Raw genomic sequence first — 56,358 nt, 5'->3', positions numbered from 1 at the left:
AGTGCGTGCAGCCGGAGCAGGTCGTGCACGCGGTACCTCGCCGTACCACGGTGGTCGACCGAGCTGATCCGAACCAGGTTGACCTCGATCAGCCGGTCCAGGCTGCGCCGCACCGAGGCCGGCGACGCCACCGCTTCAAGGGCTCGCGCCGAGAACACGCCGACGGCGAAGTGCCCGATCAGCCGGTACAACCGCTGCTCCTCAGGGCTCAGCGCCCCGTAGCTCAGGTCCGCACTGGTCCGTACGGCGAGCTCGCCGATGCTCAGCTCGTCCAGCCGCGACGTCTCGTCCCGCAACCGCCGCGCCAGCTCACGCGCACTCAGGTCCGGACGCTGTGCCAGACGGCTGCCGACGATCCGGATCGCGAGCGGCAGGTTCGCACACGCCTCCAGGATCTCCTCGGCCTCCGGTGACGCCGCGTCGATCCGGCCGGCACCGGCAACCGACGACAGCAGTACTGCGGCCTCCTGGTCGTCGAAGGTGTCCAGCGGCATGCTGTCCGCCCCGGCCAGGTCCATTAACCGGTTGCGACTCGTCACGACTACCGCCGACGCGCCCGTACCTGGCATCAGCGGCGTCACCTGACCCGCAGTGGCCACGTCGTCGAGGATGATCAGCACCCTCCGGCTGGCCAGCTCGGACCGCAGCATCGCCGACCGCCGCTCCGGGTCGGTAGGGATCGCGAAGTCCGGCAGGTTGAGGCTGAGCAGCAGGTCGGTGAGCGCTGCGGCCGGGTCGCGCGGCTGTGTCGCACCGTGCATGTCCAGATAGATCTGCCCGTCCGGGAAGTACTCGCGGACCAGATGGCCCAGCCGAACGGCCAGCGAGGTCTTGCCGGTCCCCGGTGCGCCGGAGATCACCGCGATCGGCGGACGGACGGGGTCGCGACCGCAGACGAGGTCACGCAGCTGCTCCAGGTTCGCCTGGCGGCCGCTGAAGTCGGCGAGGTCGAGCGGTAGCTGGCTGGGCGGCCGCTGCGGCTCCTGCAGCTCAGGCGCGGCCATCGGACCGGGCTGGGGCTCCGGGTCCGCGCGTTCCGTCGTACGGGCAGCCGGGATGCCTGGGTTGGGCCAGTTGGCCGAACGACCGTTCTCGGCGCGGGCACCGGCGGCTTCGAGCTCCGGACCGGGCTTGATGTCGAGCTCGTCGGCCAGTGTCTGCACTGCCTTCTGGTACGCCGCTCGCGCCTCGCCTACCCGGCCCGCTGCGATCAGGGCGTCGACCAGCCGGCGCCAGAGCTGTTCGTCGTACGGGTCGTCGGTGAGGCGGGCATTCAGCAGTACGGCGGCGCCACTGGCGTCGCCGTACTCCAGACGGAGGTCCAGGAGGACGTCCACCAGGCCGCGGTGCTGCGCCTCCAGCCGGGAGATCGACCCCTCCCAGGCCGCGGGCATCGCGAGGTCCTCGAGCGGACGGCCGCGCCACAGGTTGTACGCCCTGGACAGCACCTGCATGGCCTGACGGCCGTCACCGGCGTCACGCAGGTGACCGCCCTCCGCCAGCAGCGACTCGAACAGGCTGGCGTCCAGCTCGTCGACGCCGACCTCGATGCTGTAGCCGGACGCCGAGGTGTCGATCGGTGCGGGCAGCCCGGCCTCCTGCAGCACCCCGCGCAGCTGACGGACGTAGGTCCGGATGTTCGCCGTCGCCGAGCGCGGCGGGCTGTTCTCCCAGAGCGCGTCGGCGATCAGCCCGGTCGAGACGAACCGGTTGGGGTGCAGCAGCAGCGTGGCCAGCAGCTGGCGTGGCTTGGCGGCCTTCAGCGGCTGGCCCTGGACGTGGACAAGCCGCAACGGTCCGAGGATTGCGTACCTCAGACTGTCCACTCGCCCGCCCTCTCCTCTTGAACCGACCTATCGTGGCATCCGGTCGCAGCCTGCGGAAGCCCGATGTACGACGGATGTATCTCGCTGCGTCAGTGTTGACGCAGGTACCGGGGGGAGGGCAAGGCCCGGGAGTGGCGACCTGACCGCCGTCACGCCTGGGCCTGGCACTGGAGAGAGTCCGGGGTCGGGGGTCCTGGGCTACGGGGAACCGGTGCCTACTGGGAGCCACCGGTGAATGGCGGCTGACCGTCCTGTGGCGCGGGGGAACCCGCAGGCGGCCCGCCCACCGGTGGCTCTCCCTGGTAGCCCGGCTGCTGGCCCTGGTACGGCGGCTGGACCTGCGGCGGCTGCTGGTACCCACCCTGGTCGCCCGGCATCTGCGGGTGGATCTGGCCCGACGAGGCCGCGCCCGGCTGCACCTGCGGCGGCGCCTGCTCACCGGCCACCGAGCCGATCGTGCCGAACGAGACCTGCGGGACCGCGCGGACGTTGTCGTCCTTGACCTCGAAGTAGCCGGCCTTCTCGAACTTGAACGCGTTCGCGATCAGGTTCGACGGGAAGGCCTCGATCCGGGTGTTGTAGTCGCCGACGTTCGCGTTGTAGAACCGGCGGCCGGCCGCGATCCGGTCCTCGGTGTCGGTCAGCTCGCGCTGCAGGCCGAGGAAGTTCTGGTTCGACTGGAGCTGCGGGTAGGCCTCGACCGAGATCATCATCTGACGCAGCGCGCCGGACAGCTCACCCTCCGCGGCGGCCCGCTGCTCCGGGGTCGAGCCCTGCACGTTCACTGCCTGGGTGCGCAGCCGGGCGACCTCCTCGAACACGTGCCGCTCGTGCGCGGCGTACGCGCGGACGGTCTCGACCAGGTTCGGGATCAGGTCGTACCGCCGGTGCAGCTCGACGTCGATCTGCCGCCAGGACTCCTGGATCAGGTTCCGCTGCTTGACGAACCGGTTGTACGACGTGATCAGCACCAGCCCCAGAATCACGACGATCGCGACGACCGCGATGATGACGAAGGTCATTCCCCTGCTCCCGAGTATCGGTGAATGCTGCCAGCGACTCTACGGGCAACCGGGGCCGCCGTACCGCGGAACGCGTCAGCTCAGGCCGAGGTCGGCGAGGCCGAAGACGGTGCGGTACTCGAGGCCCTCCGCCTCGACGCGCTCCTGCGCCCCGGTCGCGCGGTCCACGATCACCGCGACCGCGACCACCTCCGCACCGGCCTCGCGCAACGCCTCGACGGCGGTCAGCACCGAGCCACCGGTGGTGGACGTGTCCTCGACCGCCAGCACGCGGCGGCCCTTCACGTCCGGTCCCTCGATCCGTCGCTGCAGACCGTGCGTCTTCTCGGCCTTGCGGACGACGAACGCATCCAGCGTCCGCCCCTCCTGCGCAGCGGCGTGCAGCATCGACATCGCGACCGGGTCGGCACCGAGCGTGAGCCCACCGACCGCGTCGTACTCCAGGTCCTTGGTGAGCTCGAGCATCGCCGGACCGATCAGCGGCGCGGCCGCCGCGTCCAGCGTGATCCGCCGCAGGTCGACGTAGTAGTCGGCTTCCTTCCCCGACGCCAGCGTCACCTTGCCATGCACGATGGCCTTGGTCCTGACCTGCTCCAGCAGCGCGTCCCGGTCGTAGCTCATGGGCGTCGAGCTTAGAACATCGCCTGGCCGGCGCGGGTGTGCAGTTCAACTGCAAAGGCTGTGTACGACGTGTCGATGGACGGGTGTGGTTGCCCGGGACGACGATGTGGGCGTGAAGGCACTCGTGAAGGCCGAGGCCGGGCCCGGTCTGTGGTTGCAGGATGTCCCAGAGCCGAAGATCGAGGCCGACGAGGTCCTGATCAAGGTACTGCGGACGGGATTGTGCGGTACGGACCTGCACATCCAGAGCTGGGACCCGTGGGCGCAGAAGAACGTGCCGGTGCCGATGGTGACCGGGCACGAGTTCTGTGGCGAGGTCGTCGAGGTCGGTGTCGGTGTCCGCGACGTCGCGGTCGGTGACCTGGTCAGCGGTGAGGGCCACCTGGTGTGCGGTCGTTGCCGCAACTGCCGGGCCGGGCGCCGGCACCTCTGCATCAAGACCCGCGGGCTGGGCGTCCACGTGCCTGGCGCGTTCGCGGAGTACGTCGCGCTGCCGGCGAGCAACGCCTGGGTGCACCGAGATCCGGTCGATCTCGATGTCGCGGCGATCTTCGACCCGTTCGGGAACGCCGTCCACACCGCACTGTCGTTCCCGCTGGTCGGTGAGGACGTGCTGATCACCGGCGCCGGGCCGATCGGGGTGATGGCCGCGGCGGTCGCGCTGCACGCCGGTGCGCGGAACGTGGTGATCACCGACCTCTCGGAGTACCGGCTGGACCTCGCGCGGAAGATCGGTGTCACCCGCGCGGTGAACGTCGGGGTGGAGACGATCGCGGAAGCGCAGGCGAGCCTGGGGATGCGGGAAGGGTTCGACGTCGGGATGGAGATGTCCGGGCAGCCGGCCGCGCTCCGGGACATGCTCGCGAACATGACGCACGGCGGGAGGATCGCGATGCTCGGGCTGCCGGCCGACGAGATCGCGATCGACTGGAGCACGGTGGTGCTCAACATGCTGACGATCAAGGGCATCTACGGCCGGGAGATGTTCGAGACCTGGTACTCGATGTCGGTGATGCTGGAGCGTGGGCTGGACCTGACGCCGGTGATCACGCACCGGTTCGGGTACGGCGACTTCGAGCGCGCCTTCGACGTGGCGCGCGCGGGGCAGTGCGGCAAGGTGATCATGGACTGGACGACGGAATCGTTGGAGGAGAAGCACTGATGTTCGGGCGGATGCGGGACGACCTGACGGCGACCATCGGCGAGATCCGGGACGCGGGGCTGTACAAGTCCGAGCGGGTGATCACCTCGCCCCAGCAGTCGCTGATCTCTGTTGCTACGGGCAACGAAGTACTGAACTTCTGTGCGAACAACTACCTCGGGCTGTCCGATCACCCGGAGGTCGTCGCGGCGGCCAAACAAGCGCTCGACCGGTGGGGCTTCGGGTTGTCCTCGGTGCGCTTCATCTGCGGCACGCAGCAGATCCACAAGGACCTGGAAGGTGCCTTGAGCAACTTCCTGGGCACCGAGGACACGATCCTCTACAGCTCCTGCTTCGACGCGAACGGCGGTCTCTTCGAGACGCTGCTCGGCGCCGAGGACGCGATCATCTCCGACGAGCTCAACCACGCGAGCATCATCGACGGCGTCCGGCTGTCGAAGGCCAAGCGCTACCGGTACAAGAACCGCGACATGGCCGACCTCGAGGCCCAGCTCAAGGACGCGGCGGACGCGCGGTACCGCTTGATCGCGACGGACGGCGTGTTCTCGATGGACGGGTACGTCGCCCCGCTGGACGAGATCTGCGACCTGGCCGAGCGGTACGACGCGCTCGTCATGGTCGACGACTCGCACGCCGTCGGCTTCGTCGGCCCGGACGGCGCCGGTACTCCGTCGCTGTTCGGCGTGAAGGACCGCGTCGACATCGTCACCGGCACGTTGGGCAAGGCCCTCGGTGGAGCATCCGGCGGTTACGTCTCCGCTCGCCGCGAGATCGTGGAGCTCCTCCGCCAGCGTTCTCGTCCGTACCTCTTCTCCAACTCCCTGGCCCCCTCGGTCACCGCGGCGTCCCTGAAGGCGCTGGAGCTCATCGCCGGCTCAACCGAACTGCGCGACAAACTCACCGCCAACACCACCCTCTTCCGCACGAAGATGACCGAGGCCGGCTTCGACATCCTCCCCGGCAACCACCCCATCGCCCCCGTCATGATCGGCGACGCAGCCGAGGCAGGCCGCCTCGCCGACGCCCTCCTCGACCTGGGCATCTACGTCATCGGCTTCTCCTACCCGGTAGTCCCCCACGGCAAGGCCAGAATCCGCGTCCAACTCTCTGCCGCCCACTCCACCGCCCAGGTAGAACAAGCAATAACCGCCTTCACCCAGGCCCGCGCCTCCCTCAGCTGACGGCACCAGCCGTGGTACCACCCGTGGTACCGTGGCTGTGTGGCCATGAATCTGAGACTCACCCCCGAGGTGGCGGCGGCTCTGCAGGCGGAGGCCGAGCGCACCGGCAAGTCTCAGCAGGAGATCATCCGCGACGCGGTCGCGCGGCATCTCCACCTGGTCGGGCGCGAAGCGCCGCTGTCCGACCGGGAGCAGGCGCGGGCGGAGGGCCTGGTCCGGCCGGCGCGGGTGCCCTACCGCAAGGTCACCCCTCGGCTGCGCCTGCCGAAGGGTGTGAACAGTCTCGACCTGCTGGATCGAGAGGACCGCTTCTGATGCGGGTGTACGTGGACAGCAGCGCGCTCATCAAGCGGGTGGTGCCCGAGGACGAGTCTGCCGAACTGTTGAGCTTTCTCGATGCGCACTACCAGCAGGACGATCTGCTGACGTCGTCGTCGCTGGCCTGGATCGAAGTGTCGCGCGCGGTGCTGTCCCGCGCGCGGTCGCCGATCGCGGCCGGCGACCTGATCGACGAGGCGATGTCAGGCATCGACGAGCGTCCGATGACGGCCGACGTGATCAGTGTCGCGCGCCGCATCGAGCCGCTGATCCTCCGCAGCCTCGACGCGATTCACCTCACCACGGCCGTTCTGATCGACGCCGACGTGGTCGTCACGTACGACGACCGCCTCGCCGACGCCTGCCGCCGCAACTCGCTCGCCGTCGCCTCCCCCGGCCGCAACTGACCGCGCACCCTCCACTTTTGTCGGTGGAGTAGGTGACGATGCCCGCATGAAGCTGAGTGCGAAGGCGGTCAACCGGGCGACGCTTGCGCGGCAGGTTTTGCTGGGGCGGGAGGAGGCGCCTGTCGTTGAGGTCGTTGGGCGGTTGGTGGGGATGCAGGGGCAGGAGGCCAAGCATCCTTATGTGGGGTTGTGGTCTCGGATCGAAGGGTTCGAGGAGGGGGAGCTGGATCGGGCGGTGGTGGCTCGGGAGGTGGTGCGGGCCACGCTGTTTCGGGGGACGTTGCATTTGGTGACTGCGGCGGACTATCTGCGGTTCCGGGCGACGGTTGCTCCGGTGCTCGAGGCTGGGCTGCGGGTGTTGGGAGAGCGTGGCGAGGGGCTCGAGCCGGAGAAGGTGGTCGCGGCGGCGGAGAAGTTGCTCGCGAAGGAGCCGTTGACGTTCACCGAGGTGCGGGATGCGCTGCAGCAGAAGTTCCCGGACGTGAACGAACGGGCGCTGGGGTTTTGCACCCGGATGCTGGTGCCGTTGGTGATGCATCCGAGTGAGGTGCGGTGGTCGTGGACGGCCAACTCGCGGTTCACGCCGGCGGAGGCTTGGCTGGGGAAGAAGCTGCGCAAACGGGCCGAGCTGAAGGAGCTCGTCACCAGGTATCTGGAGGCATTCGGTCCCGCGACGCCCGCGGACTTTCAGACCTGGTCCGGGTTGCAGAAGGCGAAGCCGATCTTCGACGAGCTCGAGCTGGAGACGTTCACCGACGACGCCGGCAAGACGTTGTACGACGTACCCGATGCACCGCGGCCGGATGCGGACACCGCCGCACCCGTCAGGTTCCTGCCGGAGTTCGACAACCTGTTGCTGTCGCACGCGAAACGGGAGCGGATCATCGCGGACGAGCACAAGCCCGCTGTGTTCACGAAGAACCTGCGCGTGAAGGCGACATACACCGTCGACGGCTTCGTCGCCGGCCTGTGGACGGTCGAGAAGAAGCGTGGTGTGGCCACTCTCACGCTGACCCCGTTCGGGCGGCTGACGAAGAAGACGACGACCGAGCTGGAGCGCGAAGGCGACGGCCTGGTCCGGTTCCTGGAGCCCGATGCGAAGTCCTACGAGATAGTTACTGCCGGTTAATGAGGTTGTTGTCACACGGCGAATGACTGGGCCGGAAACCCATTGCCCGGTGGAATGGACAGATGAGCACAGTCCCCTCCCTCACTCTGGACAACGGCGTCGAGATCCCGCAGCTGGGTCTGGGGGTCTGGCAGGTCCCGGACGAGATCGCCGCCGACGTGGTCACGACGGCGTTCGAGGCGGGGTACCGCCACATCGACACGGCGGCTGCCTACGGCAACGAACCCGGCGTCGGGCGCGCGATCGCCGCCGCCGGGATCCCGCGTGACGAACTGTTCATCACCACCAAGCTGCAGAACGACGACCAGGGCTTCGAGTCCACCCTGAAGGCGTTCGACGCGAGCGTGCAGCGGCTCGGCCTCGAGTACGTCGACCTGTACCTGATCCACTGGCAGTGCCTGAAGAAGGACAAGTACGTCGAGACCTGGAAGGCGTTCGAGCAGCTGTACGCCGACAAGCGGATCCGCGCCATCGGCGTGTCCAACTTCCACGAGCCCGCGCTCCGGCGGATCTTCGAGGAGACCACGATCCGGCCGGCGGTGAACCAGATCGAGCTGCACCCGGCGCTCCCGCAGGACGAGCTGCGCGCGTTCAACGCGGAGAACGACATCGTCACCGAGTCGTGGAGCCCGCTCGCCTCGGGTGAGCTGCTGGAGAACGCGGCGCTGAAGACCCTGGGCGAGAAGCACGGCAAGACGCCCGCCCAGGTGATGATCCGCTGGCATCTGCAGCTCGGCAACGTGGTGATCCCGAAGTCGAAGACCGCGAGCCGGATCCGGGAGAACATCGAGGTGTTCGACTTCCGGCTGGACAACGACGACATGGCCGCCATCGCCGACCTCGAGACCGGCGTCCGCACCGGCGGCGACCCCGACACCCTCGGCTGACCACCCACCCGAGCCCACCCGGCCCACCCGGCCCGCCCGGCCAGCCCGGCCCGACCGAGCCCACCCGGCCCCGACGGCCTTCGAGGGGATAACCGCTCTAGTTGAGTCTTCTCCCCTGGTGTGCCAGGGGAGAAGACTCAACTGCAGGGGATATCCCCTCGAATGTTTTCGGGGGTCGGCGGCGAGGGCTAGAGGAGTTCTAGGAAGCGGGCGAGGACTGGAGAGCGGTTTTCGGGGGACCAGGCGACGCGGAGTTGCCACGGCGGCAGGTCGTCGGAGAGCTCGCGGTACACGACCATGTCCGGGTTCGTCGGCGGCGTGGGGCTGATCAGGAGAGAGACGCCCAAGCCCGCCGCGACCAGCGAGATGATCGTCTGGACGTCGGCCGCCTCCTGCTCGATCCGCGGCGTGAAGCCGGCCGCGCGGCAGAAGCCGACGATCGTGTCGTGTACTGCGGGTCCGCTCACCCGCGAGTAGAAAACGAACGGCTCGTCCGCGAGCTCCGCCAGCCGGATCCGCTTCCGCCGCGCCAACCGGTGCCGCGCCGGCAGTACTGCGACCACCGCATCCTCGGCGATCACCCGCGACGCCAGCGCCGGCGCCAGCCGGACCACCGCCGTCCCGCCCGGATCAGCACCCGCACGCTTCCCACCGACCGCAGCAGGTGTGGTCAACGCCGGGACGCTCGGCCGAAGCAGGCCCACATCCGCGCGCCCGTCCCGCAGCGCCTCAGCCTGTCGCAACGTCGTCAACGTCTCCAGGTCGAGCACGACCTCCGGATACGCCTGCCGAAAGGCACCCAGGATTCGCGGCAGCAGCTCGAAGGTCGCCGACTGCACGAACCGCAGCCGCAGCGTCCCCAACTCACCCCGCTGCGTCCGCTGCGCCGCGCGTACCGCCTCGTCCGACCGCCGCAACAGGTCCTGAGCCTCGGCCAGAAACGTCCGCCCGGCAGCCGTCAGCACGAATCGCCGCCGCACCCGGGCGAACAGCTCCACCCCAAGATCGTGCTCCAACGCAGCGATCTGCCGACTCAGCGACGGCTGGGTCAGGTGCAGCCGCACCGCCGCCCGCCCGACGTTCATCTCCTCCGCGACCACCACGAACGACCTCAGCTGCCGAAGCTCCACACAGCCAATCATGCACCACAGACATCAACTGAGCGCATAACTTTCATTGGACGTATCAAGGCCGCGGTTCCTACTGTCGAAGAGTCGAAAGGAACCCATACCGTGCAGTACATCCCGTTCTCCATGATCAAAGCGATCCACGAGCAGACCCACTCCGCCGAGCCGCACGCCCCGGTCCGTCCGTACCGCCCTCGCCGGCACCTGTTCCGCGCCCTCCTGAACCAGTTCCGCAGCAAGGACGTGTGCGAAGCTGAGGTCCGTGATCGAGGTACGACGCCTGCGAGTGTTGCGCGCGCTTGCTGACCACGGCACCGTGACCGCGGCCGCCGAGGTGCTGCACCTGACGCCCTCGGCGGTCTCCCAGCAACTGGCCGCGCTCGAGGCCGAGGTCGGCCAGGAGCTGCTCGAACGTCGCGGCCGCCGGGTCGCGATCACCTCCGCCGGCCGCCTGCTCCTCACCCACACCGACACCATCCTGACCGAGGTCGAGCGCGCCGAGGACGCGATGCGCCTGCACGCCAACGGCAGCAACGGCGAGGTCCGCGTCACCGCCTTCGCCACCGCGATCACGCTGCTCGTCGCGCCCGCCCTGACCCGCCTGCGTGAGACCAGCCCCGGCCTGAGCCTGGTCGTCCGCGACGCCGAAGGACATCAGGGCATCACGCAGCTCCTCGACGGCGACGCCGACCTCGCGATCGCCGTCGAGCACCGCGGTTCACCCCGACCCGACGACCAGCGCCTGGCCCGGATCCCCTTGTACGCCGAGCCTTTCGTCGCTGTCCTCCCGCCGGCGCACCCCGCCGCGGAGCACGACACCATCAACCTCGAAATGCTTGCCAACGACAACTGGGTGATGACCGCCCCCGGCAACCCGGTCCGCGACGTCGTCCTGCTGGCCTGCGAACAGGCCGGCTTCCAGCCGAGCATCGTGCACGAGTCCGACGATTTCCGAGCGGTCGCCGCCCTGGTCGCGGCCGGCGCCGGCGTCTCGCTGGTACCGCGGCTCGCCGTACCCGAGCCGACCCTCGCGGTCATCCGCCCGCTGCCCGACCCGGCACCGACCAGGCGCGTCTACGCCGCCGTCCGCGCGAGCCGCGCCGACCACCCCCTGGTCACCGCGACCCTCGCCGTACTGACCGAGGTCGCCGAGAAGCTGTGACCCAGCTCACACAACGGTTTCGGGGTCCGGCCGACGACTACTCCGATCTCCTGAAGGCCCTGCGCGACGCCCCCGACGAGCCCACGGGCGTCGACATCGACCGAGCCATCCACGATGGCCGCCGTACTGTCCGCCGTCGCCGCGTTCTCGGTGGCGCCGCGATTGTCGCCCTGGTCGCCGCGGTGTCAACCACGCCCGTGGTGCTGGACGCGATCCACCCGGACAAGACGGAGCCGGTCGGTCCGGTGCAGACGACGTTCACGCCGTTCACCCCTTGGTCGAGGTCGTTCGATGTCGGCTCGGCGACCGGATTCACCCCGCGCCGGTACGCGACCGCGCGCCGCTGGCAGTCGGTCGTCCTGCTCCCCGCTACTGGGTCCGGCCTCGGACGGGACGCCGTCGCCACGCTGTACGCGCACGGCATCGACCCCGGAGGAACCAACGGCAAGCGGCTCGAAGACATCCAAGGCAAGCCCGTCTATCTGGTCAAGCAGGCTCCAGGCCAGGTCGAGATGACGTGGCAGTACGCCGACGACGGCTGGGGCACGGTCGTCGTCGACGGCTTGCAGGGCACCCCGGAACGCGCCCGGCACGTGGCCGAGAGCATCCACCTGCGCCACCAGCCGGCTCCGGTGACCATTCCGTTCACGATCGGCAAGGCCGTCGCGGCCGGCGCGACCCGGATCGTCGCGGTCACGGTGTCGGCGGGCGATCCGCCGCGCAGCCAGCACGCGTTCGTATCGCTGAGCAGCTCGGATCCCGACCGTCCGGACGACGTCGACCAACTGCCGAAGGTCGGAGCCGGCCGACCGGCGCCACCGATCGAGGCCACCACCACGATCGGTGGTCACCAGGCCGCGGTGTCTTCTGCCGAGGTCACCGTCCTTCTGGGCAGCAACTGGGCCGGCTACGTGCAGGCACTGACCACCCGACGGCCGTTGCGGCCACGCTCCAACTGCTTCCATCAGGGACGAGCGAGCCGATTCGGTGAATCAGCGGGAGCGGCGGCCGTCGAGGCCGATGGTGGAGACGCGGGTGATCAGCGTGCGGGGGATGAAGCGGGTGGCGGCGACGATGAGCTTGTAGCGGCGGCTCGGGACGGATACCGGCTTGCCGCGCATCAGGTCTTGCCAGGCCTCGTCGACCAGGTCCTCGGCGTTCAGCCACAGGAAGGACGGGATGACCGACTTGTCCATCTCCATCCGGTCGTGGAACTCGGTGTGCACGAAGCCCGGGGCCAGCGCCATCACCGCGACGCCCTTCGAGTGCAGCTCGGCAGCTAGCCCGGCGGAGAAGCTCGTCACCCACGCCTTGTGCGCGCTGTAGACGTTGCGCTGCAGGTACCCGGACACCGACGACACGTTGATCACCGCACCCGAGCCGCGCTCGATCATCGGCAGTACGGCGGCGTGCGTGAGGCGCAGTACGACGCGGACGAGCAGGTCGAGCTGCTTCTCCTCGACCTCGACCGGGTTGGCCCAGAACGGCTTCTTGTTGCCGAAGCCGGCGTTGTTCACCAGGACCTCGATCGGCCCGCTCTGGAACCGCTGCTCGACCCGCGCGAGAGCGTCCGGCTCGGTCAGGTCGGCCGCCAGCACCTCGCACTCAACACCGTGCTGCCGGGTGATGTCGGCCGCAACCTCCTTCAGCCGCGCCTCGTCCCGCGCCACCAGCACCAGGTCGTAACCCTCCAGCGCCAGCTTCTCCGCGAACGCGCGGCCGATCCCGGCAGTCGGCCCGGTGACGAGCGCAGTCGGCATGGTTCTCCGTCCTCCGTAGGTACCGCCTCCCAGTCTGTCACTACCCTGGGCTCGTGTTCGCGGACATCGATACCTGGGTTCTGGATCTCGACAACACGCTCTATCCAGCGGGCTCGGCGATGGCGGCGCAGCTGACGCAGGGGATCCTGTCGACGATTGCGGAGTACTACGAGACCGACCTCGCCGGCGCTCGCCAGATCCAGTCGGCGCTCGTCGCGGAGTACGGCACGTCGTTGCGCGGGGCGATGGTGACCGGCCGGATCGACCCGCACGAGTTCCTCGGCTTCGAGCGGCGGATCGACTACTCCGCGATCGATCCGAACCCGCGGCTCGCGACCGCGCTGCGCGCCCTGCCCGGCCGGCGGTACGTGTACACGAACGGGTCGGCGTACCACGCCGAGCAGACGCTGACGCGGCTCGGGCTGACCGACTGCATCGACGGCGTCTTCGACATCCTGGCCGGCGAGCTGATCCCCAAGCCGTACGCCGAGAGCCTCGACGCGTTCCTGAAGCTGTTCGATATCGACCCGGTGCGGGCGGCAATGTTCGACGACCTGGAGGTCAACCTCGCGCTACCGCACCAGCGCGGGATGACGACGGTGTGGGTGACCGGCGGGATGCCGGCCGAACTCCTCGCCGAGCGGCGCTGGCGGGCGGCGAACCTGCTCGACTTCCTAACCTCGTTGACGTCTGATGAATCACGCAAACGCTCGGACCAGTCAGGCTCCTGACAGCCTGAGGTGACCGAGGGTGGTCTGAGGACTTACGCTTCAGCTCGAGGAGGTGGGGATGGCAGCCACGGACAAGGCCCTGGCCGGCCTGCGGCAGATGATCGCGTCGGGTGAGCTCGGGCCGGGAGCGAAGTTCCCGCCGGAGCCCGACCTGTGCGACCACCTCGGGGTGTCCCGCAGCTCGCTGCGCGAAGCGGTCCGCTCGTTGTCCGCGCTCGGCGTGATCGAGTCCCGGCACGGCTCGGGAACGTACGTGTCGGCGCTCGACCCGGCTGCGATCATCGGCCGGTTCTCGCTGTCGGTCGAGCTGATCCCGCTCGAGGGCGTGCTCGAGCTGCTCGAGGTACGGCGGGTGCTCGAGGCGCACGCGACCGCGACCGCCGCAGCCCGCCAGGACCCCGAGTTCGCGACCCGGCTGAGCGACATCCTCGACCGTCTGGAAGCCACCACCGACGCGACCGAGATCCAGCACCTGGACGCCGAGTTCCACAACGCGATCTGTACCGCGGGCGGCAACCCGACCGTCACCGCGCTCACCGACGTAATCCGCGGCCGCGGCGGCCACTACCGGATCTTCGAACCCGGCGCCGACTTCGACGCGATCAAGCAGACCAGCGACCGCGGCCACCGCGCCATCCTCGCCGCCATCGCCGACCGCAACCCGGCCGCCGCATCCACCGCCGCCTCCGCCCACATAGCCCAAACCGAACACTGGCTCCGAGCCCTCCGCCCCAACCCGCAACCAGACCTGCCATGACCCCCTGGACCCTTCGCCCCGCCACGACCGACGATCTCGAACACCTCACCGACCTCCGCGCGGTCGTGATGCGACCAGACCTGGAACGCCTCGGCCGGTACGACGAACATCGCGTCCGGCAGCGGCTGCGCGACGGATTCTCGGCCGCGAACACCCGGATCATCGAGGTCGACGGCGAGTTCGCCGGCTCGATCGCCGTCCGGCCGGAGGCGGACCGGCACTGGCTGGAGCACTTCTACCTTGCCCGGCAGCATCAGGGCAGGGGTGTGGGTTCGGCGGTCCTCCGATCGGTTCTCGAGCAGGCCGACGCAGCGGGCACGACCCTCAGCCTGAACGTCTTGCAGGGCAGCCCGGCTCGGAAGCTCTACGAGCGGCACGGGTTCGTGGTCGAGTCCGAGGATCCCGTCGACGTCTTCATGGTTCGTAATTTTCTTTGAGCTGTCGAGATCTTGCGCTGGGATCGTCGGCTGCATAACCTCCAGACAATTCGTCCGGAGGGGATCCGCCGATGTCTCGTTCACCCCTGCGCCTGACTGCGGTCGCCGTGACCACCGCAGTCCTCGGCGCGCTGCTCACCTCTCAGGCCTCCGCTCAACTCCTACCGCGGGTCACCCGCGCGGGGCTGGATCCGGCGCTCGTGGCCGGACGCGGTGCCGAGGTTCCGTTCGTCGAGCAGGAGGCGGAGAACGCCGTCTTCACCGGCGAGAAGATCGGTCCGGGACGGGACGCGTACACGCTCCCGGCCGAGGCCTCCGGGCGGACCGCCGTACGGCTGCTGCCCACGCAGTACGTCGAGTTCACGCTGACGCAGCCGGCCAACGCGCTGACGCTGCGGTACAGCATCCCGGACGCGCCGGATGGCGGCGGGATCACCGCTCCGCTGGACCTCAGCGTGAACGGGAAGCACCAGCGGACGATGACGCTGACGTCGCAGTACGCCTGGCTCTACGGGATGTATCCGTTCTCGAACGACCCGAACGTCGACCCGATCCCCGGCTGGTGGAAACCCGAGCCGGACCCGGTGGCGAAGCCGTTCCGGCCGAACCACTTCTACGACGAGCAGCGTGTGCTGCTCGACCACACGTACAAGGCCGGCGACCGCGTGCGGTTCGCCGTACCGCGCAGCACACCGGCCGCCTGGACCGTCCTCGACGTCACCGACTTCGAGGTCACGCACAAACTGCCGCAGCCAAGGCACTCGCTGGATGTGCGGCTGTTCGGTGCCGACCCGACCGGCCGGCACGACGCGGCACCGGCGATCGAGCGCGCGATCGCGGCGGCCAAGAGGCTCGGCTGGTCGGTGTTCATCCCGGCCGGGACGTTCCAGGTCAACCGGCATATCGTGGTTGACCAGGTGACGGTTCGCGGCGCCGGCAACTGGTGGACGATCATCAAGGGCAAGGTCCTGCCGTTGAGCCAGCCGGCGCCGGACAAGTCCGTGCACAGCGCCCCCGGCTTCTACGGCAGGTACGCCGCCGACGGCGGCAGCACCGGCGTACACCTGTCCGACTTCGCGATCGAGAGCGACGTCCGCGAGCGCATCGACACCGACCAGGTGAACGGTGTCGGCGGCGCGATCGGCGGCGGCTCGACGATCGAGAACCTCTACCTGCACCACACCAAGGTCGGCATCTGGCTGGACGGCCCGCTGGACGGCCTGCTGATCCGCAACAACGTGATCACCGATGCCGTTGCCGACGGCATCAACCTGCACCTTGGCGTGTCCAACGTCCGGGCCACCAACAACTTCGTCCGGAACAGCGGCGACGACGGCCTGGCGATGTGGTCCGAGGCCAACCCCGGCGGCCTGGTCAACCACGACAACAGCTACGACCACAACACCGTCCAGACGCCGGTGCTCGCTAACGACATCGCGATCTACGGCGGTCGCGACAACGCGGTCACCGACAACCTGGTCGCGGACCCGATCCGCGAGGGCAGCACGTTGCACGCCGGGTCCCGGTTCAACGCGACGCCGTTCGAGGGGAAGCTGATCTTTGCCCGCAACACCACGGTCCGCGGCGGTCCGCGGGACCTGAACTGGGACATCGGGCTCGGCTCGATCTGGCTGTACGCGCTGCAGTCGACGATGTCCGGCAGGATCGAGATCACCGACAGTTCGTTCCTGGACTCGACGTACAACGCGATGATGTTCGTCGTCGACTGGCCGGTGAAGGACGACTACGGCATCACGAATGTTGCCGTCCGCAACATCAAGGCCGACGGCACCGGCACCAACGTGGTGAACGCCCGGGTCGGCGGCGGCGCCAGTTTCGAGAACGTCGACGCCCGCAACGTCGGGGCGCCGTTCGTGAACAACTGCGGCACCTTCCACTTCACCGGGACGCCGGAGTTCGAGTTCCGCGACCTCGGCGGCAACGACGGTGGCTGGACCGGCGCGACGTGGTGCGAGGACCGCCCCACCGTCGTACCGCCACCACCGCCGTCGCCCTGGAACTAGATCTCGACCGGCACCTTCTCCTGCTGGTCTTCCGGGACCCGGCGAGTCTCGCGGAAGGCCAGCAGGAGAACGATCGCGCCGACGAGAACGATCCCGCCGGCGACACCGGCCGCGACATGCATGGCGTGGATGAACGCGTCGTTCGCCGCCTGCACAAGCTCCGGCCGGTGCAACGTGCCGGCCACATGCCGGGTCGCCTCGGCCGACGTACCGGCCGCGTCCGGCAGGCCACCCAGTGACGGTGCGATCGCGTGCTGGTAGGTCGACGACACGATCGTGCCGAGAACGGCGACGCCCAGCACACTCCCGACCTGCCGGAGGGCGTTGTTGACCGCGGACCCCGCGCCCATCCGGTCCAGCGGCAGGGTCGCCATGATCGCAGCCGTGGTCGGTGCGGTCGTCATACCGATGGACAGACCAACAGCTCCGCCGACGATGCCGATCCAGACGAGCGAGGTGTTCACGTCGTACAGCAGGTTGAGCTCGAAGCACGCCGCGAGCACCAGGACCGCCGTGCCCGAGACCCTGGCGACACCGAAGCGCGCCGCGAGCCGGGCGCCGAGCTGGGAGCCGATGATCACGCCGGTTGCGGCCGGCAACGACATCAGGCCGGCCGCGAGAGCGCTCATGCCGCGGGCGCCCTGGTAGTAGAAGGCCAGGTAGAAGCTCTGACCGGTGAGGGTGAGGAAGACGATCGCGAGGGTGAAGTTGCCGGCCGCGAACCGCCGGTTGCGGAACAGGCGTGGGTCGAAGCTCGGCTGGTCCTCGCGCCACTCGGAGAAGATGAAGCCCGCGAGCAGGACGAGCCCCGCGCCGATGCTGGCCCAGACCTGCCAGCGGTCCCAGCCGCCCTGATGACCGCCTTCGATCAGCCCGTACGAGACGCCGAGCAGGCCAAGGGTGGACAGGCCGAGACCGAGCGGGTCGAGCCGGCGACGCTGCGGGCTGCGCGGGTTCGGCAGCACCAGCGCGGCGCCGACCAGGCCGAACGCGACGATCGGCAGGTTGATGGTGAACACCGATCCCCACCAGAAGTGGTCGATCAGCAGGCCGCCGAGGACCGGGCCGACCGCGACGCCGACACCGGCCGACGAGCCCCAGACCGCGATCGCGCCGGCCCGGCGCTCGGGCGGGAACACCCAGCCGATGATCGCCATCGACGGCGGCATGATCAGCGCGCCGCCGAGACCCATCAGCGCGCGGGCCAGGATGAGGGCGACCGGTCCGCCGGCCCAGGCGGCCCACGCGGAGGCGAGGCCGAAGATCAGCAGACCGAGCATGAGGATGGTCCGGTGGCCGTAGCGGTCACCGAGGGCACCGGCCAGGAACAGCGCGGTGGCGAAGAGCAGCGAGTAGATGCCCAGGGCCCACTGCAGCTGGCCGGGCGTGGCGCCGAGCCCGTGCACCGGGTCGGCGAGGCGTTCGAGGGCGATACCGAGGACGGTCGAGTCGATCCAGATCAGCACGGCCGAGACGACCAGGATCGCGAGCACGCGGCGTTGCCGGCGTACGTCGGTGACGGGGTGGATCGTGGACACGAAGTCTCCTATGATTGTCAGGATCCTGACGAGATTTCGATCATCCTAGATTGACAGGAACCTGTCAATCTACTTTTCCTGAGCCGGCCCGGCAGAATGGGGAGCATGGATCCCTACCAGGACGACGGCTGCGTCACGTTTCTCGTCCGGCACGCCTGGCTGAGCATGCGCTCCGCCCTGGCCGAGGCGCTCGAAGAGCACGGGCTGTCGGTGCAGCAGTACGGGACGCTGCTCTGCGTCCGGAAGGATCCCGGCCTGACCATCGCCGATGTCGGCCGCGTGGTCGGGACGACGCGGCAGTCGGCGAACGAGCTGATCACCGGGATGGAGGGCGCCGGCCTGGTCGAGCGCCGGCCGAACCCGAAGGACCGCCGGACCCAGCAGGTCCACCTGACCCCGGCCGGCGCCCGCAAGCTGGACGAGGCGACGCCGGCGATCCGCAAGGTCGAGAACGAGCTCGAGGCCGCCTTCACCGCCGCGGACCGGACCACGGCGCGTGCCTGGTTGTCGCACATGATCGAAACGATCGAGGGCTGATGCGCGCACACGCCGAGCGGTTGACCGGGCTGGGTACGACGATCTTCGCCGAGATGTCCGCGCTCGCGGTGGCCACCGGGTCGGTGAACCTCGGGCAGGGGTTCCCGGACCGCGATGGGCCGGACTCGGTGCTCGAGGACGCGATCGCGGCGATCCGGGCCGGCGCGAACCAGTACCCGCCCGGCCGCGGGATCCCCGTGCTGCGGCAGGCCATCGCCGATCACCAGAAGCGGTTCTACGACTTCTCGTACGCCCCTGACACCCAGGTCCTGGTCACCACCGGCGCCACGGAGGCGGTCGCGGCCGCCCTGCTCGCGTACGTCGAGCCCGGCGACGAGGTGATCGCCCTCGAGCCGTACTACGACTCGTACGCGGCCGGCATCGCCTTCGCCGGCGGCCGGCGCGTCCCGGTCACCTTGCGAGCGCCGTCGTACCGGCTGGATCTCGACGAACTGCGGGCCGCGGTCACGCCGCGGACCAAGGTGCTCCTGATCAACTCACCGCACAACCCGACCGGAACCGTCCTGACCGACGAGGAGCTCGGCGGGATCCGCGATGTCGCCGTCGAGCACGACCTCGTCGTCATCACTGACGAGGTCTACGAACACCTCGTCTACGACGGCCTGCAGCACCGCCCATTGGCGTCGTACGACGGGATGGCGGAGCGGACCGTGTCGATCAGCAGCGCGGGCAAGACCTTCGCCGTCACCGGCTGGAAGATCGGCTGGGTGACCGGCTCCCCCGAGGTCGTCACGGCCGTCACGACCGCGAAGCAGTTCCTCACCTTCACCTCCGGCGCACCCTTCCAGCCCGCCATCGCCAATGCACTTGCCTTAGGCAACGACTACTTCGATGCCCTGCGCGCCGACCTGCAGTCCCGCCGCGACCTGCTGTCCGACGGCTTGGCCGAGCTCGGCTTCGAGGTTCACCGCCCGGCCGGCACGTACTTCGTCACCACCGACATCCGCCCGCTCGGCTACGACGACGGCATCGACTTCTGCCGCATGCTCCCCGAGCGAGCCGGCGTCGTAGCAATCCCCCACCAGGTCTTCTACGACAACACCTCGGCCGGACGCCCCCTGGTCCGCTGGGCCTTCTGCAAACAACCAGAAGTCCTGCAGGAAGCACTCACCCGGCTGCAGAAACTCTGAGCCGGTCAGTGGCGGTTGAACCAGATTTTGGTGGGGTGCTGGAGCATGAGGACCAGCAGGGTGGCGTGGATTGCCAGGCCGAGGATGCTCGATGGCAGCGCGACCACGCCGCCGGCGATGCCGAGGGCGGCGACGCCGATCAGGAGCCGGCGTGCCCAAGGTTGGCGTTTGCGCAGGAAGATCGCCGGGAGCAGGTAGAGGACGGCACAGACGGCTGCGGCCGCGACCGCAATCGGGGCGTTGTCCGGCGAACCGGTCAGCACGTCCGAGATCTGCCGGCCCGCCGAGGTCATCGCCAGGACCGCCAGCAGCACGCTGATCGCGCCGAGCCCGAGCGAGATGACGCTCGCGACAGTCACCTGCTTCGGAGTCGCCTGGTAGCTGTAGGTGTCCGGCGCCGCACCGAACAGACCGGAGTACGGCCCCGGCCGCCGATCACCACGCTGCTCATCCATCCGCTCCGACGTTCCTTCCACCAGCCCCCACCCGATCCTCCCAGATCACCCAAGCGAGAAAGCAGTTGCCCGCGACCGGTCCGCGGACGACAGTGAGCGCGTGGACGGGTTCGAGCTGCGGGTCGCCGTGGACGAACGACTCGAGGAGGAGCTGGTCGACCGTCTGGTCGAGTACAACCAGGACCGGTCGGCGGTGGTCCGCGAGCGGTTCGAGCCGGCCAACCTCAAGTCAGAGCCGGTCCAGGTCTTCGCCCTCACACCGGCCGGCACGCTGCTCGGCGGCTGCGCCGGCCGGGTCGAGCGGGTCTGGCACTGGCTCACCGTCGACACGATGTGGGTCGACGAGACCGCTCGCAGCCGCGGCATCGGGAGCGCCCTGCTCCGCTCGATCGAGGACGAGGCCCGCAGTCGCGGTTGCCGTTGGTCCGAGGTGACGACTTTCGACTTCCAGGCGCCGGGCTTCTACCGACGGGCGGGCTACGAGCAGTTCGGCGTGAAGCACGACTACCCGCCTGGTCACGCGAACTACTTCTTCCGCAAGGAGCTATAGCTTCCTTGTGCCCCGTCGGGAAAAGGGGCCCGGTCCATCCGGACCGGGCCCCAGCTTTCAGGACACCTCGAGCGCGTCCTTGGACTCGTTCAGGGTGACGTGGACGGTTTCGCCGTCGCGGACCGTGCCGTTCAGCAGGCCGCGGGCGAGCTCGTCGCCGATCGCCGACTGGACCAGCCGGCGGAGCGGGCGAGCGCCGTACACCGGGTCGTAGCCGGTCATCGCCAGCCACTCCATCGCGCCCTCGTCGACCTCCAGCGTGATCCGGCGGTCGGTCAGGCGGCGCTGCAGGGCCTGGATCTGCAGGGCAACGATCTGGGTCAGCTCCTCGGTGCCGAGCGCGTCGAACAGCACGATCTCGTCGAGCCGGTTGATGAACTCCGGCTTGAACGACTGCCGCACCACGGCCATCACCTGGTCACGCTTGACCTTGTCGTCCAGCGCCATGTCGGCCAGGTACGCCGAGCCCAGGTTGCTGGTCAGGATCAGGATCACGTTGCGGAAGTCGACTGTGCGGCCCTGGCCGTCGGTCAGGCGACCGTCGTCCAGCACCTGCAGCAGGATGTCGAAGACCTCGGGGTGCGCCTTCTCCACCTCGTCGAGCAGGATCACGGAGTACGGCCGGCGGCGGACCGCCTCGGTCAGCTGGCCACCCTCCTCGTACCCGACGTAGCCGGGCGGGGCACCGACGAGCCGGGCCACGCTGTGCTTCTCGGAGTACTCCGACATGTCGATCCGGACCATCGCCCGCTCGTCGTCGAAGAGGAAGTCCGCCAGCGCCTTCGCCAGCTCGGTCTTACCCACACCCGTCGGACCGAGGAACAGGAACGAACCCGTCGGCCGGTCCGGGTCGGAGATCCCCGCCCGCGCCCGGCGGACGGCGTCGCTGACGGCCTTGACCGCCTCGCGCTGGCCGATCAGCCGGCGGCCGAGCTCGTCCTCCATCCGGAGCAGCTTGCCGGTCTCGCCCTCGAGCAGCCGGCCGGTCGGGATGCCGGTCCACATCGCGATCACCTCGGCGATCTCGGTCGGGCCGACCTCCTCGTTGACCATCGCGTCGGGGGCCTCGGCGGGCTCCTCTTCGGCGTCGGCGGCCTCGAGCTCCTTGGTCAGCTCGGGAATGTCGCCGTACAGGATCCGGGACGCGGTCTCGAAGTCGCCGTCGCGCTGCGCCCGCTCGGCCTGACCGCGGAGCTCGTCGATGCGCTCCTTGATCTCACCGATCCGGTTCAGGCCGGACTTCTCCCGCTCCCAACGGGCCTCGAGCGCACGCAGCTCCTCCTCGCGGTCGGCGAGGTCGGCGCGCAGCCGCTCCAGCCGCTCCTGCGACGAGGGGTCCTCCTCGCGGGACAGCGCGAGCTCCTCCATCTTCAGCCGGTCGACGGTCCGGCGCAGCGAGTCGATCTCGACCGGGGACGAGTCGATCTCCATCCGCAGCCGGGACGCGGCCTCGTCGACCAGGTCGATCGCCTTGTCCGGCAGCTGGCGACCGGAGATGTACCGGTGCGACAGCGTGGCCGCGGCGACCAGGGCCGAGTCGGAGATGGCGACCTTGTGGTGCGCCTCGTACCGCTCCTTCAGCCCGCGCAGGATCGCGATCGAGTCCTCGACCGACGGCTCGCCGACGAACACCTGCTGGAAACGACGCTCCAGGGCCGGGTCCTTCTCGATCCGGGTCCGGTACTCGTCCAGGGTGGTGGCGCCGATCATCCGCAGCTCGCCGCGCGCCAGCATCGGCTTCAGCATGTTGCCGGCGTCCATCGCGCCCTCGCCGGACGCGCCGGCGCCGACGACGGTGTGCAGCTCGTCGATGAACGTGATGACCTGACCGTCGGACTCCTTGATCTCGGTCAGCACCGCCTTCAGCCGCTCCTCGAACTCACCGCGGTACTTCGCGCCCGCGACCATCGCACCGAGGTCGAGGCTGATCAGCCGGCGGCCACGTAGCGACTCGGGCACGTCACCGGCCACGATCCGCTGGGCCAGGCCCTCGACGACGGCGGTCTTGCCGACGCCGGGCTCACCGATCAGCACCGGGTTGTTCTTGGTACGGCGGGACAGCACCTGCACCACGCGCCGGATCTCGGAGTCGCGGCCGATCACCGGGTCGAGCTTGCCGTCCTTGGCGCGCTCGGTCAGGTCGACGCCGTACTTCTCCAGCGTCTTGGTGGTGCCTTCGGCCTCCGGAGAGGTGATCCGTCGGTTCCCCCGCATCTGGTCGAACGCCGTCAGCAGCGCGTCCGCGGTCACGCCGAGCGCGGACTGGGCCGGCGACTCGACAGTCGCGAGCGCGATCAGCAGGTGCTCGGTGGATACGTATTCGTCACCCAGCCCGAGCGCCCGCTGCTCTGCCTGGTTCAACACGTCACTGGTCTTCGGCGACAGGCTCGGCGCCTGCACGCTCCCACCGCTCGCCTTCGGCAGCCGCTTCAGCTGCTCGGCGGTCTTCCGGCGGACCGCATCCACATCGCCGCCGGCCGCCTCGAGCAGACCGATCGTGGTCCCCTCGGGCTGCGCCAGCAGTCCCGACAACAGGTGAACGGGCTCCACGGTCGGGTTGCCCGCCGCGGAGGTCTGACGGATCGCGACCGACAGGGTTTCCCGGGCCAGCGTCGTCAACCGCTGAACGTCCATCTGGTTCCAGCCTTTCAAGCTCAAGCAACAACAGTCACTGGGTACAACTTATCCAAACTTGAGTCCATTCCACTCAACCTTAGGAAATCCCAGGGATGATTCAGGGGTGATGCCACTCAGCGTCACCTCTGATAGACGCTCAGTGCTGTCAACGGCGGCCGGCTGATACCAGGCCGGCCTCGTAGGCCAGGATCACCGCCTGGACCCGGTCGCGCAGGTTGCACTTGGCCAGGATCCGGCTGACGTGGGTCTTCACCGTGTGCTCGGTGAGCTGCAGCTCGTCGGCGATCTCGGCATTGGAGTTGCCCTTGGCGACGAGGCCGAGGACCTCCCGCTCGCGGGCGGTGAGTACGTCCAGGCTGCCTGCGACCGCGGGGTCCGGGCCGCTCTCCGCGAAGCGGTCGATCAGCCGCCGCGTCACCGGTGGGGCGAGCAGCGCGTCGCCGCCGGCGATCACCCGGACCGCGTTGATCAGCTCGTCCCGCGACGACCGCTTCAGCAGGAACCCGCTGGCCCCGGCGCGCAACGCGTCGTACACGTACTCGTCGAGGTCGAAGGTGGTCAGGATCAGGACGCGCGGTCCGCCGGCCAGTCGCCTGGTCGCCTCGATCCCGTCCATCACCGGCATCCGGACGTCCATCAGCACGACGGCGAGGTCGAGGATCGCGACCGCCTGCCGGACCGCGTCGGCGCCGTCGACGGCCTGGGCGACCACCTCGATGTCGGGTTGCCCATCCAGGATCATCGCGATCCCGTCCCGGACCAGGTCCTGGTCGTCGACGACCATCACCTTGATCGGCCGGTCGTTCATCGGCCCGCCCCGACCGGGAACCAGGCGGCGATCGTCGTACCGGCTCCCGGCGTACTGCGGATCTCCAGCGTGCCGCCCTCGATCCGGACCCGCTCGCGCATCCCGGCCAGTCCGTGCCGCCCGCCGCGCGCCGCCGCCGCGACGTCGAACCCGCTGCCGTCGTCGGTCACCACGACCCGCACCCCTGTCTCCTCCACCCGGACCACCACTCGCGCAGCCGACGCCTTGGCATGCCGGACCACGTTGGTCAGCGCCTCCTGCACCAAGCGGTACGCCGCCAACTGCTGGCCTTCCGGTGGACCGTCAGGGTCGCCTGCCACGTCCAGCTCGATCGGCAGGTGACCGTCCGACACGTCCGTCACCAACTGTGGCAGATCCCCCAGGCCAGGCTGGGGCGCGAGCTGCGGGTCCGGGATGCCGTCCTCGTCGCGCAGCGCGGACAGCAACCGGTCCAGCTCACTCAGGGCCCGGCGTCCGGCGTCGCCGATCCGCTGGAACCCAGCCAGGACGTCGGCATCCCCGCGGCGGATCAGGTCGGGTCCGGTCTCGGCCTGGATCACCATCAGGTTCACCGCGTGCGCGACCACGTCGTGCAGGTCGCGCGCGATGTACGACCGCTCGGTGAGGACGACCTGCTCGGCCTCGCGCTCGGTAGCCACGCGCTCGAGCTCCGCCTCGCGGGCGGCGGCCTGCCGGTTCCGCGCGTACAACCGGACGGCGATCCCGGCGCAAACCGGCATCAACAGCGTGAGCGACAGGCTGACCGGCCACTGCCGATCGACGAGGTGCGAGTAGACCTCCCACCCCTGGAGCAGGGCCCGCTCGGGATTCGAGTCCAGCTCCGGATGGTCGATCCGCGGGAAGATCAAGACCATCTGCGGGTACCGGATCCGGTCCGCAAGCATCGGCAACGCCGCGAGAAGGAGAACCGCCGTCGGCACCGACCATCGCAACGCGGGTCGGCCGGTGCCCAATGAGTACAGGGCAAAACCCAGGGCGAACAGCATCGATCCGAGGTTGCCGGTCTGCCAGTACGACAGCAGGGCGGCAATTCCGAGGATGACCGCGGGGATGGCCGGCCGGCGGCGTCGTACCGCGAGAGTCAGCGGGGCGCAGACCAGGACGTACGGCATCCAGCCCGGCGCGGTCCACCAGTTCCCGTGCGCCTTGCCCGACCAGATCTCGATCAACACCACCGAGCTGAGTCCCAGCCCGACCAGCAGGTCGACCAGGAGCGGATCGGTCCGGCTGAACGCACCGACGAGCAACTCCTCCGCACGCTCGATTGCGCTGCGGCGGCCCTGGCGGCGTCGCCGCAGAATCAAGGAGACGACAGCCCAGACCGCCAGCGCGGCTGCAAGCTGCCCTGGCCACCCCACGCGTTGGACGTAGCTCCAGGCCACCTCGAGCGAGCCGGGGAGCCAGGCCAACCAGTGACTGATCGGCGGCAGACCGGCCAGCGCGATGGTGAGGACAAGACCGGTGATCTTGCCCGAGCGGGTCGGCAGCGACGACACAACGAGCAGGCAAGCGATCAGCAACGGCCAGGCTGCTTGGTCGAACAGGAATGACCACAGGTACCCGGCCAGGAGCAGCCCGACCAGCGCCGGCCCGGGATTGAGCCGGCGGATCGCCACGATCAGGGGGCTGACGGCAACGGCACCGACGAAGACCAGCGAGGAGTGGCCCCACAGGTCGGCCCGCTGGGCCAGCCAGATCTGGGTCAGCGCCGTGGCCAGGCCAGTGATGGCCACGTCGGACCAGGTGATCCGCGAACCGCCGACAGACTGCAGAGTGGACAAGCTGAACGCCGGGAGCCGGCTCCGCAGTCGTTCCATCACCTGTCCATTCTGCGACCAACCGCCCCCGCCTGCCGTCACTCTCAGGAGTGACACGGGGATCATTCAAAAGAGTGGCTGCGCCTGCTCCGATGCCCCTCGGGGAAGCGACCCAGGGTGGCTCTCAGCGGCGATGTGCCGACCCAAGGGTTCCCGCGAGGGTCGAAGACATGACGATCGACCTTGTTCCGCACCGGGTCCGGCGGCGGCTGCCGGCGGGCATTCTGGTGCTGGCGGCAACGATGTTGCCGGTGCTCTGTCTGCTGGTCTGGCACCCGTGGAACGCGACCATGGGTGACCTCAGGGTGTACTTCGCCGCGGCCCGCGGGCTCGTCGACGGCGACGACATCTACACGGCGCACCACAAGTTCCCGGGGATGGGACTCGGGTTCACCTACCCGCCGTTCGCGGCGCTGGTGTTCGCGCCGCTGGCGGTCGGGCTGACGTTCGCCCGGTTCGCGATCACGCTGGCCTCGGCGGCGGCGCTACTGGTGATCGGCTGGACCACGGCGAAGGCCTTGCGGTGGGGCCCGATCGCCGCGCTGGTGATCGCGTTCGCCGCATTGGCCTTCGAGCCCGTGTGGTCGACCTTCGGGCTCGGTCAGATCAACCTGGTCCTGCTCGCGTTGCTGATGCTGGACCTGGTCGGCCCGATGCCGCGCCGGTTCCGGGGCGTCCTGGTCGGGATTGCCACCGGCATCAAGCTCACCCCGGGCATCTTCATCCTGTTCCTGCTGGTCACCAGGCGTTTCCGCGAGGCGGTGGTCGCGGCCGGTACGACGATGGCCACGATGGTGCTCGCCTATCTGGTGATGCCAGACGCCACGACGGAATTCTGGACGAAGTACGTCTTCGACCCCGATCGGCCAGGGCCGGCGCACTACATCAGCAACCAGTCGCTGCACGGCATGATCGCGAGGCTGACCCAGGGATCGGCCGCGACCGTACCACTGTGGTTGCTGGCAGCAATCATCGTGGGCATTGCCGGGCTGGTCCTCGCCCGGCGGTTGTACGACCGGGGGCTGCCCTTCGAGGCGGTCGTCGCGACCGCACTCACCGGGCTGCTGGTCTCACCGATCTCCTGGACCGGGCACTGGGTGTGGATCGTGCCCGCGCTGGCAGTGATGTGGTCGCACCGGGCCGCGCTGCTGTCCTGGCGGACGACAGCGTCGGTGGTGATCACCGGGGTGTTCGTGACCGGGATCGTCTGGTGGCTGCCGTTCGCCCACGATCAGGAGTTTCACTACAACGCCTGGCAGACCGTGGTCGCGAACGCGTACTTGCTCAGTGCGGTCGCACTGACGACTCAGCTGGTGAACTCGGAGGCGCGGATCCGGTAGACCTGCAGGTTCAGGTCGTAGTACTTGTCGGTCTCGCCGACCCACTCCATGCCAAGCCGTTTCGCGGTCGCGATCGCGCGCCGGTTGTTCGGCCGGGCGACCGCGAACAGCTCGTCGACCTGGCCTTCCTTGAACGCCCAGCGCATCAGCGCCTGGCTGGCCTCGGTGGCGTACCCGTGGCCCCAGGCGCTGGGCCGCAGCTGCCAGCCGATCTCGAGATCCTCCTCGTACGGCGGGAGCAGGCGGATCAGCAGCGCGCCGACCAGCTCGCCCGTGTCGTTCCGGGTCACGGCCCAGCGGCCGGCCGGGACGACGAAGTTCGGCTGGGCCTCGATCCAGGCCTGCAGGATCAGCCGCATGCTGGCGGCGTCGGGCACCTTGTCGATGGCCGGGGACAGCCAGGGCGCCACGTCCGCGGATCCGAAGATCTCCAGTGCGGCGTCGGCGTCGTCTTCCACCCAGTCCCGGATCAGCAACCGGTCGGTCTGCAGACTGAGAGTCACGTCGTCAGCGTAATCGGTCCGCACAACCCGGGCGAGGCGGAAGAAGTGGCCGCAGGGTGGTCCTGGGATGGACCACCCTGCGGGGGTCGAAGGGCGCTGGGGGGATGTGCGGCCCTTCGACTGTGGAGGCGTCGTGGGGGGACGACGGCCTCCACCGGAAACCGGAGGCCCCGTGGGGGTGGGTCGGGACGTTCCGGTGGTTCTGGAGTGGTGGTCGAGCGGGGAGGATCAGCGGGAGCCGAGCTCCAGCGGCGCGGTCCGGATCCAGCGTGTCGTGGTCTGCTGGCGGCCCATGGCGATCACGTCGCCGGCGGGGCCGGCCGAGAAGACCCGGCTGGCGGTGGTGCGCCTCGAGGCGCCGACACCACGCTGTACCTCGGCCAGGAGCTGGTTGACCCGCTTCCGCAGGTCCTCCACCTCCGACTGTAGCGCGAGGATGTGCCGAATCCCCGCCAGGTTGACGCCTTCCTCCTGTGACAAATGCTGCACGTACCGCAGCTTCGCCACGTCGTACGCCGAGTACCGCCGGCCGCGGCCGGACGCCCGGCTCGGCACCACCAGGCCGAGCCGGTCGTACTGGCGCAACGTCTGCGGGTGCATGCCGGCCAGCTGGGCCGCCACCGAGATCACGTAGATCGGGGTGCGGTCGTCCCAGGTCGGCACCTGGCTGAACGGGATGCCCATCACGAACTCCCGAACAACCCGGCCCGCAGATCAGGCTGGTCCGACGCGGAGCTGAACTCCTGCAGCTTCGCCTTCTGCTCGTCGGTCAGCTCGTGCGGGACCTGTACGTCGAGCGTCAGCAGCAGATCGCCCTTCGTCCCGTCCCGGCGGACCGAACCCTTGCCGCGGACGCGCAGCTTGCTGCCGTTCGCCGTACCGGCCGGGATCCGGACCGTGACGGGCAGGCCGTCCAGGGTCGGAACCTTGATCTCGGCACCCAGCGCCGCCTCGGTGAAGCTCACCGGGACGCTCAGCGTCAGGTGCTCGCCCTGCCGGCCGAAGATCCGGTGCGGCTTGACGTGCACGGTGACGTAGAGGTCGCCCGCCGGGCCACCGCGCTCGCCGGAGGCACCCTTGCCCTTCAGCCGGATCCGCTGGTTGTCCTGCACACCGGCCGGGATCCGGACCTGCATGGTCTTGCTCGACGTGCCGCGGCCGGAGCCGTGGCAGGTCTCGCACGGCTGGTCGACGACCAGGCCGCGACCCTTGCACTCGGTGCACGGCTCGGTCATGGCGAACACGCCGCCCTGGACCGAGGTCTGCATGCCCGTGCCCTCGCACTTCAGGCAGACCTTCGGCACCGTGCCGTACTTCGCGCCGGTACCGCGGCAGGTCTTGCAGGGTTCGTCGCTGGTCATCCGGAGCCCGACCGTGACCCCACCGACGGCCTCGGCGAACTCGATCGTCGCCTCGGTCTCGATGTCCTGGCCGCGCCGCGGACGCGCCGTCGTCGTGGTGGTCGTGGTCCGGCCACCGCCGCCGAACATGCCGCCGAGGATGTCGCCGAGGCCACCGCCACCGCCGCCGGCGCCGCCCCGGTTGAACAGGTCGCCGACGTCGAAGTTGAAGCCGCCACCGCCCTGTCCGCTACCGCCCGGCATCCGGAAGCCGCCGCTGCCGAACAGCCGGCGCGCCTCGTCGTACTCCTTGCGCTTCTTCGGGTCGCCGACCACGTCGTACGCCTCGGAGACCTCCTTGAACTTGGCCTCCGCGGTCGCATCGCCGGTGTTGGCGTCGGGGTGGTACTTGCGCGCCAGCTTCCGGTACGACTTCTTGATCTCGTCCTGCTCGGCGGTCTTGGCGACGCCGAGAACCTTGTAGAAGTCCTTCTCGAGCCAGTCCTTGGTGCTCATCCGACGCCTCCCCTCCCGTTGAGCCGGCCGTTACTCCGCGGACTCGTCCGCGGCTTTGTCGTCATCTGTGTTCTCCACCGGTCCATCGGCCTGCGCCGCGGCCGGCACTGGTTCGGTCGGCAGGGGTTCGGTCGGTTCCGACACCGCCACCCGGGCCGGCCGCAGGACCCGCTCGCCGAGCCGGTAGCCCGGCTGCATGATCATCGTCGCGGTCGGACCGTCGACCTCGTCGGAGTAGTTGTGCAGCAGGGCCTCGTGGATCCGCGGGTCGAAGGCGTCACCCTTCTCGCCGAACTTCACCAGGCCGAGCTTCTCGGTGACCCGCTCCAGCGACTCGGCCACCGCCTTGAAGGCGCCGTCCAGCTCACCGGCCTCGCGGGCCCGGCCGACGTCGTCGAGGATCCCGAGCAGCTCGGTCAGCACCGAGCCGATCACGAGCTCGCGCGCGGCCTCGCGGTCCCGGTCCACCCGGCGCTTGTAGTTCACGTACTCGGCCTGCAGACGCTGCAGGTCCGCCGTACGCTCCTTGAGCGCCTCGGTGAGCAGTGCTTCCTGGGCGGACGGGCCGGTCAGGTCGGACGGGTCCACCGGCGGCTGTGCCCCCGGTGTCCCCGGCGTCCCCGGTGCAGCGCCCGCCGTGGGGGCCTCGGACTGCTCCGAGGCCTCCCGCGGCTTGCCGGTGTCCGGGTCGATCCGGCGCTTGTCCCGGACGACGGGGTCACCGTCGCCGAACTCGCTGCCAGTGGGTCGATCCGTCACTTGTCCTCCGCCGTCTTGTCCTGCGGCCGGTCCTCGTCCACGATCTCGGCGTCCACGACGTCGTCGTCGTTGCTGCTCGTGCTCGCGCCCTCGGACTGCGCGCCGTCGCCGTCCGTCGACGCACCGCCGGCGGCCTGGGCGTTCGCGTACATCGCGGCACCCATCTTCTGGCTGGACTGGGCGAGCTTCTCCGAAGCGGCCTTGACCGCGTCGTCGTCGTCACCCTCGAGCGCCTTCTTCAGCTCGGCGACGCCGTCCTTGACCTCGGTCTTGACGTCGTCCGGGACCTTGTCCTCGTTCTCCGACAGGAACTTCTCGGTCTGGTAGACGAGGCTCTCGGCCTGGTTGCGGTTCTCGACCGCCTCCCGGCGCTTGCGGTCCTCCTCGGCGTACTGCTCGGCGTCGCGGACCATCTGGTCGATGTCGGTCTTCGGCAGCGCGGAGCCACCGGTCACCGTCATCCGCTGCTCCTTGCCGGTGGCCAGGTCCTTGGCGTTCACGTGCACGATGCCGTTCGCGTCGATGTCGAAGGTGACCTCGATCTGCGGCACGTTCCGCGGCGCCGGCGGCAGGCCGGTCAGCTCGAAGTTGCCGAGCGACTTGTTGTCGCGCGCCATCTCCCGCTCGCCCTGGTAGACCTGGATCATCACCGACGGCTGGTTGTCCTCGGCGGTGGTGAAGATCTCCGAGCCCTTGGTCGGGATCGTGGTGTTGCGCTCGATGATCTTGGTGAACACGCCACCCTTGGTCTCGATCCCGAGGCTCAGCGGGGTCACGTCGAGCAGCAGGACGTCCTTGACCTCACCCTTCAGCACACCGGCCTGCAGGGAGGCGCCGACCGCGACGACCTCGTCCGGGTTCACACCCTTGTTCGGGTCCTTGCCACCGGTCAGCTCCTTGACCAGGTCGGCCACCGCGGGCATCCGGGTCGAACCGCCGACCAGGATCACGTGGTCGATCTTCGAGACGTCGATCCCGGCGTCCTTGATGACGGCCTTGAACGGGGCGCGGGCGCGCTCGAGCAGGTCGTTGGTGAGCTTCTGGAACTCGGCCCGGGAGAGCTTCTCCTCCAGGTGCAGCGGGCCGGACTCGGTCAGGCTCAGGTACGGCAGGTGGATCGTGGTCTCGGCGGCGGCCGACAGCTCGATCTTCGCCTTCTCGGCGGCCTCGGTGAGGCGCTGCATGGCCATCTTGTCGCCGGACAGGTCGGTGCCGTTCTTGTTCTTGAACTGGGTCACCAGCCACTGCACGATCCGCGCGTCCCAGTCGTCACCACCGAGGTGGTTGTCACCGCTGGTCGCCTTCACCTCGAAGACGCCGTCGCCGATCTCCAGCAACGACACGTCGAACGTGCCACCACCGAGGTCGAAGACCAGGATGGTCTGCTCGGTGCCCTTGTCCAGGCCGTAGGCGAGCGCGGCCGCGGTCGGCTCGTTGACGATCCGGTGCACCTTCAGGCCCGCGATCTCGCCGGCCTCCTTGGTCGCCTGGCGCTGCGCGTCGGAGAAGTAGGCCGGCACGGTGATCACCGCGTCCGTGACCTGCTCCCCGAGGTACGCCTCGGCGTCCCGCTTCAGCTTCTGCAGCACGAACGCGCTGATCTGCTGCGGGGTGAACTTCTTGCCGTCGATGTCCACGTTCCAGCTCTCGCCCATGTGGCGCTTGACGGAGCGGATCGTGCGGTCGACGTTGGTGGTCGCCTGACGCTTCGCCACCTCGCCGACCAGGACCTCGCCGTTCTTGGCGAAGGCGACGACCGAGGGCGTCGTACGCGATCCCTCGGCGTTGGGGATGACGGTGGGCTCGCCACCTTCCAGTACGGCGATGACGGAGTTCGTCGTACCGAGATCGATTCCGACCGCGCGGGCCATGTGTGTACCTCCACGAAGTTGAGTGATGCAGACTCAATGTTGCCGTTCGTCCGGGTCGTTTTCAAATCCGCGGCCGACCAAACTTGAGTTCACTAGGCTCAACATGACACACCGGTCAGGTCATTCCCAAGGGGACCCCCGGATTTCCGGGTCCGGGCCAGGGTGCGGCCAGGGTGACCCCTCCCGGAGCAAAGGCTTTCCGTGGGAGTGTGGACACGTGAAGCTCCGCCCGCTGACCGCCGCCGATGACGCCGCGGTCCTCGCCCTGAACGCCACTGCGGAAGGTCAGGTCGAGCAGTTGGGCCCGGACCGGCTGGACTGGCTCCGCCTGATCGCTGCCCACGCCGTCGTCGTCGACCTGGACGGCCGTCCGGCCGGGTACGCGCTGACCTTTACCCCGGGGTCGGCGTACGACGGCCTCGAGTTCGAGTGGTTCACCCGGACCTACGCGGACCGCTTCCTGTTCATCGAGCGGATCGTGATCGCCACCGAGCACCGGCGGCAGGGGCTCGCGTCCCAGGTCTACCGCGCGATCGAACGGGCCGCCAAGCCGTTCGACCGCGCGGTGGCCCGGGTGTACTCCGCCTCCGGCCTCGCCTTCCACCGGTCCCGCGGGTACGTCGAGGTCGGCAAACAGCGCCTCCCCGACGGCACCACAGCGTCCCTCGTCTCGAAGGAGCTAGGTGGTTAGAGCTGCCGGAGGTTGAGCAGGGCCCTCAGCGGTAGCTCATGACGAAGGCGCGCGTTGGCGAGGCCGTCGACGATGCAGGCTGCGCCGATCCAGTGGGCTTTGCACTGGGCAACCAGCGAACGCGCCGCGCACGCGGTCGCTCCGGTGTCCGCCCAGTCGTCGACCAGCAGGACGTGATCTGTGGGCTGGATCAGTCCGTGGCGGAAGCCGAACTCGACGTGCCGGTCCCGGTAGTCGGGTGCCGTCGTATGACGAATCCAGCGGTCGCTGTCCGTGGCGGCGCCCTGGTCCTTGCGCATCTCCACGAACCCCACGCCCAGGGCGGCAGCCGTCAGCGCGCCCAGCAGCGAGCCGCGGGAGACCGGACCCAGGACGACCGTAGGCGTCTCGTCGTACAAGCCGGCGAGAGCCGGACCGAGCCCGCGCAGCAGCTCGGCGTCGCGCCACCAACCGGTCAGGTCGGCGTACGAGCTTCAGGCGCCGCGGTCGGTGCGCCAGGTGAAGGTGGTGCGGAGGCGTGCCTTGATGTCCATGTACTCAGGTTAAAGCGGGCGTCCACCGATAAATGTCTGCGAGACGAGCGGTACGCCGGGACGGTAGGAGAGGTGCAGGTACGACGGTGCGTCGAGGACTGTCAGGTCTGCGCGAGCGCCCGGTGTCAGGTGACCGATGTCGGTACGGCGGAGGGAAGCCGCACCGCCTGCGGTTGCTGACCACAGCGCCTCTGCGGGGGTCATGTGCATGTCCCTGACGGCGAGAGCGATACAGAAGGGCATCGAGGATGAATACCCAGAACCGGGGTTGCAGTCGGTGGCGAGGGCTACCGTGACGCCGGCGTCCAGTAGGCGGCGGGCGTTCGGGTAGGGGGATCTTGTGGAGAACTCGATCGCGGGGAGGAGGCCGGCGACTACCCCCGACGACGCGAGTGCGTCGATGTCGGCGTCGGTCAGGTAGGTGCAGTGATCGGCGGCGGCTGCCTTGAGCTCGCAGGCGAGCTGGACGCCGGGGCCCTCGCCGAGCTGGTTGGCGTGGACTCGGGCTTTGAGACCTTGGGCCTGGCCGGCCTGAAGGATCGCCCGGGCCTGGTCGGCGTCGAAGGCGCCGCGTTCGACGAAGACGTCGATCCACTTCGCGTGTTTCGCGGCCGCGTCGAGCATCGGGCCGGTGACGAGCTCGACGTACCCGGCCGGGTCGTCCTGGAACTCGGCGGGGACGACATGCGCTCCGAGGTACGTCGTCTCGTCGGTGAACTGGCCGGCGATCTCGAGCGCACGGGCCTCGTCGGCGACGGTCAGGCCGTAGCCGGACTTGATCTCGACGGTCGTGGTGCCTTGCCGGCGCATCTCGGTGACCAGGCGGGAGACGTTTGCGGTGAGCTGTTCGTCGGTGGCCGCGCGGGTGGCAGCGACCGTGGTGCGGATGCCGCCGGCGGAGTACGGCGTCCCCGTCATACGGGCCGCGAACTCCTCGGCGCGGTCGCCGGCGAAGACGAGGTGTGAGTGCGAGTCGACGAAACCGGGGATGACGGCGCGGCCGCCGACGTCGAGGGCGGCGTCGGCCTCCGGGGCGTCTTGGCGGCTGCCAACCCAGGCGATGTTGGTGCCGTCGATCACCAGGGCCGCGTCGTGGAGCTCGCCCAGCAGGTCGCCGCGGGTGGGGTCGTTGGTGACCAGGGAGCCGATGCCGGTCAGCAACAGAGAGGTCACGGTGTCACTGCTCCGATCGACGTAGCCAGCTCAGCTGCTACGCCCAGACGAATGTGCTTGCCATCAGCAACCAAATGATGGCCCTGGACCACCACATCTGAAACGTCGGCGGCGGAGGCTGCGAAGACGGCGGTTTCGACCGTGCCGCCAGTGCCTGCGGTGCGAGGGGTGTCGAGACGGATGGCAACCAGGTCGGCGCGGGCGCCGGGGGCGATGGTGCCGGCGTCGTCGAAGCCGATCGAGCGGTGGCCGTCGATCGTGGCGGCCTTGAAGAGTTCGGGGGCGGACCAGTGGCCGCGCTCCTGGGTGGCGAGGCGTTCGTCGAGCTCGACCGCGCGCATCTCCTCGAAGAGGTCGATGACTGCGTGACTGTCCGAGCCCAGGGTGAGCGGGGAGCCGGCATCGCGGAGGCGCGTGGACGGGCCGATGCCGTCGGCCAGGTCGCGTTCGGTGGTCGGGCAGAAGCAGGAATACGTCGCGGAGCTGCCGAGCAGGCCGACATCGACGTCCGTGAGGTGCGTGGCGTGGACCGCGCTCGTCCGGCCGCTGAGGAAGCCGGCCTCGTCGAGGACCTGGGCCGGGGTGCGGCCGTAGGCCTTCAGAGACGACTCGTTCTCCGCGACCTGCTCGGAGAGGTGGATGTGCAGCGGTACGTCGGGAAACGCGGACGCCACCGCGCCGAGCTGATGCTGCGGTACGCCGCGGATCGAGTGGGCGGCCGCGCCGATCACCACGTCGTCGCTGCCTTCGAGGTTGCCGACGCGGGCGGCCCAGCTGGCCGCGTCGCCGTCGCTGAACCGTTGCTGGACCTCGTTGAGCGGCTGGTCGATGCCGCCGGCGAGGTAGCAGGTGTCGAGCAGGGCGATCCGGATACCGGCGTCGCGGGCGGCGGCGATGAGCGCCGTACCCATGGCGTTCGGGTCGTCGTAGCGGCGGCCGCCGGGGGCGTGGTGCAGGTAGTGGAACTCGCCGACCGCGGTGATGCCGGCGAGCAGCATCTCGGCGTAGACGGCTTTCGCGAGGTCGTAGTACGAGTCGGGGGTAAGGGCTTGTGCCACGGCGTACATCTGCTCCCGCCAGGTCCAGAAGGTGCCGCGCTCGGTCTGCGTGCGCCCGCGCAGCGCCCGGTGGAAGGCGTGGGAGTGACAGTTGGCCAGGCCGGGGGTCACGAGTCCGCTCAGTTTGGTGGCGGTGCCGGGCTGGGCGTTCGGTTCGACTGTCGTGAAGCGGCCGGCGTCGATGGTGATCAGGACGCTGTTCTCGACACCATTGGGGAGCAGGGCGGTTTCACACCAGTACTGCGTCACTTCGCGAGATCCTTCAGTACGGCGGCCAGCGCGTCGACGCCCTGGAGACAGTCGTCCAGCTCGGCGTACTCGGCGGGCGAGTGGGAGATGCCGGTCGGGTTCCGGACGAACAGCATCGCGGTCGGGATGCCGGCGGCCGAGAACACGCCCGCGTCGTGGCCGGCGCCGGTCGGGAGGACCGGGGCACCGTCGAGCACGTCGACGAGCCGATCCCGCAGCCCGGCCGGGAAGTCGACCACCGGCGAGACCGACTCGGCGGTCACGGTCAGGGTGGTCCCGTCGCGCTCGGCGCGTTCGGTGGCCTGCTTGGTGATTGCTTGTAGCAACAGTTCGAGTGTTTCGGTGTCGGCCGCCCGCGCATCCAGCCAGGCGGTCACCTGCGAGGGTACGGCGTTGGTGCCGTTCGGCTCGACGGCCACCCGCCCGAACGTCGCCCGGGCGCCCGCCAACCGCGCCTGCTTGTTGGCGGCCAGCGCCGTCATCGCGTAGGTGAGCATCGGATCGTGTCGATCCTCCATCAACGTCGTCCCCGCGTGGTTGGCCTCACCCCCAAAGGTGAACCGGTACCGCCCATGCGGCCAGATGGAGCTGGCAACCCCGACCGGGGCCGTCAGCCCCCTCCCCTGCTCCACATGCAACTCGACAAACGTCCCAATCCGCGCGAGCAGCGGCGACGGCCCCACCCTACCCGGATCAACTCCCGCGCCTTCCAGCGCTTGTTGCAGAGACACCCCGGCCCTGTCCGTCAACTGCAGAGCCTTCTCAGCCGGCAAAACTCCAGCCGCAACCCGAGACCCCAAACAAGGCATCCCGAACCGCGACCCCTCCTCCTCCACAAACGCACCCACCCCAATCGGCACACCCGGCTCGAACCCCTCCGCCCGCAACTGATCCACAGCCGCGAGCGCCGACACAACCCCCAACGGCCCATCAAACGCCCCACCGTCAATCACCGAGTCCAAATGACTACCTGTGACTACTCCTGGAGCGTCGGACGAACCCCACCAGGCGATGAGGTTGCCGATGCCGTCGGATTGGAGGGTTAGGTTGCGGGCGGCGCACTGGTCCTGGAACCAGTGCGTCGCTTCGCGTTCGGTGGGGGTCCAGCCGCCTCGGGTGTAGCCGCCGGTTTCGGGGTTGCGGCCGATGGCGGACTGGTCGGCCCAGAGGGATTCGAAGCTCAAGTCAGCCTCAGGACACGGGGTTCTTCGACAGCCAGTCCTTGGCCACCGCGTCGGCGCTCTCCTTGCCGACGTCGATCCGCTTGACCAGGTCGGTCAGCGCGTCGGTGGTGAGCTTCGCGTCGACCGCGTTCAGCACCGCGGCCACGTCGTCCGACTTGTGGTCGGTCCGGATCAGCGGAACGATGTTGTTCGGCGGCAGGATCTTCTCCGGGTCGTCGAGCTGCACCAGCCCCTGGTCCTTGATCACGGACTGGGTGGTGAACAGGTTCGTCACCTGGATCTGGTTGTCGGTCAGCGCCTTGATGCTCAGCGGACCACCCGCGTCCAGCGTCTTGTACTCCTTGAACTCGACGCCGTACTTCTCCTTCAGGCCCTTCAGCCCCGCGGACCGGACCTTGAACTCCGAGCTGCCGCCGGCGACCAGGTTCTTGCCCTTGAGGTCACCGAGCGACTTCAGGCTGTACTTGTCCGCGGTCGCCTTGGTGACCACGATCGTGTCCTCGTCGGCGGCCGGGGACTTGTCCAGCACCTCGAGCCCGGACGGCAGCGCCTTCTTCAGCGCGTCGTACGCCTTGTCCGGGTCGGTCTCGGTCGAGTTCTTGTCGAAGTACGCCAGCGCGGCGCCGGTGTACTCCGGAACCAGGTCGACGGACCCGTCCTTGAGCGCGGCCATGTAGGTCTCGCGGTTGCCGATGTTGGGCTTCTTCTTCACGTCGATGCCCTTGCCGGCGAGCGCCTGGCCGTAGATCTCCGCCAGCAGCTGGCTCTCGGAGAAGTCGGCGGACCCGACGGTGATGCTGCTCACCTTCGAGGGCGCGGGCGAGGAGCCCGCGTTGTTGCCGCCGAGCTGGTCGCCCCCACCGCCACAACCGGCCAGGCCGAGCACAGCCACCCCGGCGATCGCAGTACGGATGAGTGTGGATCTCAACACGAGAGCCTCCAGTGTTCTCGTTCAGCCATCGGCCGGTGCCGATGGATGCATCTCAAGTTCAGCAGGTAGGTAGGACAGTTCAGTCGATCTTCAGGCCCGGGGACACGGTGAGTCGTCCGATCAGCGCGAAGACCGCGTCCAGCAGCAGCGCAAGCAGCGCCACCAGCAGCGCGCCGCTGAACATCTGCGGGAAGTCCCGCAGCTTCAGCCCGTCGACGACGTACCGCCCGAGGCCGCCGAGCGACACCAGCGCCGCGATCGTCGCGGTCGACACGATCTGCAGCGTCGCGCTGCGCAGGCCGGAGATGATCAGCGGCAGGCCGATCGGGATCTCCACCTTGGTCAGGATCTCCCGCCCGGTCATCCCCATCCCGCGGGCCGCGTCGATCGTCGCTGCGTCCACCCCGGAGAGGCCGGCGTACGTCGACGCCAGGATCGGTGGGACGCCCAGCGCGACCAGCGCGATCAGCACCGGCAGGAAGCCGATCTGGTTGGTCAGCAGGACGGCGATCATCAGCAGCCCGAGGCTGGGCAGCGCCCGCGCGGCGTTGCCCAGGTTGATCGCGAGGAACGCCCCGCGCCGGGTGTGGCCGATCCGCAACCCGATCGGCAATGCGATGACCGCGGACAGGCCGAGCGCGGCAAACGTGTACCAGAGGTGCTGCACGATCCGCGCCCAGATGCCTTCGTTGCCGGACCAGTTGAACGAGTCGGTCAGGTACTGCCACATGTCAGGCCACCTCTCCCACCGGAGTGGCGACCCGCGCCCACGGAGTCAGCACCCGTTGCAGGCTGACGAGGACGAGGTCGGCCAGCAGGGCGAGCGCCAGCGACAGCACTACGCCGACGACGACCGGCGTGAGGAAGTCCTTCTGGAAGCCGAGCGTGAACAGCTCGCCCAGCCCGCCGATCCCGATCACCGCGCCGACGCTCACCATCGAGATGTTCGCGACCGTGACGACCCGCAGCCCGGTGAAGATGACCGGTACGGCGATCGGCAGGTCGACCGCGATCACCCGGTGCAGGGCACCGTACCCGACCGCGATCGCGGACTGCCGGACGTCGGGTGGTACGGAGCGGAGTCCGTCGATCACGTTCCGGATCAGCAGCGAGACGGTGTAGATGGTCAGCGCCACGATGATGTTGATCGTGGACAGCACCTTGGTGCCGAGGATCGCCGGGATCACGATGAACAGCGCGATCGACGGCAGCGAGTAGAGGATGCCGCCGAAGGCGATCAGCGGATTCGCCAGCCAGGAGTAGCGCGTCGCGACGTACCCCAACGGCACCGAGATGATCAGGCCGAGGACGACCGGCAGGATCGCCAGGTAGATGTGCTCGCGCAGCTGCTCCCAGATCAGGCCCGAGTTGTCGCCGATCCAGGTCATCGGCGGAGCGCTTCCGCGACGGTGGTCTGGTCGATGACGCCGACGGCCTTGCCGTTCTCGTCGACGCAGATGCCGCACCCGGTGGGCGACGTGAGTACGGCGTCGAGGGCCGCACGCAACGAGTCGCCACGCCGGAAGACCGCGCCGACCGGCAGCAGCTCCTCGGACCCGTTCCGCCAGCCGACGGGTACGCCGTCCTCGAGCGCGAGCTCGTCCGGCAGCGGCTGCACGGGCAGCTCGTCCGGGTGCACGAACGTCAGGGCGCGGTACCCGCGATCCTGCCCGACGAACCCGCGGACGAAGTCGTCCACCGGGTTGGCCAGCAGCTCCGACGGCGGCGCGAACTGGGCCAGGTGCCCGCCGACCTTGAGGACCGCGACGTTGTCGCCGAGCTTGATCGCCTCGTCGATGTCGTGGGTGACGAACACGATCGTCTTGCCGATGTCGCGCTGCAGCCGGAGCAGCTCCTCCTGCAGCTGGTGCCGGACGATCGGGTCGACCGCGCTGAACGGCTCGTCCATCAGCATGATCGCGGGGTCGGCCGCGAGGGCCCGGGCGACGCCAACTCGTTGCTGCTGGCCACCGGACAGCTGGGCCGGGTACCGCTCGGCCAGCTTGAGGTCCAGGCCGACGCGCTCGATCAGCTCCATCGCCGTACCGTGCGCCTTGCGCTTGTCCCAGCCGATCAGCTTCGGCACGGTGGCGATGTTCTCCACCACGGTCTTGTGCGGGAACAGGCCGGCGTTCTGGATCACGTACCCGATCCCCCGGCGCAGGGTGACCGCATCCTTGCTGTTGATGTCCTCGCCGTCGATCGAGATGGTCCCGGAGGTCCGCTCGATCGTCCGGTTGATCATCCGCAACGACGTGGTCTTGCCGCAGCCGGACGGACCGACGAACACGGTGATCTGGTTGCTCGGGATCCGTAGCGACAGGCTGTCGACGGCGACGGTGCCGTCCGGATACCGCTTGGTGACGTCCTCGAACTCGATCATGGCGCCCCTTCGCGCTCGTCGTCCGCGCTACCCAACTGCCCGAACGACCCTAGCGGAACGAGCGACCGAAGCCACGCGATCGGCCGGTTTCTCGTTCTCTGGGAAAGTGCACCGTAGCGCTACAGATACGCTACGGTGCGTTGCGTGGTCAGGATTCCCGCATCGGGATCCGGACCCCCTTCTCGTCGGCAACTTCTACCGCTGCGTCGTACCCCGCGTCGACGTGCCGGATGACACCCATCGCCGGGTCGTTGGTGAGCACCCGCTCCAGCTTCTGCCGGGCGAGGTCGGTGCCGTCAGCAACGGACACCTGGCCGGCGTGGATGGACCGGCCGATGCCGACGCCGCCGCCGTGGTGGATCGACACCCACGACGCGCCGCTGGCCACGTTCACCATCGCGTTCAGCAACGGCCAGTCCGCGATCGCGTCCGAGCCGTCGAGCATCCCTTCGGTCTCCCGGTACGGCGAGGCCACGCTGCCGGTGTCCAGGTGGTCCCGGCCGATCACGATCGGGGCCTCCAGCTCACCGGAGGCGACCATGTCGTTGAACCGGACGCCGGCCTTGTCCCGCTCGCCCTGGCCGAGCCAGCAGATCCGGGCCGGCAGGCCCTGGAACGCGACCCGCTCGCCGGCCATCTTGATCCACCGGGTGAGGTGCTCGTTGTCCGGGAACAGGTCCAGGATCGCCTGGTCGGTCTTCGCGATGTCGGCCGGGTTGCCGGACAGGGCGGCCCAGCGGAACGGGCCCTTTCCCTCGCAGAACAAGGGCCGGATGTACGCCGGCACGAAGCCGGGAAACTCGAACGCCCGGCGGTAGCCGGCCTTGCGCGCCTCGTCCCGGATCGAGTTGCCGTAGTCGAACACCTCGGCGCCGGCGTCCTGGAAGCCGACCATCGCCTCGACGTGCCGGGCCATCGACTCCTGGGCCTGGTGGGTGAAGCCGGCCGGGTCCTTCTCGCGGGCGGTCGCCCAGTCCTCGAAGTCCACGCCGACCGGCAGGTACATCAACGGGTCGTGCGCCGAGGTCTGATCGGTCACGACATCGATGGGCGCACCACGCTTCAGCAGGTCCGGCACGATCGTGGCGGCGTTGCCGAGGACACCGATCGACAGCGGCCGGCGGGCCTGCTTGGCCTCCTCGGCCAGCTGGAGCGCGTGGTCCACGGAGTCCGCCCGTACGTCGAGGTAGCGGTGCTCGATCCGCCGGTCGATCCGGCTGGAGTCGACGTCGATGCAGATCGCGACGCCGTCGTTCATGGTGACGGCCAACGGTTGCGCGCCGCCCATCCCGCCGAGGCCGGCGGTCAGCGTGACAGTGCCGGCCAGCGAGCCGCCGAACTTCTTCGCGGCGACCGCGGCGAACGTCTCGTAGGTGCCCTGCAGGATGCCCTGGGTACCGATGTAGATCCACGATCCAGCCGTCATCTGGCCGTACATGGTCAGGCCCATCGCCTCGAGCTTGCGGAACTCCTCCCAGGTGGCCCAGTCGCCGACCAGGTTCGAGTTCGCGATCAGCACCCGCGGCGCCCACTCGTGCGTCTGCATGACGCCGACCGGGCGGCCGGACTGGACCAGCATGGTCTCGTCGGCCTTGAGATTCGTCAGGGTCCTGACCATGGCGTCGAACGAGTTCCAGTCGCGGGCGGCCTTGCCGGAGCCGCCGTACACGACGAGCTCGTCGGGGTGCTCGGCGACCTCGGGGTCGAGGTTGTTCTGCAGCATCCGCAGCGCGGCCTCCTGCTGCCAGCCGCGGGCGGTCAGCGTGGTACCGCGGGGTGCGCGCACAGGACGGGGTCCGGACATGGGTGATCCAGCCTTTCTAGAGCAGCGGGCCGGTGACGGCCTCGGTGGCTTCGAGGTAGGTGCCATTGGCAACGAGTTGGACGGAGTGCTCGAGCTCAGGCGCCAGATGGCGGTCCGTGCCCGGGCCTTCGACGTACTGACGTAGTACGTTGCGCGCGGCCGCAGTGGCCGGTGCGGGGTCGAGCGGCGCACGCAGGTCGAGCGCGCGGGCTGCCGTGAGGATCTCGATCGCGAGGACGCGCTGGAGGCCGTCGACCGCTCTTCTGAGTTTCCGGGCGGCGGACCAGCCCATCGAGACGTGGTCCTCCTGCATCGCGCTGCTCGGGATCGAGTCGACGCTGGCCGGTACGGCGAGGCGCTTGAGCTCGGAGACGATCGCGGCCTGGGTGTACTGCGCGATCATGTGGCCGCTGTCGACGCCGGGATCGTCGGCCAGGAACGCATTCAGGCCATGGTTGCGGGCGACATCGAGGAAGCGGTCGGTCCGACGCTCGCTGATGGACGCGAGGTCCGCGACCGCGATCGCGAGGAAGTCGAGCACGTACCCGACCGGGGCGCCATGGAAGTTGCCGTTGGACTCGACGCGGCCGTCCTTCAGTACTACTGGGTTGTCGATCGCCGCGGCCAGCTCGTTGGTGGCGACGTTGAGCGCGTGGGCGGCGGTGTCGCGGGCGGCGCCGTGGACCTGGGGCGAGCAACGGAGCGAGTAGGCGTCCTGGACACGGTTGCAGTCCGGGCCGCGGTGGCTCGCGACGATCGCGCTGTCCTTGAGGATTGCGCGGAGGTTGGCGGCGGCTGCGGCCTGACCCGGGTGCGGTCGGAGGGCCTGCAGGTCCGCGGCGAAGACGCGGTCGGTGGCGAGCTGGGCCTCGACACTCATCGCGGCGGCGAGGTCGGCGGTCTTGAAGAGGCGGTCGAGGTCGGCCAGCGCGAGCACCAGCATGCCGAGCATGCCGTCGGTGCCGTTGATCAGCGCGAGGCCTTCCTTCTCGGCCAGCACGATCGGGCTCAGCTTGTTGGCCTGAAGTGCTTCGCCGGCTTCGCGAAGGTTGCCGTCGGCATCGCGGACCTGGCCTTCGCCCATCACCGCGAGCGCCACGTGGGCGAGCGGTGCGAGGTCGCCCGAGCAGCCGAGGCTGCCGTACTCGTGCACGATCGGGGTGAGGCCGGCGTTGAGGAGATCGGCGTACGCCTGGGCGGTCTCGACCTTCACGCCGGTCCGGCCGGTCGCGAGCGTGCTCAGCCTGAGGAGCGCGAGCGCCCGGACGACTTCCCGCTCGACCTCGGCGCCGGAGCCGGCCGCGTGCGACCGGACCAGGCTGCGCTGCAACTGCGTCCTGAGCTCCGGCGCGATGTGCCGCGTCGCGAGTGCACCGAACCCGGTCGAGACGCCGTAGTGCGGGGTGTCCGCGTGCGCCAGCGCCTCGATCGCGGCGCGGGACTTGGCGATCTCTTCCAGCGCCAGGTCGTCGATCACGACCGTCGCGCCGTACCTGGCCACTGCCACCACCTCGGCCGGGCTCAGCGGCCCGGTACCGACCTTCACCGTCTCGTTCACCTGCTCATTGGACCGCTTGCGCTCGGCGATCGACAGCACCGCCGTACCAATTTCTGTCTCGGGTCTGAGACACCCCGGTGACTGAGCAGTTCAGGAGCCGTTTCGTCGATCGGAGGTGTCTTCGGCCGGATCCTCGTCGTCAGCCGGCTCCTCGACCTCGATGAGACCACTCTGCATTTTGGCGCGTGGTGCGGGCGATGTCCTTCCGTCTCTCGCGGTACGCCGCAAGGTCACCGCGAGCAATGTCCAACTGCAGCCGTAGCAACGGGGTCCCGTGCGCTTCGATCTCAGCGGCATTGGCCAGCACCAGATCGCGCAACTCGTCGTCCCATCCGAGCTCCTGGAGCGCGCGGACTCGCCACCACAGGTTCGTGTCAGCGGCGTACGACTGAATGAAAAGCTGCTCGTGAATCTTGGACTTGCTCAGCTCTTTGAGGTAGTACGCCGCACTGAACAGCTGACCCTCATCGAGAGATTCCATCACCGCCTTGAGGTAATCGCGGGCAGCCTCCGGCCAGCGCTGCAGACTGCGGAGCGTCCGCGCTCGCTGCGACCAGTCCGCATGCTGTTCCTGTACGTCGAGTCGCCGCTGCGCAACCTCGTCCGGCACGAGATCAGGCCGCGCCTGGAGTCCACGGAAGAAGATGACGTCTTCATCCGAAACATCGCCGCCTGCCAGCGCCCGGTCGATCCACTTGTCCCGCAGCTCGATGTTCCCGATCGAGTGGTAGTGCATGATCAGCAGCATCAACTGGTTGTTCTCGCGATAGATCTCGGCCAGCGACGTAGCCATCTCGAGCGAGACGTTGACGCCGGACTTCAGGTCCGAGCTGGAGACACCGGCTCCGCGCTGCTGCGCGACGAAGTCGACCCACTGGTCGCGATACATAACCACCTGGTCCGCGTCGAGCTTCCGCCCGAAGCCGCCGACGGCCTGCGTGAGGTCGTGGCAGTCGAAGCACAGCGGCGCGAGATTCGCCGGGGTGTGGTCGCTCGGGTCCTCGTTGATGTGGTGAATCTGAACCTTCTTGCCACTCTCCCGGCAGACACAGCAGTGACGATCGGACTCGAACAGCACTTTGGCCGCGACAGCCCTCGGAATGGCGGTTCGCTTCTTTTTCGGCGGCACGGTCGCCATCCTACGAACCGTTCTGGAGACCCTGGCTCGCCCTAGAGTCAGCGCATGGTGTTCGAGATCCGGACGGCGGGGCCGGAGGACGCGGCGGGGGTCGCCGCGGTGTGGGCGGCGGTGATGCCGCAGCTGGTGAAGACGGCTCGGGCGATCGAGCTCGAGCTGCGCGGTGGGCGGAGCCAGGTGAGTCTGGTCGCGGTCGACGAGCCGGATGCCGTCGGCTACGCGAACCTGTACCTGCCGGCAGCCGGTGCGGTATCGCCGCGGGTGCGGATCACTGTGCAGGTGCTGCCGGCTGTGCGCGGTCGGGGCATCGGGAGCGCGTTGCTCGCGGCGGTCACGTCGCGGGCGCTGAACGTCAGCGCGGGGCGGTTGCTCGTGATGGTGGACGAGGACGCGATTCCGTTCGCGGAGAAGCGTGGGTTTGTGGTGGGACGCCGGATGAGCCGGTCCGCGGCTGATTTGAGCGCGGTACCGGCGCCTGTCGCGACGCCGCCCGGCTTGCGCGTTGCGACGTACGACGAGCTCGAGGCGCGGCAGCTGTTCGACGCCGAGGTCCAGGTGCGGGACGACGATCCGAGCGGGTTCTCCAGCGGGCCGGCGTACGACGAATGGGTCGCGGTGTCCTGGAACAACCCGGACAACCGGCCGGACCTGAGTTTCGCTGTCCTGGACGGGGATCGGGTGCTGTCTTTCGGCACCACTACGGCGGATCCGGACCGTGGGGTGATCTGGTCGAACCTGACCGGGACCATTCCCTCGGCGCGTGGCCGGGGGCTGGCGAAGGTGGTGAAGTCGCACGCACTGAGTGCTTCGCGGGATGCCGGCTTCCGGGTCGCGTCGACCGGGAACGATGCGGCGAACGAGCCGATGCTCGCGGTGAACCGATGGCTCGGGTACCGGGGGACGGGCGGCTCGTGGACCGCGGAGAAGGTGCTGTGAAGCGATTCGTGGTGACGCTGCTGGTTTGTGCAGCGGTGTGCGCCGGAGTCGGTCTGCTGGTGTCGGGCGAGGACTACTTCGACTGGGGTGTCGCGGGCGGTCTGTTCGCGCTCGCGGTCGTCGGGGAGAGCGCCCGGACCTGGTTGCGGCGCGGTCGCCCCGGGATCCGGCGGGCCAGGACGCCCAAGGACTCGCGCCGGGAATCGTCCGGAATCTGAGACGGCGGGGGTTACCCTGCCGTTGTGAGCGGCAACGTTCCCGCCTCGACCCGCACGCTGCGGGTGCTGACGTTCCTGGCGACCCAGCCGGGACCGGTACCGATGGAGCGCATCGCCTCCGCGGTCGCCCTGCCACGTTCCTCGACGTACCACTTGCTGCGGGCAATGATCGACGAGGGGTACGTCGTTCATCTGCCGGAGGAGAAGCGGTACGGGCTGGGGGTGGCGGCGTTCGAGATCGGGTCCGCTTATCTGCGGCATGATCCGTTGGAGCGGCTGGCGCGTCCTTTGTTGGTGCAGTTGGTCGCCGAGGTGGGTCAGACTGCGCATCTCGGCGTACTGCACGGCCGGGAGCTCGTCTACCTCCTCAAGGAACAGCCGCCGCGACCGGTCACGCTGGTCACGGACGTCGGCGTCCGCCTCCCGGCGACGTTGACCGCCTCCGGCCGCGCATTGCTTGCTGAACTGCCGCCGGCGCAGGTCCGCGCACTCTTCCCCACGCCCGAGTCCTTTGTCCGCCGTACCGACCACGGCCCTCAAACCCTCACCCAACTCCGGCGGTTGCTCGCCGACGAGAAACGCCAGGGGTACGCCGTCGAGAACTCCTTCATCACCCCCGGCCTCTCCTCCATAGCCAGCGCCGCGGTAGACCACGCCGGCCACCCCGCGGCGGCTATCAGCGTCACCTTCCGCACCGAAGCCATCTCCCCATCCGACCGCCCCCACCTAGCCCACCGAATCCGCCAAGCCGCCACCTCCCTAACCCGCCGCCTCCACGGCTAACCACCCACGCGTACTGCGGGTAAGCCGCCCCACGCGTGCTACTGGTAGCCGCCCCACGCGTGCTCCGCGGCCACTCCGTCGTCGCTCCGCTCCTCCTCCGCGACCACTACGCGCGCTCCCACCTCCCCCGGCTTACCGCGGCTTTGTGCCAGCTACCGCTGGCGTGCTCGCGGCTGCCGCCGCGGGTTGCTCGCTGCCGCTCGCGGGTGACTACCCCGGGGCTCGCGCACTACTCGTCGTACTGCTGATGACGGGCTGAGGTGGTAAGCCCATCGCGGTGCTACGCACGGCTCCTTCGTCGCCGAGCTACGCGCCGCCCCACCCACCCTGTTAGTTCGGGGCGAGCGCCCCGGTGCATCCGGCTGGCGCCGGGGGTTCGCTCGCGACGCTCGCGGGATTGCTCGCTACGCTCGCAGTTGCGGGCTGCCGCCGCGGGGTTGCTCGCTGCCGCTCGCGGGTGACTGCCCGGGCTGGCGCACTACCCGCCGTACCGCTGGTGACGGAGAGCTGCTGGTAAGCCCAACGCGGGGCCAGCGCCTATCGCAACGGCTTGTTGGTGACCGGAGCTGCTGATCGCCTTATTGGGCGGACACCTCACCCCGCTACCTCTCCGTACCCGCGAACGTCGACGGTGTGGAGACTCCTGGGCCAGGCGACCTGGTTTGGAATGGCTAAAGGCCCGCCGGCGCTGGTCCGGTGGGCCCTTAGGTCGAGCAAGTAACGGAGAGACCTGCCTCCGCCTTCGCCTAGAGTTTACGGTCGTGGCGGGCCCGACTCAACCAGCGGTACGTCGTGCGGCGATCGCTGCTCGGCTCAGCGCTCCCCGGCTCACGCCGTACCTGGTTGCTAGCCACGGGAATCTGAGGGACGCGCTCCGGCTGTATGACTGGAATGTCGAGATCTCCGGGGCGTTCTACGAGAGTCTGCACCAGTTCGAGGTGGTGCTGCGGAATGCGCTCGATCAAGAGCTGTGTGCCTGGAACGCGGCGCAGGTCAACGCGGCGACCGGTGCGCCGCACTCGCGTGATTGGCTGATGGACCCGTCGCACCTGCTCCTGCGGCTCACCCGCGACGACATCTCGAAGGCCCGGCAACGCGCTCGGAGCGCCGTACGGCGAGCCCGGCAGCGGGGGCGTGAACACGGGCACTCCGACGTACTGGCTCAGCTGAGCTTCGGCACCTGGCGCTTCCTGCTGCCCGACAGCGATCCGGGCCGTCAGCTGCTCTGGCAGCAGGCGCTAGCCAAAGCTTTCCCGCAGCTCAGCTGCACCCCAGCTGATCTCGTGACCCACGTCGACCGCATTCACAAGCTTCGCAACCGCATCGCACACCTCGAGCCACTGCTCGATTCCGCGATGGTCGCCGACCGCTTCGCGAGCATGCGAACGGTCGCGGCCGCTATCGATCCCATCGCCGAGGGCTGGATCGTGTCACGCCAGCGGATCACGTCGTTGCTCCGCACCAAGCCACTCCCTGCGCCCGGTTCGTCCACAAGCTGACGGTGCATGTCGAGAACCCGGAGGCGGCTTCGTTCTTTGTTTGTCAGTGGTCGTACGGGATTGAAGGAGGAGTGTCTTGGCGCTTCAGAAGATGCACAACACCGGGATCGTTGTCGACGATCTGGATGCCGCGATCGCGTTCTTTGCCGAGCTGGGGATGGTGCTCGAAGGGCGGATGGACATCGAGGGGTCCTGGGCCGATCTTGCGGTCGGGATCGACGGGATCCGGAGTGAGATCGCGATGATGCGGACGCCGGACGGTGAGGGGCGGCTGGAGTTGGCGAAGTACCACCGGCCGGGGCTGGTCGACGCGCTGCCGGAGAATCCGCCGCACAACATCCTGGGGATGCACCGGGTCATGTACGCGGTGGACGATCTCGACGACACGATCGCCCGGCTGCGCAAGCACGGCGGTGACGTCATCGGCGGCATCGGCGTCTACGAGGACTCGATCCGGATCTGCTACTTCCGCGGGCCTGCCGGCATCATCGTCGGCCTGTCCGACACGATCGGCTGAACAGGCCGGCACAGGCAAACGCCCCCTCCGGCGTGGGAGGGGGCGCTGGGTTCACCAGGACGACTTGGTCATGCCGGGGAGCTCGCCGCGGTGGGCCATTTCGCGGAAGTGGATGCGGGAGAGGCCGGCCTTGCGGAGGTAGCCGCGGGGGCGGCCGTCGACCGCGTCGCGGTTGCGGACGCGGATCGGGCTCGCGTCCCGCGGCAGCTTCTGGAGCCTGAGCTGGGCTTCGCCGCGCTCCTCGAGGGAGTACGTCGGGTCGGCGACGATTCGCTTCAGGGCCGCGCGGCGCTCGGCGTACCGGGTGACGGTGCGCCGGCGCTCGGCGTTCTTCACGACCTTGCTGGTCTTGGCCACGGAGGCGTCAGCGCTCTTCGCGGAAGTCGACGTGGTGCTGCAGCTTGGGGTCGTACTTGCGGATGATCAGCCGGTCGGGATTGTTCCGGCGGTTCTTGCGGGTTACATAGGTGAAGCCGGTACCCGCGGTACTGCGGAGCTTAATGATGGGGCGGAGGTCGTTGCGCTTGGCCATACTGTCCTTTCCGGGATCACCTGGCGGGTGACCCGCATGCACTGGAACGCCGTCGGGGTGGCGGGTATTCCGCTCCGGAGGCTATCTTGTGATGGTAATCATTTTCAACAAGACGGGAGTGCGGATGCTGCCGGTGACCTTGCTGACGGGCCTGGACGAGGAGTTCCGCGGCGCCGTCGCGGGGGATCTGCTGGCCGCGGCGGGCGCGGCCGGGGTCCTGGTCGAGTACGACGTGAGCGGTCTGGCGAGCGGGTCCGTCGTACGGGTCGCGCGGACCGCTGCCGGGGTGATCGACCGCGAGGTGATCGAGATGGCGCATCCGTGCGTGTCCTGTGCGCTGCGGGGGTCGCTGCTGGAGCTGCTGCGGAGTGTGGCGGCGGTCGAGCGGTACGGCGTGGCGATCGTGAACGTGCCCGCGGCCGGGGACACGCAGGCGATCGCGGAGGAGGTCGGGCGGGCCGCCGAGCTGCGGGTGGATGCGGTTGTCAGCGCCGTCGACAGCGGGAGTGTGGTCGGCGATCTGTCCGGCGAGGAGCTTGTCCACGAGCGCGGCGTACCCACGGCGGCCGAGGACGGGCGAGCGATCGCGGAGATCGTCGCCCGCCAGCTCGAGTCCGCGGACGCGGTCGTGCTGTCATCCGAGCACGAGACGGTCCGGGCGCTGACCCAGGCGCTCAACCCCCGGCTCCTCGTGCAAACAACCCCGTCGGGTCTGCTCGGCAGCCAACTCCACGACCCCACCTCGGCCGCGGTCGAGCCCGGTTCCATCGCCGCGCCCGCCGAAGGCCACGGCCTTCGAAACGGGTGGGACGCGGAGCCCGCATCCAGCTCCGGGTCTGGAGCTCAGGCCGGCGGGGAAGACCGGCGGGTGCGGACTGTGGTTTGGGTGAGTGGGCGGGCGTTTCATCCTGGGCGGTTGTTTGAGGCGCTGGAGGGGATTGTGGCGGGGACTGTGCGGGGGCGGGGGACGGTGTGGATTGCTACCCAGCATCGGAGTCGGCTCGGGTGGGACAGTTTTGGGGGGAACATCTCGGTGGCTCGGCTCGGGCCGTGGCTGGCGGATCTGCCGGCGGATCGGTGGGGGTCTGTGGGGCAGCAGCATCAGGCGCGGTCGGCGCTCGCGTGGGATCCGCAGTACGGGGATCGGGGGTCGTACCTGTCGTTCACCGGAGTGGGCCTGGACGAGCGGGAATTACGGGCGCGCCTGGATGGTTGTGTCCTTCGTGCGGATGAAGCGGTCCACTCGTTGACCGACCCGTTCGCCCCCTACCTGGAAGGAAGTACAGCAGCATGAAGCAGGACATTCACCCGGCGTACCGCCCGGTCGTTTTCCGGGACAAGTCCGCCAACTTCAGCTTCCTCTCCGGCTCGACCCGCGAGAGCGGCGAGACCGTCGTCTGGGAGGACGGGAACACGTACCCCGTCATCGACGTCGAGATCTCGTCCGCGAGCCACCCGTTCTACACGGGCAACCAGCGCGTGATGGACACCCAGGGCCGCGTGGAGAAGTTCAAGAAGCGTTACGGCCAGTCGTAAACCCCACCCCCGAAGGCCCGCTCCCCAGGAGCGGGTCTTTTCGTTTGCCCCAACCATCGTCTCGGATTCGAGACATTTGCGCCGGCACGGTGGGTGACGCACACCACGTCCCGGTTTCACACTGTGGGGATGGAGCCGGTGGAGGTGGTGGGTGCCGGGCTGACGCCGCTGGAGGCGGTGGCGCTGGGCCAGCGGCGTACGGCGGTGCGCCTGGGCGAGGTCGCGCGCAAACGGATGGCGGAGTCGGCCGCCGTGGTGGCCGAGGTCGCGCAGCACCAGCCCGTGTACGGGCGGACCACCGGCGTCGGCGCGAACCGCGACGTCCTCACCTCCGACCCCGAGCACGGCACGCGGTTGCTCGCGTCGCACTCCACCACCGGTACGACGGCGTACCCGAAGGACGTGGTCCGGCTCGGCCTGCTGATCCGGGTCAACCAGCTCGCCGCCGGCGGGTCCGGCCTGGAACCGGCCGTCGCCGACGCGATCGTTGGTCTGCTCAACGATGACGACCTGCCCGAACTGCACCGCGGTGGCGCGATCGGCACCGGCGACCTCGGTCCCCTGGCCGAGCTCGGGCTCGCGCTCGGCGACGTCGTCGCCGGGAACAGCGCCCTGCCGCTGCTGTCCAGCAACGCGTTCACGCTGGCCGAGTGCTGCCTGGCGTACGTCGAGGCCATCACGCTGATCAACGTCGTACCGCTGGTCGGCGCCCTCTCGCACGTCGCGCTCCGCGGCAACGCCGAGGTGTACGACGTCCGCGTGCACGAGGCGCGCCCACAACCGGGCCAGATCCGGGTCGCGCGCCGGATGCGCGGCCTGCTCGACGGCCTACCGCTGCGCCCGGTCCGGATCCAGGACCCGTTCGGCCTGCGCGCGTTCGCCCAGGTGCTCGGCCCGGCCGTCGACCATGCCGATGCCCTGGGCAACAGTGTGCGGATCGACATCAACGCCGCCGCGGAGAACCCGCTGGTGGCCGGCGACACCGTGCTGCACAACGGTAACTGGCACGCGATGCCGATCGCGCTCGCGCTGGACTCGCTCCGGCTCAGCCTGCACAGCGTCGCCACCCTCTCGACCACCCGCGTCGCGAACCTGGTCGACCCCGACTACACCGGGCTCAGCCGCTTCCTCGCTTCCGGCGCCGAGGCGAGCTCCGGCGTGATGATGATCGAGTACGTCGCCCACGACGCGCTCGCGTCGGTCCGCTCGACCGCCCAACCCGCCACCCTCGGTACGGCGACGCTCTCGCGGGGCGCCGAGCTGCACGCCAGCTTCGCCCCGCAGGCCGCGCTCCTCACCAGGCAACAACTCGACCCCCTCCGCGAGGTCCTCGCCTGCGAGCTCGTCACCGCCGTCCGCGCAATCCGCCTCGCCGGTCTAACGCCGGACGACCTCGCCCCGGCCTCCGTCGGCCCCTGGCTGACCGACGCCTTCGCCGCCCTCCCAGGCGACCTCGAGGACCGCTCGCTGCGTGAGGACCTGGAGATCGCCCGCGGCCTGATGACCCAATGGGGCGACCGCCAGGTCGAGCACCCCGCCGAGTCGGCCTAGCGGCGCAGACCCGGGTCTGACAGCTCGACGAGCATCTTCCCGATGTTGCCGCCGCCCAGCATGGCCAGGAACGCGTCGACCATCCGGTCGAGGCCGTCCACCACGGTCTCGTCCGACACGACTGCCCCGGACTGCAAGTGCGGAGTCAGGAAGTCGATCAGCTCCGGCCGCAGGTCGAGATGGTTGCGGACCAGGAACCCTTGCAGCCGCAACTCCTTGCCGACGATGTCGAACAGGTTCCGCGGCGCCACGCCCGCCTCGTGGTTGTACGTCGACACCGCACCGCACCACGCGATCCGCCCGCGCACATTCAGTACGTCGATAGCGGCGGCGAGATGCTCACCACCGACGTTGTCCAGGTACGCGTCGACCCCGTCCGGTGCAGCCGCGGCCAGTTGCTCCACCAGAGCGCCATGCCGGTAGTTGATCGCCGCGTCCAGCCCGACCTCCTCGACCAGGTACTTCGCCTTCTCGTCGGATCCCGTGCTGCCGATGACGCGACCCGCGCCCATCAGCTTGGCGATCCGCGCAGCCGCCGTACCGACTCCACCGGCGGCTGCCGAGACGAACAAGGTCTCGCCGGGCTGGAGGTCGAGGATCCGCTTGAGTCCGACGTACGCGCTGAGACCGGTACCACCGAGGATGCCCAGATGGGCGGACAGCGGGACGCCCGGTAGCTCGTCGATCTTGCGGCTGTCGTCCGCGGTGACGATCGCGTGCGTCCGCCAGCCCTGGGTATGGAAGACGATGTCTCCCGGCTGGTACACCGGCGTCAGGCTCTGCAGCACCCGGCCGAGAGCGCGGCCCTCGCCGGGCGTGTTCAGCGGCCACCACTCCTCGCTGTCCATCCCCTGCCGCATATAGGGGTCGACCGACAGCAAGACGTTCTGCACGAGCGCGGCCCCCGGGGCCAGCTCGACTGGCGCGGACGGCACGATCTCGAACAGGTCGGCGGTGGGTACGCCGGTCGGGCGGGCGACCAAGTGGATCTCTCTCATTCGGCCATCGAAGGGCAGCGGGTGGTGCTGCCACCAGAGAGTTAGCCTGGAACTTAATGATCAGCTATCACCTCGGCGTCGACGACCTCGCGGACATGCGCTTCGCGTGCTCGCCGGTGCTCGAGACGGCGACCAGCCTGTGGGCGGTGCGGGAGCCGTCGAACCAGGTCCTCCATCTGCCGTGGATCCGCCGGACGACGCCGCTGCTGCGCGACTCGCCGGACCGCGACCTGCTGCTCGCCCTAGTCGCACCAGAAGTCGGCTGGCTGCCGGATTTCGTCACCCCGCGCCCGTCGTCGCCACTCCCCGACGTCGACGAGGAGCTCGCGAAAGTCCGCTCGACCCCACCGCGCAAGGCGCTGGCCGACGTGATCCGCGCGTACGACGGTCGCCTGCTGCCGCCCGTCCTGTCTGAGCTGTGCGCGAATCCGCGCCGCCTGCGCGACCGGATCGCCGCCGCGATCACGAAGTACTGGGAGCTGGCGATCGAGCCGCACTGGCCGCGGATGCGGACGCTGCTGGAGGCCGACATGGTCCACCGGGCGCAGGTCCTGGCCCGGTCCGGCGCGGCCGCGGTCCTGACGAGCCTCGACCCGTCGGCCAAATGGTCGAACGGCGTGCTGAGACTCAAGGTCTCGTCGTACGGGCTGGACTACGCGACCGAGGTGCGCGGCCGCGGCCTCTGGCTGGTACCAACGCTGTTCGCCAAGCACGCGATCAGTCCGGTCGACCCGCGCGAGCCGCCGACCGTCGCCTACCCGGCGCGCGGCCTCGCCACACTCTGGTCGCCCCCGACCATCCCGGCCCCGCGAGCGCTTGAGGACCTGCTCGGCAAACCCCGGGCGAGTCTGCTGGCCAGTCTGTCGGCGCCGACGTCCACGCTGGAGCTGGCGCGCCAGCGCCAGGTGAGTCCCAGTGCGATCTCACAGCACCTCGCGACCCTGCTGGCCAATGGCCTGGTCAGCCGGTCCCGGGCCGGCCGCGTGGTCCTGTACGCGCGGACCACACTGGCCGACCAGCTCATCGGTCAGATCCGGTTGTAGGCCTTGAGGGTGCGCAGGGCGCCGACGGTGATGATGCCGCGGTAGGCGAGGGTGGAGGACTGGCCGGGCGGCTCCCAGGTCAGGGTCCAGCCGCCGTCGTCCTGCTGGTCTTCGATGAGGCGGTCGAGGTGGGCCTCGAGCTGGGCTTCGGTGAAGAGCGGGCGCCAGAAGCTGTCCGGCGTAGGCGCGAAGTGCAGCGGCGTCACGCCGTACTCCGGGCTCGCGGCGTCGGCACGGAAGTGCGCAAGCTTGGGCAGCCAGTCGCGGATGCGGTCGAAGTCCGCGTCGCCGGTGTGCTCCAGGAACTCGAGCGCCTCGTGCATCCCGTGCGCGTCCTCGGGGAGGCCCTTCGCCAGCTCCGCCGCGCACCACGCGCTGGCTCGATCGCGCCACGGGTGCTCGACGCCGAGGGTGTGCAGCCGACCGACCAGGCCCGCGGTGGGATTGAGGTCGGGCTGGTACGTCCAATCGGTGATGTGTACGGCGCGGGGGTAGTTCTCGACGGCCGGCGAGCACAGCGAGACCGCACCGTCGGCGTTGGCCGCCTGGTCCAGCCAGTCCACGGCTCGGCGGACCATGTCGTCGTCCCGAGCACCCGACGCGATCAGCGCGTCGAAGGCGACCTCGACGTCGAGGGCGAGGCTGTCCGGGCAGCGCTTGTCCGGTTCCAGGCCGTGCCCGAAGCCGCCGTCCGGGTTCTGGTACCCGTGGAGCGCGTCGACCACCCCCTGCGCGTCAGCCCCCTCGAAGACGGTCTCGAACAGGCGACTCTCGACCAGCCGAGCCTCCCGCCGTACGAACTCACGACCTGCGGTGAAGATGTCCATGCTCCAGAGCCTCCCCCACGGGCGACTATTGCGTCTTGAATGAAACGGACATCGACCGCCCCGGCATCGTGCCATCCTGCCGGTGGAGGTAGGTCGATGAGCTGGAACCCACAGCAGCCGCAGAATCCACAACAGCCGTATCCCCAGCAGCAGTGGCCGCAGCAGCAATACCCGCCGCAGTACCCCCAGCAGCCGCAGTGGGGACCGCCACCACCACCGCCCCGGCGCGGCCGGGGTCTGTTGATCGCGTTGATCGGCGGTCTCGTCGTCCTGCTCGTAGCGGGTGCCGGCGTGGTCTGGTTGACGACTCGCGGCAACGACGATCCACCCCAGACCCATCCCTCACCGTCCACGTCGGTTACGGCGACAACCCCCACCGCAGAGCCGTCGGCGAGCCACGCCGGCCAGCTGAACAAGGTCACCTCGGCGCTGGCCGGCGTCGCGTTCAAGTGCTATGACAGCCTCACGGCTACCGTCACCGTGGTCCGGTGTTTCGCCGAGCCGCAGGCGCCGGGTGGCGATCAGCTCGTGACGATGCAGGTCGTCGACGACCAGGTGACGTGGGTGCACGTCAAGAGCGCAGGCAGCCACAAAGGCACCGCGCAGTGGCAGAAGCTCTACCGAACCGCGGTCGACACGGTCGCCGGGGCGCTGCTGCCGGCCGCGGACGCCGCCGTACTGCACTCGTCCACGGCGACCAGTCCGACCATTACCTGGGGTACGGCGCAGCAGGGCTTGCACGACTACGGCTGGGAGCTCCAACTCACCATGAAGGGAAAGAAGCGCGACTACCAGCTCACCGGCCAGACCCGCGTCACCGTC

The 56,358-nt window shown here is 69.1% G+C and carries 57 protein-coding genes (2 of these 57 running past the window's edge); 26 read left to right on the top strand and 31 right to left on the bottom strand.

Features of this window, described 5'->3' with window-relative positions; all coding sequences use genetic code 11:
- The 3 genes from AB0E69_RS00555 to pyrE all read right to left on the bottom strand — a co-directional run.
- Window positions 1–1,826: the 5' portion of a BTAD domain-containing putative transcriptional regulator gene (locus AB0E69_RS00555; protein ID WP_360137223.1), read on the bottom strand. Its footprint begins 1,156 nt before the window's first position; only the first 1,826 of its 2,982 coding nucleotides appear in the window; its start codon is at window positions 1,824–1,826; its stop codon lies off the left edge, out of view.
- A gap of 215 nt (window positions 1,827–2,041) precedes the next feature.
- Window positions 2,042–2,848: a LemA family protein gene (locus AB0E69_RS00550; RefSeq protein ID WP_360137220.1), complete on the bottom strand. Its 807-nt coding sequence runs from the start codon at window positions 2,846–2,848 to the stop codon at window positions 2,042–2,044.
- 75 nt (window positions 2,849–2,923) lie between these two features.
- Entirely contained in the window at window positions 2,924–3,469 is a 546-nt protein-coding gene (pyrE, locus tag AB0E69_RS00545) for an orotate phosphoribosyltransferase (RefSeq protein ID WP_360137217.1), read from the bottom strand.
- A gap of 112 nt (window positions 3,470–3,581) precedes the next feature.
- On the opposite strand from pyrE, the gene tdh reads away from it, so the two are divergent.
- The 6 genes from tdh (at window position 3,582) to AB0E69_RS00515 (ending at window position 8,553) form a co-directional block, all read left to right on the top strand.
- Window positions 3,582–4,631 (top strand): L-threonine 3-dehydrogenase, encoded by a 1,050-nt coding sequence (gene tdh, locus AB0E69_RS00540; protein ID WP_360137214.1) that lies wholly within the window; start codon window positions 3,582–3,584, stop codon window positions 4,629–4,631.
- Window positions 4,631–5,812 (top strand): glycine C-acetyltransferase, encoded by a 1,182-nt coding sequence (locus tag AB0E69_RS00535; RefSeq protein ID WP_360137211.1) that lies wholly within the window; start codon window positions 4,631–4,633, stop codon window positions 5,810–5,812. Before tdh ends, AB0E69_RS00535 begins: the two co-directional genes overlap by 1 nt.
- Before the next feature lie 45 nt (window positions 5,813–5,857).
- Window positions 5,858–6,127, top strand: coding sequence for a ribbon-helix-helix protein, CopG family (locus AB0E69_RS00530; RefSeq protein ID WP_360140339.1), 270 nt, complete (start codon window positions 5,858–5,860; stop codon window positions 6,125–6,127).
- A complete protein-coding gene (locus AB0E69_RS00525; protein ID WP_360137208.1) occupies window positions 6,127–6,537 on the top strand; it encodes a type II toxin-antitoxin system VapC family toxin in 411 nt (136 codons plus the stop codon). Before AB0E69_RS00530 ends, AB0E69_RS00525 begins: the two co-directional genes overlap by 1 nt.
- 46 nt (window positions 6,538–6,583) lie before the next feature.
- Entirely contained in the window at window positions 6,584–7,666 is a 1,083-nt protein-coding gene (locus AB0E69_RS00520; RefSeq protein ID WP_360137205.1) for a winged helix DNA-binding domain-containing protein, read from the top strand.
- A gap of 62 nt (window positions 7,667–7,728) precedes the next feature.
- The gene (locus AB0E69_RS00515; RefSeq protein WP_360137202.1) at window positions 7,729–8,553 is read left to right on the top strand and encodes an aldo/keto reductase; all 825 of its coding nucleotides are present in this window, start codon (window positions 7,729–7,731) and stop codon (window positions 8,551–8,553) included.
- Window positions 8,554–8,741: 188 nt separating this feature from the next.
- Here AB0E69_RS00515 and AB0E69_RS00510 read toward each other — a convergent pair whose 3' ends face one another.
- Window positions 8,742–9,683, bottom strand: a complete 942-nt coding sequence (locus AB0E69_RS00510) for a LysR family transcriptional regulator (protein ID WP_360137199.1) — start codon at window positions 9,681–9,683, stop codon at window positions 8,742–8,744.
- A gap of 259 nt (window positions 9,684–9,942) precedes the next feature.
- Here AB0E69_RS00510 and AB0E69_RS00505 point away from each other — a divergent pair, with 259 nt between their 5' ends.
- Entirely contained in the window at window positions 9,943–10,842 is a 900-nt protein-coding gene (locus tag AB0E69_RS00505) for a LysR family transcriptional regulator (protein ID WP_360137196.1), read from the top strand.
- Between the two features lie 185 nt (window positions 10,843–11,027).
- On the opposite strand, the gene AB0E69_RS00500 is transcribed toward AB0E69_RS00505, so the two are convergent.
- Entirely contained in the window at window positions 11,028–11,693 is a 666-nt protein-coding gene (locus tag AB0E69_RS00500) for a hypothetical protein (protein WP_360137193.1), read from the bottom strand.
- 141 nt (window positions 11,694–11,834) lie between these two features.
- Window positions 11,835–12,602 (bottom strand): SDR family oxidoreductase, encoded by a 768-nt coding sequence (locus tag AB0E69_RS00495; protein WP_360137190.1) that lies wholly within the window; start codon window positions 12,600–12,602, stop codon window positions 11,835–11,837.
- Window positions 12,603–12,655: 53 nt separating this feature from the next.
- Between AB0E69_RS00495 and AB0E69_RS00490 the strand changes: the two genes are divergently transcribed.
- From AB0E69_RS00490 to AB0E69_RS00475, 4 genes are all read left to right on the top strand, one after another.
- Window positions 12,656–13,333, top strand: coding sequence for a pyrimidine 5'-nucleotidase (locus AB0E69_RS00490; RefSeq protein WP_360137188.1), 678 nt, complete (start codon window positions 12,656–12,658; stop codon window positions 13,331–13,333).
- A 58-nt stretch (window positions 13,334–13,391) separates the two neighbouring features.
- The gene (locus tag AB0E69_RS00485; RefSeq protein WP_360137185.1) at window positions 13,392–14,090 is read left to right on the top strand and encodes an FCD domain-containing protein; all 699 of its coding nucleotides are present in this window, start codon (window positions 13,392–13,394) and stop codon (window positions 14,088–14,090) included.
- Window positions 14,087–14,527 (top strand): GNAT family N-acetyltransferase, encoded by a 441-nt coding sequence (locus AB0E69_RS00480; protein ID WP_360137182.1) that lies wholly within the window; start codon window positions 14,087–14,089, stop codon window positions 14,525–14,527. The genes AB0E69_RS00485 and AB0E69_RS00480 overlap by 4 nt, the downstream gene beginning before the upstream one ends.
- A gap of 71 nt (window positions 14,528–14,598) precedes the next feature.
- Window positions 14,599–16,551 (top strand): glycosyl hydrolase family 28-related protein, encoded by a 1,953-nt coding sequence (locus AB0E69_RS00475; protein WP_360137179.1) that lies wholly within the window; start codon window positions 14,599–14,601, stop codon window positions 16,549–16,551.
- Here the strand turns inward: AB0E69_RS00475 and AB0E69_RS00470 are convergent.
- Entirely contained in the window at window positions 16,548–18,089 is a 1,542-nt protein-coding gene (locus AB0E69_RS00470; RefSeq protein WP_360137176.1) for an MFS transporter, read from the bottom strand. The genes AB0E69_RS00475 and AB0E69_RS00470 overlap by 4 nt on opposite strands.
- A 105-nt stretch (window positions 18,090–18,194) precedes the next feature.
- On the opposite strand from AB0E69_RS00470, the gene AB0E69_RS00465 reads away from it, so the two are divergent.
- Complete coding sequence (locus tag AB0E69_RS00465; RefSeq protein ID WP_360137173.1) at window positions 18,195–18,626, top strand: MarR family transcriptional regulator; 432 nt, start codon at window positions 18,195–18,197, stop codon at window positions 18,624–18,626.
- The gene (locus AB0E69_RS00460) at window positions 18,626–19,777 is read left to right on the top strand and encodes a pyridoxal phosphate-dependent aminotransferase (protein WP_360137170.1); all 1,152 of its coding nucleotides are present in this window, start codon (window positions 18,626–18,628) and stop codon (window positions 19,775–19,777) included. The genes AB0E69_RS00465 and AB0E69_RS00460 overlap by 1 nt, the downstream gene beginning before the upstream one ends.
- A 5-nt stretch (window positions 19,778–19,782) precedes the next feature.
- Here the strand turns inward: AB0E69_RS00460 and AB0E69_RS00455 are convergent, their stop codons facing one another.
- The gene (locus AB0E69_RS00455; protein WP_360137167.1) at window positions 19,783–20,232 is read right to left on the bottom strand and encodes a hypothetical protein; all 450 of its coding nucleotides are present in this window, start codon (window positions 20,230–20,232) and stop codon (window positions 19,783–19,785) included.
- A gap of 100 nt (window positions 20,233–20,332) precedes the next feature.
- Between AB0E69_RS00455 and AB0E69_RS00450 the strand changes: the two genes are divergently transcribed.
- On the top strand, window positions 20,333–20,782 hold the full coding sequence (locus AB0E69_RS00450) for a GNAT family N-acetyltransferase (protein WP_360137164.1): 450 nt from the start codon (window positions 20,333–20,335) through the stop codon (window positions 20,780–20,782).
- 57 nt (window positions 20,783–20,839) lie between these two features.
- Here AB0E69_RS00450 and clpB read toward each other — a convergent pair whose 3' ends face one another.
- From clpB to AB0E69_RS00435, 3 genes are all read right to left on the bottom strand, one after another.
- Entirely contained in the window at window positions 20,840–23,416 is a 2,577-nt protein-coding gene (gene clpB, locus AB0E69_RS00445; RefSeq protein ID WP_360137161.1) for an ATP-dependent chaperone ClpB, read from the bottom strand.
- Between the two features lie 148 nt (window positions 23,417–23,564).
- Window positions 23,565–24,227: a response regulator transcription factor gene (locus AB0E69_RS00440; protein ID WP_360137158.1), complete on the bottom strand. Its 663-nt coding sequence runs from the start codon at window positions 24,225–24,227 to the stop codon at window positions 23,565–23,567.
- The gene (locus tag AB0E69_RS00435; RefSeq protein WP_360137156.1) at window positions 24,224–26,065 is read right to left on the bottom strand and encodes a sensor histidine kinase; all 1,842 of its coding nucleotides are present in this window, start codon (window positions 26,063–26,065) and stop codon (window positions 24,224–24,226) included. Before AB0E69_RS00435 ends, AB0E69_RS00440 begins: the two co-directional genes overlap by 4 nt.
- Window positions 26,066–26,235: 170 nt before the next feature.
- Between AB0E69_RS00435 and AB0E69_RS00430 the strand changes: the two genes are divergently transcribed.
- Entirely contained in the window at window positions 26,236–27,405 is a 1,170-nt protein-coding gene (locus tag AB0E69_RS00430; protein ID WP_360137153.1) for a glycosyltransferase 87 family protein, read from the top strand.
- On the opposite strand, the gene AB0E69_RS00425 is transcribed toward AB0E69_RS00430, so the two are convergent.
- From AB0E69_RS00425 to dnaK, 5 genes are all read right to left on the bottom strand, one after another.
- A complete protein-coding gene (locus AB0E69_RS00425) occupies window positions 27,372–27,908 on the bottom strand; it encodes a GNAT family N-acetyltransferase (protein ID WP_360137150.1) in 537 nt (178 codons plus the stop codon). The two genes, AB0E69_RS00430 and AB0E69_RS00425, sit on opposite strands and share 34 nt — an antisense overlap.
- Window positions 27,909–28,136: 228 nt before the next feature.
- Window positions 28,137–28,592: a helix-turn-helix transcriptional regulator gene (locus AB0E69_RS00420; protein WP_360137147.1), complete on the bottom strand. Its 456-nt coding sequence runs from the start codon at window positions 28,590–28,592 to the stop codon at window positions 28,137–28,139.
- Window positions 28,592–29,764 carry a molecular chaperone DnaJ gene (dnaJ, locus tag AB0E69_RS00415; protein WP_360137144.1) on the bottom strand — a complete coding sequence of 391 codons (1,173 nt, stop codon included), beginning with the start codon at window positions 29,762–29,764 and terminating at the stop codon, window positions 28,592–28,594. Before dnaJ ends, AB0E69_RS00420 begins: the two co-directional genes overlap by 1 nt.
- A 30-nt stretch (window positions 29,765–29,794) precedes the next feature.
- Window positions 29,795–30,523: a nucleotide exchange factor GrpE gene (gene grpE / locus AB0E69_RS00410; RefSeq protein ID WP_360137141.1), complete on the bottom strand. Its 729-nt coding sequence runs from the start codon at window positions 30,521–30,523 to the stop codon at window positions 29,795–29,797.
- Window positions 30,520–32,394: a molecular chaperone DnaK gene (dnaK, locus tag AB0E69_RS00405; protein WP_360137138.1), complete on the bottom strand. Its 1,875-nt coding sequence runs from the start codon at window positions 32,392–32,394 to the stop codon at window positions 30,520–30,522. Before dnaK ends, grpE begins: the two co-directional genes overlap by 4 nt.
- Before the next feature lie 217 nt (window positions 32,395–32,611).
- On the opposite strand from dnaK, the gene AB0E69_RS00400 reads away from it, so the two are divergent.
- A complete protein-coding gene (locus AB0E69_RS00400; protein ID WP_360137135.1) occupies window positions 32,612–33,085 on the top strand; it encodes a GNAT family N-acetyltransferase in 474 nt (157 codons plus the stop codon).
- On the opposite strand, the gene AB0E69_RS00395 is transcribed toward AB0E69_RS00400, so the two are convergent.
- From AB0E69_RS00395 to AB0E69_RS00345, 11 genes are all read right to left on the bottom strand, one after another.
- A complete protein-coding gene (locus tag AB0E69_RS00395; protein ID WP_360137132.1) occupies window positions 33,082–33,483 on the bottom strand; it encodes a phosphoribosyltransferase in 402 nt (133 codons plus the stop codon). The genes AB0E69_RS00400 and AB0E69_RS00395 overlap by 4 nt on opposite strands.
- A gap of 144 nt (window positions 33,484–33,627) precedes the next feature.
- Window positions 33,628–34,791 carry an imidazolonepropionase gene (hutI, locus tag AB0E69_RS00390; RefSeq protein WP_360137129.1) on the bottom strand — a complete coding sequence of 388 codons (1,164 nt, stop codon included), beginning with the start codon at window positions 34,789–34,791 and terminating at the stop codon, window positions 33,628–33,630.
- A complete protein-coding gene (locus tag AB0E69_RS00385; protein ID WP_360137126.1) occupies window positions 34,788–36,098 on the bottom strand; it encodes a formimidoylglutamate deiminase in 1,311 nt (436 codons plus the stop codon). The genes hutI and AB0E69_RS00385 overlap by 4 nt, the downstream gene beginning before the upstream one ends.
- Window positions 36,095–37,282, bottom strand: coding sequence for an allantoate amidohydrolase (locus AB0E69_RS00380; protein WP_360137123.1), 1,188 nt, complete (start codon window positions 37,280–37,282; stop codon window positions 36,095–36,097). Before AB0E69_RS00380 ends, AB0E69_RS00385 begins: the two co-directional genes overlap by 4 nt.
- 7 nt (window positions 37,283–37,289) lie before the next feature.
- Window positions 37,290–38,213 carry an ABC transporter substrate-binding protein gene (locus AB0E69_RS00375; RefSeq protein ID WP_360137120.1) on the bottom strand — a complete coding sequence of 308 codons (924 nt, stop codon included), beginning with the start codon at window positions 38,211–38,213 and terminating at the stop codon, window positions 37,290–37,292.
- Between the two features lie 79 nt (window positions 38,214–38,292).
- A complete protein-coding gene (locus AB0E69_RS00370; RefSeq protein WP_360137117.1) occupies window positions 38,293–38,943 on the bottom strand; it encodes an ABC transporter permease in 651 nt (216 codons plus the stop codon).
- Window position 38,944: 1 nt separating this feature from the next.
- On the bottom strand, window positions 38,945–39,601 hold the full coding sequence (locus AB0E69_RS00365; RefSeq protein ID WP_360137114.1) for an ABC transporter permease: 657 nt from the start codon (window positions 39,599–39,601) through the stop codon (window positions 38,945–38,947).
- Window positions 39,598–40,596, bottom strand: coding sequence for an ABC transporter ATP-binding protein (locus tag AB0E69_RS00360; protein ID WP_360137111.1), 999 nt, complete (start codon window positions 40,594–40,596; stop codon window positions 39,598–39,600). Before AB0E69_RS00360 ends, AB0E69_RS00365 begins: the two co-directional genes overlap by 4 nt.
- 148 nt (window positions 40,597–40,744) lie before the next feature.
- Complete coding sequence (gene hutU, locus AB0E69_RS00355; protein ID WP_360137108.1) at window positions 40,745–42,400, bottom strand: urocanate hydratase; 1,656 nt, start codon at window positions 42,398–42,400, stop codon at window positions 40,745–40,747.
- Between the two features lie 16 nt (window positions 42,401–42,416).
- On the bottom strand, window positions 42,417–43,958 hold the full coding sequence (hutH, locus tag AB0E69_RS00350) for a histidine ammonia-lyase (RefSeq protein ID WP_360137105.1): 1,542 nt from the start codon (window positions 43,956–43,958) through the stop codon (window positions 42,417–42,419).
- Window positions 43,959–44,097: 139 nt separating this feature from the next.
- Window positions 44,098–45,087 (bottom strand): HNH endonuclease signature motif containing protein, encoded by a 990-nt coding sequence (locus AB0E69_RS00345; protein WP_360137102.1) that lies wholly within the window; start codon window positions 45,085–45,087, stop codon window positions 44,098–44,100.
- Window positions 45,088–45,141: 54 nt separating this feature from the next.
- On the opposite strand from AB0E69_RS00345, the gene AB0E69_RS00340 reads away from it, so the two are divergent.
- From AB0E69_RS00340 to AB0E69_RS00320, 5 genes are all read left to right on the top strand, one after another.
- Complete coding sequence (locus tag AB0E69_RS00340) at window positions 45,142–46,032, top strand: GNAT family N-acetyltransferase (protein WP_360137099.1); 891 nt, start codon at window positions 45,142–45,144, stop codon at window positions 46,030–46,032.
- Window positions 46,029–46,250: a hypothetical protein gene (locus AB0E69_RS00335; RefSeq protein ID WP_360137096.1), complete on the top strand. Its 222-nt coding sequence runs from the start codon at window positions 46,029–46,031 to the stop codon at window positions 46,248–46,250. The genes AB0E69_RS00340 and AB0E69_RS00335 overlap by 4 nt, the downstream gene beginning before the upstream one ends.
- A 24-nt stretch (window positions 46,251–46,274) precedes the next feature.
- On the top strand, window positions 46,275–47,033 hold the full coding sequence (locus AB0E69_RS00330; RefSeq protein WP_360137093.1) for an IclR family transcriptional regulator: 759 nt from the start codon (window positions 46,275–46,277) through the stop codon (window positions 47,031–47,033).
- 761 nt (window positions 47,034–47,794) lie between these two features.
- Entirely contained in the window at window positions 47,795–48,532 is a 738-nt protein-coding gene (locus tag AB0E69_RS00325; RefSeq protein WP_360137090.1) for a hypothetical protein, read from the top strand.
- Between the two features lie 76 nt (window positions 48,533–48,608).
- Window positions 48,609–49,049, top strand: coding sequence for a VOC family protein (locus AB0E69_RS00320; protein WP_360137087.1), 441 nt, complete (start codon window positions 48,609–48,611; stop codon window positions 49,047–49,049).
- 51 nt (window positions 49,050–49,100) lie between these two features.
- On the opposite strand, the gene rpsN is transcribed toward AB0E69_RS00320, so the two are convergent.
- Entirely contained in the window at window positions 49,101–49,406 is a 306-nt protein-coding gene (gene rpsN, locus AB0E69_RS00315; RefSeq protein WP_360137084.1) for a 30S ribosomal protein S14, read from the bottom strand.
- Between the two features lie 7 nt (window positions 49,407–49,413).
- Window positions 49,414–49,581, bottom strand: a complete 168-nt coding sequence (gene rpmG / locus AB0E69_RS00310) for a 50S ribosomal protein L33 (protein ID WP_360137081.1) — start codon at window positions 49,579–49,581, stop codon at window positions 49,414–49,416.
- Window positions 49,582–49,672: 91 nt separating this feature from the next.
- On the opposite strand from rpmG, the gene AB0E69_RS00305 reads away from it, so the two are divergent.
- The 3 genes from AB0E69_RS00305 to AB0E69_RS00295 all read left to right on the top strand — a co-directional run bounded on the left by AB0E69_RS00305 (window position 49,673) and on the right by AB0E69_RS00295 (window position 52,668).
- A complete protein-coding gene (locus tag AB0E69_RS00305) occupies window positions 49,673–50,875 on the top strand; it encodes a GTP-binding protein (RefSeq protein WP_360137078.1) in 1,203 nt (400 codons plus the stop codon).
- Window positions 50,872–51,117 (top strand): type B 50S ribosomal protein L31, encoded by a 246-nt coding sequence (locus AB0E69_RS00300; RefSeq protein WP_360137075.1) that lies wholly within the window; start codon window positions 50,872–50,874, stop codon window positions 51,115–51,117. Before AB0E69_RS00305 ends, AB0E69_RS00300 begins: the two co-directional genes overlap by 4 nt.
- 129 nt (window positions 51,118–51,246) lie before the next feature.
- Entirely contained in the window at window positions 51,247–52,668 is a 1,422-nt protein-coding gene (locus tag AB0E69_RS00295; protein WP_360137072.1) for an aromatic amino acid lyase, read from the top strand.
- Here the strand turns inward: AB0E69_RS00295 and AB0E69_RS00290 are convergent.
- On the bottom strand, window positions 52,665–53,666 hold the full coding sequence (locus AB0E69_RS00290; protein WP_360137069.1) for an NADP-dependent oxidoreductase: 1,002 nt from the start codon (window positions 53,664–53,666) through the stop codon (window positions 52,665–52,667). The genes AB0E69_RS00295 and AB0E69_RS00290 overlap by 4 nt on opposite strands.
- Before the next feature lie 56 nt (window positions 53,667–53,722).
- On the opposite strand from AB0E69_RS00290, the gene AB0E69_RS00285 reads away from it, so the two are divergent.
- Window positions 53,723–54,709: a DUF5937 family protein gene (locus tag AB0E69_RS00285; protein ID WP_360137066.1), complete on the top strand. Its 987-nt coding sequence runs from the start codon at window positions 53,723–53,725 to the stop codon at window positions 54,707–54,709.
- Here AB0E69_RS00285 and AB0E69_RS00280 read toward each other — a convergent pair.
- Complete coding sequence (locus tag AB0E69_RS00280; RefSeq protein WP_360137063.1) at window positions 54,694–55,536, bottom strand: hypothetical protein; 843 nt, start codon at window positions 55,534–55,536, stop codon at window positions 54,694–54,696. The two genes, AB0E69_RS00285 and AB0E69_RS00280, sit on opposite strands and share 16 nt — an antisense overlap.
- A 96-nt stretch (window positions 55,537–55,632) precedes the next feature.
- On the opposite strand from AB0E69_RS00280, the gene AB0E69_RS00275 reads away from it, so the two are divergent.
- Window positions 55,633–56,358, top strand: the 5' portion of a protein-coding gene (locus tag AB0E69_RS00275; RefSeq protein ID WP_360137060.1) for a hypothetical protein. The gene runs 456 nt beyond the window's last position; 726 of the gene's 1,182 nt are visible here — the first part of the coding sequence; it begins with the start codon at window positions 55,633–55,635; its stop codon lies beyond the right edge, outside the window.

The sequence above is a fragment of the Kribbella sp. NPDC026611 genome, assembly GCF_040638345.1.
Taxonomy (GTDB): domain Bacteria; phylum Actinomycetota; class Actinomycetes; order Propionibacteriales; family Kribbellaceae; genus Kribbella.
This window is presented reverse-complemented; position numbering and strand designations above follow the sequence as displayed.

Excerpts from the sequence above, each read along its gene's own strand:
- AB0E69_RS00550 (WP_360137220.1), bottom strand. The coding sequence starts at position 2,848 with ATGACCTTCGTCATCATCGCGGTCGTCGCGATCGTCGTGATTCTGGGG.
- pyrE (WP_360137217.1), bottom strand. The coding sequence starts at position 3,469 with ATGAGCTACGACCGGGACGCGCTGCTGGAGCAGGTCAGGACCAAGGCC.
- AB0E69_RS00535 (WP_360137211.1), top strand. The coding sequence starts at position 4,631 with ATGTTCGGGCGGATGCGGGACGACCTGACGGCGACCATCGGCGAGATC.
- AB0E69_RS00530 (WP_360140339.1), top strand. The coding sequence starts at position 5,858 with ATGAATCTGAGACTCACCCCCGAGGTGGCGGCGGCTCTGCAGGCGGAG.
- AB0E69_RS00525 (WP_360137208.1), top strand. The coding sequence starts at position 6,127 with ATGCGGGTGTACGTGGACAGCAGCGCGCTCATCAAGCGGGTGGTGCCC.
- AB0E69_RS00520 (WP_360137205.1), top strand. The coding sequence starts at position 6,584 with ATGAAGCTGAGTGCGAAGGCGGTCAACCGGGCGACGCTTGCGCGGCAG.
- AB0E69_RS00515 (WP_360137202.1), top strand. The coding sequence starts at position 7,729 with ATGAGCACAGTCCCCTCCCTCACTCTGGACAACGGCGTCGAGATCCCG.
- AB0E69_RS00495 (WP_360137190.1), bottom strand. The coding sequence starts at position 12,602 with ATGCCGACTGCGCTCGTCACCGGGCCGACTGCCGGGATCGGCCGCGCG.
- AB0E69_RS00485 (WP_360137185.1), top strand. The coding sequence starts at position 13,392 with ATGGCAGCCACGGACAAGGCCCTGGCCGGCCTGCGGCAGATGATCGCG.
- AB0E69_RS00480 (WP_360137182.1), top strand. The coding sequence starts at position 14,087 with ATGACCCCCTGGACCCTTCGCCCCGCCACGACCGACGATCTCGAACAC.
- AB0E69_RS00475 (WP_360137179.1), top strand. The coding sequence starts at position 14,599 with ATGTCTCGTTCACCCCTGCGCCTGACTGCGGTCGCCGTGACCACCGCA.
- AB0E69_RS00465 (WP_360137173.1), top strand. The coding sequence starts at position 18,195 with ATGGATCCCTACCAGGACGACGGCTGCGTCACGTTTCTCGTCCGGCAC.
- AB0E69_RS00460 (WP_360137170.1), top strand. The coding sequence starts at position 18,626 with ATGCGCGCACACGCCGAGCGGTTGACCGGGCTGGGTACGACGATCTTC.
- AB0E69_RS00455 (WP_360137167.1), bottom strand. The coding sequence starts at position 20,232 with ATGGATGAGCAGCGTGGTGATCGGCGGCCGGGGCCGTACTCCGGTCTG.
- clpB (WP_360137161.1), bottom strand. The coding sequence starts at position 23,416 with ATGGACGTTCAGCGGTTGACGACGCTGGCCCGGGAAACCCTGTCGGTC.
- AB0E69_RS00440 (WP_360137158.1), bottom strand. The coding sequence starts at position 24,227 with ATGAACGACCGGCCGATCAAGGTGATGGTCGTCGACGACCAGGACCTG.
- AB0E69_RS00435 (WP_360137156.1), bottom strand. The coding sequence starts at position 26,065 with ATGGAACGACTGCGGAGCCGGCTCCCGGCGTTCAGCTTGTCCACTCTG.
- AB0E69_RS00430 (WP_360137153.1), top strand. The coding sequence starts at position 26,236 with ATGACGATCGACCTTGTTCCGCACCGGGTCCGGCGGCGGCTGCCGGCG.
- AB0E69_RS00420 (WP_360137147.1), bottom strand. The coding sequence starts at position 28,592 with ATGGGCATCCCGTTCAGCCAGGTGCCGACCTGGGACGACCGCACCCCG.
- dnaJ (WP_360137144.1), bottom strand. The coding sequence starts at position 29,764 with ATGAGCACCAAGGACTGGCTCGAGAAGGACTTCTACAAGGTTCTCGGC.
- dnaK (WP_360137138.1), bottom strand. The coding sequence starts at position 32,394 with ATGGCCCGCGCGGTCGGAATCGATCTCGGTACGACGAACTCCGTCATC.
- AB0E69_RS00370 (WP_360137117.1), bottom strand. The coding sequence starts at position 38,943 with ATGTGGCAGTACCTGACCGACTCGTTCAACTGGTCCGGCAACGAAGGC.
- AB0E69_RS00365 (WP_360137114.1), bottom strand. The coding sequence starts at position 39,601 with ATGACCTGGATCGGCGACAACTCGGGCCTGATCTGGGAGCAGCTGCGC.
- AB0E69_RS00360 (WP_360137111.1), bottom strand. The coding sequence starts at position 40,596 with ATGATCGAGTTCGAGGACGTCACCAAGCGGTATCCGGACGGCACCGTC.
- hutU (WP_360137108.1), bottom strand. The coding sequence starts at position 42,400 with ATGTCCGGACCCCGTCCTGTGCGCGCACCCCGCGGTACCACGCTGACC.
- AB0E69_RS00340 (WP_360137099.1), top strand. The coding sequence starts at position 45,142 with ATGGTGTTCGAGATCCGGACGGCGGGGCCGGAGGACGCGGCGGGGGTC.
- rpmG (WP_360137081.1), bottom strand. The coding sequence starts at position 49,581 with ATGGCCAAGCGCAACGACCTCCGCCCCATCATTAAGCTCCGCAGTACC.
- AB0E69_RS00305 (WP_360137078.1), top strand. The coding sequence starts at position 49,673 with ATGGTAATCATTTTCAACAAGACGGGAGTGCGGATGCTGCCGGTGACC.
- AB0E69_RS00300 (WP_360137075.1), top strand. The coding sequence starts at position 50,872 with ATGAAGCAGGACATTCACCCGGCGTACCGCCCGGTCGTTTTCCGGGAC.
- AB0E69_RS00295 (WP_360137072.1), top strand. The coding sequence starts at position 51,247 with ATGGAGCCGGTGGAGGTGGTGGGTGCCGGGCTGACGCCGCTGGAGGCG.
- AB0E69_RS00290 (WP_360137069.1), bottom strand. The coding sequence starts at position 53,666 with ATGAGAGAGATCCACTTGGTCGCCCGCCCGACCGGCGTACCCACCGCC.
- AB0E69_RS00285 (WP_360137066.1), top strand. The coding sequence starts at position 53,723 with ATGATCAGCTATCACCTCGGCGTCGACGACCTCGCGGACATGCGCTTC.
- AB0E69_RS00280 (WP_360137063.1), bottom strand. The coding sequence starts at position 55,536 with ATGGACATCTTCACCGCAGGTCGTGAGTTCGTACGGCGGGAGGCTCGG.